Genomic DNA, 57671 nt, shown 5'->3' with positions numbered 1-57671 from the left:
AACTCCGCCATAAAGCCCATAAACCATACATAAAATGCTAAAAAATGGCTATCCTTATATCAATGATAAGATTGATATGAGGAGGTCATTTTTTATGTTGAACGAGCTGGAGATAGAGGCGGTTACAGGCCGCGAGATACTGGATTCCAGGGGGAATCCTACAGTAGAGGTGGAGGTATGCCTGGCGGGCGGAGCCACAGGACGGGCTGCAGTTCCCTCCGGCGCATCTACAGGAAAATTTGAGGCAGTGGAACTGCGTGATGGCGGGGAACGGTATAACGGCCAGGGTGTAAAAACGGCAGTGGAGCATGTGAATTCAGTGCTGAGCGAGGTAGTGCTTTTTGAGAGTGCACTGGACCAGAGAAGGCTGGACCAAATGCTTTTAGATGCAGACGGCACGGAGAATAAAGGAAAATTAGGGGCGAACGCCATACTGGGCGTATCCATGGCAGTGGCCAGAGCGGCGGCCAATGGCCTTCATATGCCTCTCTACCGCTATCTGGGAGGAATACATGCATCCCAGCTTCCTATTCCCATGATGAATATCCTGAATGGAGGAAAACATGCCGATAATACAGTGGATCTTCAGGAATTTATGATCATGCCATATGGAGCCTGCTGCTTTTCAGAGAGACTGAGGATGTGTGCAGAGGTCTATCATACCCTGAAAAAACTCTTAAAGGAAGATGGCTACAGTACCGGCGTGGGCGATGAGGGCGGATTTGCACCCGATCTTAAGAACTCTGAGGAAGTGCTGGAATACCTGGTCAAGGCCATGGAAAAGAACGGGTTAAAGCCGGGCACGGACATGAAGATCGCCATTGACGCAGCCTCCAGTGAACTCTATGATGAGGCATCGGGAATGTATCTGTTCCCGGGAGAGAGTCGGATGGCAGGCAGGCAGATACGCCGCAGTGCAAGTGAGATGGTGGAGTACTACAGAGGCCTTGTGGAACGTTTCCCTATCTGCTCCATTGAGGACGGCTTGGAGGAAGAGGACTGGGAGGGCTGGAAAATGCTGACCAGGGAGCTTGGAAACCGTATTCAGCTGGTGGGTGACGATCTGTTTGTTACCAACACAAAACGACTGGCTAAAGGGATAGAGATGGAAGCCGGAAATGCCATTCTGGTGAAAGTGAATCAGATTGGTACCCTGACGGAGAGTTTTGAGGCTATTGAGATGGCAAAACGGGCCGGATTTGGCACCATTATTTCCCACCGCTCCGGTGAGACGGAGGATTCTATTATTGCAGATATCGCGGTGGCAGTGAATGCGGGACAGATCAAGACAGGAGCGCCATGCCGCTCCGACCGTGTGGCCAAGTACAACCAGCTGCTGCGCATTGAGGAAAACCTTACCCTCGAAGTCTGACCAGCGCATGTTTTTGCAGATGATCTTTTGCCGGCCCTACACAGATTGGATCAATGTACACAACCTGTGTGCCTCACAAATTTGTGCACAGCTGACAAGAGATCATCTCGCAGATTTAAGTGCCAGAAGGGGAGTACACGATAATGTAAAACCGGTTGTTTTACCCATGTAAATCTTGACAAAGGAGAAATCTGGGGTATGATGAAATAAGAAAAAATACAGCATGGGTTAAGGAGATAAAGCATGAGAGAACTGTTATTCATCGAACCGGTATTTAAGGAAGCCATCTGGGGCGGAAGCCGTCTTAAGGAAGTGTATAACTATGATATCCCCAGCGACCATACGGGAGAGTGCTGGGCGATCAGTGCCCACAGAAGCGGTGACTGTAAAGTGGCATCCGGTACCTATGCAGGACGTACATTGAGCTCACTTTGGAAGGAACAAAGGGAACTGTTTGGCAAAGCAGCTGATTCCTGTGAGGAATTTCCTCTTCTTGTAAAGATCATAGATGCCAGGGAGGACCTAAGCATCCAGGTCCATCCGGATAATACATATGCGGCAGAGCATGAGAACGGCTCCCTTGGCAAGATGGAGTGCTGGTATATCCTGGACTGTGATGAGGATGGAACCATTGTCATAGGCCACCACGCAAAGGACAGGGAGGAACTGGCACAGATGATCGGGGAAGGGAGATGGAATGAGTTCATCCGCCAGGTGCCTGTTAAGAAGGGGGATTTCTTCCAGATCGATCCGGGATGCGTCCATGCCATCAAGGGCGGAACGCTGATACTGGAGACCCAGCAGAGCAGTGATATTACATACCGTGTCTATGATTATGACAGACTTTCCAATGGAAAGCCCAGACAGCTCCATGTAAAGCAGAGCATTGATGTGATCCGGGCCCCGTTTGTGGAGAACAGGGACCAGCAGCCTGTGCTTACGGCTGACACAGACAACGGTAAGAAATATCACCTGGTCACCTGCGCTTATTATACAGTGGACAAGGTGGAGGTGACAGGACACTGGGAGGAGGATTTTGGCAGCAGCTTCGCCAATGTGAGCATCCTGGAGGGAGAGGGCACGGTGGACGGCATCGCGGTTGCAAAGGGAAGCCATTTTATTGTACCTGCAGGATATGGGACCGTGGAATTTAAGGGCAGGATAACATTCATCTCATCCCAGGCCGTATAGGAAATGGTCACAAAAATGGGAAAACAGGTTGTGTTTTTGGACAAAGTATGATAAGATATCTTTGTTTGACTATAAGAAAATGGAGAGGTGCACACGAATGTCAGTTATTCAGATTATTTTATCAATCATATATGTAATTCTTGGTGTTGCGATATCAGTGGTTATCCTGATGCAGGAGGGCAAGTCCAATGGTCTTGGAAGTGCGATCGGCGGTATCTCTACTGACAGTTACTGGAGCAAGAACAGAGGCCGTTCTATGGAAGGTGCCCTGGAGCATTTTACCAGGTACGGAGCCATTGTATTTATGGTAATTACCATTATCCTGAATATCCTGTTAAAGATTCAGGGATAATAAGAGAACAGAAGCGAACGTGACCAAAACACCCTTGTATTCATATAAGGGTGTTTTATTGCTTTATGCGGTATCGAACATGTGGACAGGCTGGGATTGCTGACAGCATTTTATGCGCTTGATGGCTGGCATGCCATAAGCGGCAGGTAAGAGAGGTTATATGGAAAAGGAAATATTGGAACAGCGCAAACAGATACTTACGGAACTTATGGATGATAAGGCCTATGTGCCTATGAAGGCAAAGGAACTGGCCATTCTCCTGAATATCCCAAAATCACAGCGGGATGAGCTGACAGAGGTGCTGGACGCCCTGGTGGCCGAAGGAAAGATTGGTGTGTCGAAAAAGGGAAAATACGGAAAGCCTGAGACATTTTCCATTAACGGCATTTTTTTCGGGCATCCCAAGGGCTTTGGCTTTGTGACAGTGGACGGCATGGAACAGGATATATTCATACCCGAGGACCGCACCGGTGCAGCCATGCATGGTGACAGGGTGCAGATCGTGGTGGAATCAGAGGCAGTCAGATCCGGTCATTCAAAATCCGGCATGGGGGCTTCGGGGCGCAGGGCAGAGGGTACTGTGATCAAGGTGCTGGAGCATGCCAACAGGGAAGTGGTGGGCTATTACCAAAAGAATAAGAGTTTTGGTTTTGTGATACCGGATAACCAGAAGCTGGCAAAGGATGTTTTTATACCCCAGGGCTGTGATATGGGGGCTGTCACCGGGCACAAGGTAGTGGCAAAGATCAAGGACTATGGGGATGAAAAGCATAAACCCGAGGGATGTATCACGGAGATCCTGGGCCATGTCAATGATCCCGGGACAGATATCCTGTCCATTGTCAGAGCATACGGGCTGCCGGAGGAGTTTCCTCAGGCGGTCATGGATGAGATCCAGGACATTGAGGATTCGTTGGAGGTTCCGGGAAATCAGGAGCAAGTATTAGGAGAGTACGGGATCAATGATCTGAAGACACATGAGGAATGGACCGGGGAGCTGGCCGGCCGTCTGGATCTGAGAGGGCTTCAGACCGTAACCATAGATGGTGAGGATGCCAAGGACCTGGATGATGCGGTGACCATTTGTAAGACTGGAAAGGGAACGTATATCCTGGGTGTCCACATTGCGGATGTAAGCCATTATGTGAAGGAAGGAAGCCCTCTTGACAAGGAGGCCCTTAAAAGAAGCACCAGCGTTTATCTGGTGGACCGGGTGATTCCCATGCTGCCCCACAAGCTGTCCAACGGCATCTGTTCCCTGAATGCAGGTACGGACCGCCTGGCATTGAGTTGTATCATGGAGGTGGATGCACAGGGCACTGTGACGGACCATAAGGTTGCGGAAACCGTGATCCATGTGGACCGGCGCATGACCTATACTGCGGTCAATGCCATTGTCACTGACCGGGACGAGGCGGTGATGGCAGAGTATGAGGGGTTTGTCCCTATGTTTGACTGTATGAAGGAATTGTCCCTTATCCTCAGGGAGGAAAGGCGCAAACGGGGGGCTATTGACTTTGATTTTCCGGAAAGCAAGATCCTGCTGGATCCCAAGGGAAAGCCATTGGAGATTAAGCCCTATGTGCGAAACGCGGCCACCAAGATAATCGAGGATTTTATGCTGCTGGCCAACGAGACAGTGGCGGAGGACCATTACTGGCAATCCATCCCCTTCCTTTACAGAAGCCATGACAATCCGGATCCTGAAAAGATGAAGCAGCTGGGCACATTTATCAATAACTTTGGTTACTTTATAAAAATGCAGCACGGGGAGATCCATCCTAAGGAACTTCAGAAGCTGCTGGATAAGATAGAAGGGACGCCGGAGGAGGCCCTGCTTTCAAGGCTGACCCTGCGCTCCATGAAGCAGGCCAAGTATACTACTCTGTGTTCCGGCCATTTTGGACTGGCTACCAGGTATTACACTCATTTTACCTCCCCCATCAGAAGATACCCGGACCTGCAGATCCACAGGATCATCAAGGAGAACCTGAAAGGGGGGCTTGGGGATAAGCGGACCGGCCATTATGAGCGTATCCTGCCAGAGGTGGCTGTGCAGACATCCGCGCTGGAGCGCAGGGCGGACGAAGCGGAGCGGGAGACTGATAAACTGAAGAAATGTGAATATATGTCACAGTTCATCGGCCAGGAATTTGACGGCGTCATATCAGGCGTTACCAGCTGGGGGCTTTATGTGGAGCTTCCAAACACCGTGGAGGGCCTGGTGCGCATGAGTGACCTGAGCGATGATTATTATATATTTGACGAACAGCACTATGAACTTACGGGAGAGATGACTAAGAAAACATATAAACTGGGACAGCCTGTGCGGGTAACGGTATCCGGCACGGACCGGCTTCTCAGGACCGTTGATTTTGTCCTGGCCAGGAACTGGGACGGGAATCAAATGGACGAGAAAGGGGAATAGAACTAATGGGGAAGGAAAGTATTAAGCTGGTTGCCAACAATAAGAAGGCGAATTTTGATTATTTTATAGATGAAAAATATGAAGCCGGGATTGAACTGTTTGGCACCGAGGTAAAGTCGATCCGTATGGGCAAATGCAGCGTTAAGGAATCATTTGTCAAGGTGGACCGGGGTGAGATGTACATCTGCGGCATGCATGTCAGCCCTTATGAAAAAGGCAACATTTTCAATAAAGATCCGCTTCGCGTGCGCAAGCTTCTGCTTCACAAGTATGAGATATTAAAAATAGGCGGCAAGATCAAGGAAAAGGGCTATACTTTGGTTCCGCTGCGGGTGTACTTTAAGGGAAGCCTGGTGAAGGTAGAGATCGGGCTGGCGCGTGGTAAGAAGAACTATGACAAGCGGGCGGATATTGCCAAGAAGGATCAGAGAAGGGAACTGGAAAAAGACTTTAAGGTCAAGAACCTGTATTAGGGAAAACGGAAGGTTCCATGTGAGGTTGATATGAGAAGATATCTGGAATTTATAAAGGAAGTGGAAGGGCTTAAATCCACTTTGCGGACCGCATGGACAGCCACAGGACGCCAGGAGAGTACGGCAGAGCACTCCTGGCGTCTTGCCCTTGGGGCAGCTGTCCTCTGCTGTGAATTTCCTGAGCTGGACCGGGAAAAGGTGATGCTTATGTGCCTTGTCCATGATCTGGGAGAACTGTACACAGGCGATGTATCAGCGGCCCTGAGGCCGGATGAAGGGGAAAAGCACAGGCAGGAGCAGCTGGATGTGTCCAGGGCGACCAAGGCCATTTCCGGTCCATGTGCAAAAGAGATCATGGCATTGTGTGAGGAATATAACCAGGGTCAGACACCGGAAGCCAGATTTGTTAAAGCCATGGATAAGGCTGAGACGATTATACAACACAGCCAGGGCGCGAATCCGCCTGATTTTGACTATGAGTTTAATCTTTCCTATGGAATGGAATATTTTCAGGAAAATGAAAAACTAAAGGAACTGAGAACGCTGATGGATGAAGAGACCAGCGAAGCACAGCACAGGAGCCTGCAATAGCAGGCTCCTTTTGCTAGTGCGCCAAGTATGTCACTAATCTAACTGGTGCAAGTCCAGTCACGGGTATTTACCGCCAAGTGCAGCGAACCACAAGTCGGTGTCAGTAATGGCATAGATGAAGGAAGTGGTGTGGCAAAGTTCTTGAGCCTGCGTACAGAAACTTGGTCGAAAAAGGTTTGGGGAGGGAGCCGGATGACGTCATAGTAGGTGTAACAACCGAAGGGCTGTAACGATTTATAGTACAAATCGTTATTACGAGAATGGTGCATGACCCAGAAATCAGATGGATGAAAAAAGTTGCAGGACCGCATACGAGACCCGTACATGCGGTTCATCGAGAGGGAAATAATTCTTAGCAATTATTTCCCTACTCTATTGGACATCCATGCTGCAGGCGTTACGGACCCGGGCGGTGGATCTTCCTATATTCATTGGGAGTAATGCCGTATACCTGCTTAAAGCGCCGGATAAAACTGGAGGAGTTGTAGTATCCGGTCTGCTGGGCAATGGCGTCCACATTTTGTGAGGTATTGGTGAGAAGCTGCGCTGCCTTGTCCATCCGGACGCGTATGGTATATTTCAGGGCATCCTGCTGCATTTGTTCCTTAAAAAACTGGCTGAATTTGGGCAGAGGCATGTTAAAATGTTCCGCGGTCTCAGACAGGGAGAACTCGCAGCTTAAGCAGTTTTCGTCCAGATAGCTTAAAATCTCCGCAATCTCCGCGGGCCGCCGTTTTTGAGATGGCAGAGCCGCATCATTAAAGGACAGCTCCTGCTGCCACTTGGTCAGGTAGGAGACCAGATCCTGGATGGTCTCGATCTCTGAAAAGATAAAGAGATTCTGCTGGAGAAGGCTGTGGCTGCCGCTCTGGTCGCCTCTGTAGCTGGTCACCAGGTTGACCAGGTCAAAACAGATCCCGCGGGCAATGGCAAGGGGATAGTTGTTGGTCTTTACACTGTCGATGATCTGGGTGATGCAGTTTTGTATCCTTACAGAATGGTTGGTCCGCAGGGCGTTCCTGCATTTTTCAAACAGCTCCAGGGGATAGCCGGCGTTGGGGTTGAGGCTGATCTCCTCAAAATGGATCACCTGTCCGTTGCCCTTTACAAAGCGGTAGTCCAGCGCCGTGCAGGAGTTGAGGTAAGACTGGGACATTTGGGTGATATCATCCGTCATGGTGCCGATTCCCGTGGTGATCAGCAGTGCATGCTGATCCATAAAGCAGGCGTGCATTTTTCCATAAATGTCTGTGATGGTCTCAGGCGCAGTGGTCTCAGGCACGGAATGGACCATGATCAGCTTTTTTCCGTCAACGGTGCGCAGATAGTATGTTTCAAAGGAGCCGGAGAGGAAGTCCTTGATCTCCTGTAGGATTGCCTCTGTGTCACAGGGATCGCGGTGGACGATACTGGTGGTCACAAACAGGCGGCTGTGGCTGAAGTGCAGGTTCAGTTCCTGACAGTCCATATTAAAATCCTGGATGGACTGATAGCCGTCTGCCAGCAGTTTTTGGAGACGGGCACTTTTGACAGAGGTAGCGGTGCTCTCCAGCCGCTTTTGCAGGTGAAGGGAGCGTCCGTTTAAAAGCTCCAGCGCATCTTCAATATCGGAAAGTTCATCCTTGGTGCGCTCCAGGTTGGTAAGCTGCCCGGCTTTATCCTGAAGCCTGCGCAGAGGAAAATAGTTAAAGCGCATGGCATAGACGATCACGATCATGCTGACGGCGGATGCGGCCAGTATGGAGATAAAAAACAGCAGGTTCAGCTGTGTGATCTGGGAAAATGTATCCTGATTTTGGGGGATCAGGGTCAGGCAGCTTAGGCCCGACTCAGGGGAGGTAAAGCTGCAGACAAAATACCGGTTCTCCAGGGAATGGAATTGATCTGAAAATGCCTCGGAAAGATTCTGTGGGTCGCTGGCCCAGTCATAAAGGTCCGGAGAGGCATTGACAGCAGTGATCACCCCCAGTTTTTGGTCCAACAAAAAGGAGACAGCCGAATAGCTGCCCAGCTTGTCATTAAAAAGCTGTTCCATATTGGGCAGAGGAACCTGGAAAACCACATTTCCGGCCTGTTTTAAATAGTCTGTATAAATAGGATAGCTGAACAGCAGGATCTTTTCCTCCGGGAACATGAACTGGTGCAATGTGAGAGAGGGCAGGATCTTGGGAGTGGCACTGGTAAAAAAATCTTTCACCTGTTGGGGCGACAGACCTTCCAGCTCATAGTACCACTCTGTGAAATAGGAGATCCGGTTGGAGGTGGAGGAATTCAGCACATAGTTCATCTCCGGAATGGTGAGGAAGATCTCGGAGATAAATGCGTTGGTGGCGCTGAAGTTGGAGAGCATGGATTTTGCGCTGTTGATCTTGACCGGATCATCTTCATGTGACAGGGCACCCAGCTGATTGGAGGCCTCGATCTGGTGGGCTGTGTTCTGGAAAATGGACAGCTCCGTATCGATCCGGGTAGAAATATTGATCAGATCCTTGTTGACATTGGTCAGTATTTCATTTCGGAATGCTTTGTAAAAATGCATGATATAAAATGCACAGATAATACTGAGGGGAATAAATACGATCAGCAGGTAGGAACCGAGAGAGCGAAAGAACTGTTTACCTTGCTGTGGCTTTTTCACGGGAAATGCACCTCTTTCACGACATTTTTTGTTTATATTAGTTATATCAAAAAAAAGAATGAAAGACAACTGCTTTTGGAGGGGGCAGAGAAGGGGGAGAGAGGGAAGACTACCCCGCAGGCCGTGTGTTTACGGCTTTTTTTTAGATGGAAAAAACGGCATATGGGAAAAAGTGCATACTATTTTCCGCAATTTCCGGATGTATATGGATCAGATTATATGGGCAATCTGCATAAATCCGGCACATCTGAAAAAACGGTTGATTGAAAACCTGCACAAAGGTCTGCTATACTCATCCCAGAAACACGGTATCCCGCAACAAGGGGTGAAAGGAGAACTTGTGATGAAGGCAGCAGAGAAGAAAGGACATAAGGATCCCAAAGGACCGGGGATAGGGATCCGGGTCAAACGGATGTTTAGGAGAGATTGGCAGTTAATGGTGTTGGCAGCCCTGCCGGTTTTGTATTTTTTAGTTTTTCATTATATGCCTATGTACGGCGTACAGATCGCTTTTAAAGAGTTTCGTGCGGATCTGGGTATTACGGGCAGCCCATGGTGTGGGTTTGCGCAGTTTGAGCGTTTTTTTAATTCTTCCCAATTTTGGACCTTAATTAAGAACACGCTGTCCTTAAGCCTTATGCAGCTGCTCATCGGTTTCCCTGTTCCCGTCATCCTGGCTATCCTGCTGAACCAGATGAAAAACAGGCGTTTTAAGAGTTTTATCCAGTCAGTGACTTATTTCCCTCATTTCATATCCATGGTGGTATTGACCGGTATGCTGGGGCTGTTCCTCTCACCCCGCAACGGGATCATCAATATCCTGATCCAGGCATTGGGAGGGGATGCTGTATTCTTTCTGGGGGAGGCACAGTGGTTCCGGCCGGTGTTTGTCTTATCAGGTGTGTGGCAGAATGCGGGCTGGAGCGCCATTATCTATATAGCAGCCCTGGCAAGCATCAGCCCTGATCTGTATGAGGCGGCTCAGGTGGACGGCGCCAACAAATGGCAGCTGATCCGCCATGTGGATCTGCCCGGTATACTGCCAACTATTGTAATGATGTTTATTATGGAGATGGGCAAGGTCATGAGCCTGGGATTCCAGAAGGCATATCTGATGCAGAACAATTTAAACATTGCTGCCAGCGAGATCATTTCCACCTATGTTTACAAGGTAGGTCTGGTGGATGCCCAGTTCAGCTATTCAGCGGCCATTGGACTATTTAATAATATAATCAATATTATTTTGCTGGTCAGCGCTAATCAGCTGTCTAAAAAGCTGACCAACAGCAGCCTGTGGTAGAGGGAGGAAGGGAACAATGTTTAAAAAATGGAAACAAAAAAACAGAGCGGACCGTATCTTTGATGTGTTTAATTACCTGGTCCTGGGACTTCTTGGACTGATGGTCCTTTATCCCTTATACTTTATCGTGATCGCTTCCGTGTCGGATCCGGTGGCCATCAACAACGGGCAGGTAAGGCTGCTGCCCATGGGATTTAATTTGGACGGCTACAGGAAGATACTAGAGGATGGGAAGATCTGGACCGCCTACAATAATACTGTGTTTTATACGGTTGTAGGCACTTCGGTAAACATTATACTGACCATGCTGATCGCATATCCCCTTTCACGGCAAAACTTTTTCATCCGCAGGGGACTGATGGCTTTCATGATGTTTACCATGTATTTCCAGGGCGGCATGATCCCCACCTACCTGCTGATGCAGAAGCTGAACCTATACAATACCCCATGGGTAATGATCCTGCTTCCGGCCATCAATGTGTTTAATGTCATCATTGCCACCAGCAATATACGGGAGAACATTCCCAATGAACTGTATGAAGCGGCCAGCATTGACGGATGCAGCCATTTCGGGTTCTTTTTCAAAATGGTCCTTCCGCTGTCCAAGACCATCATTACAGTGCTGGTGCTCTATTATGGCGTGGCTCATTGGAATGAATATATGAATGGATTGATCTATCTGAGAGACCAGTCCCTCCAGCCGCTGCAGATCGTGCTGCGCAATATCCTGATGCAGAACCAGGTTTCGGCCATGGGCGATATAGACAGTATCCTGGAGCAGCAAAAGGCGGCCGAGCTGATCAAATACGGCCTGATCATTGTCTCAACCCTGCCGGTGCTTGTGGTATATCCGTTTCTGCAAAAGCACTTTAATCAGGGAACCATGCTGGGGTCAGTGAAAGGATGATTTTACAGCAATTGCTGTAGCAAAATAAAAATATGAAAGAAGGTATATTATGAAAAAAAGATGTATGGCAGCCGCTTTGTCTGTACTGTCAGCGGCAATGCTTCTCGGAGGATGTGTTCCCAAGGCGACTTCCAATACCAAGGCAAATGAGACCACAACGCCGGTGGAAAGCAGCAACTTCAATGAAACGGGGCTTCCCATTGTCAACGAGCCGGTGAGCATCACCCTGGCGGCGATCACCTCCAAGAATAAGAATTTCGAGGAGCTTGTGTATTTCCAGCAGATGGAGGAGTCCACCAATGTGGATGTCAACTGGAATATGAATGCAAAGGAAGGATGGGATGAGAAAAAGGCCCTTCTCTTTGCAGGCAATAATCTGCCGGATGCCTTTTACGGCTATGAGATCCTGACCGAGGTGGATGTGATCAAGTATGCCTCCCAGGGCATGCTGATCCCTTTAAATGATCTCATCGACAAGTATGCCCCAAACCTGAAGCACGCCATGGAGGTCAATCCCACACTGGAGGCACAGATCACTGCATCGGACGGGAATATCTATTCTCTCCCCACATTCACCTCTCTGGACCCGGATACGTACAGCAAGCTGTTCATCAATAAGAACTGGCTGGATCAGCTGGGACTGGAAGTACCCGAGACATTGGATGAGTTTGAGGCAGTATTAAAGGAATTTAAGGCCAATGATCTGAACGGAAACGGTGATGCCGGAGATGAGATCCCCTTCACCTTCCGGGCACAGGACCTGCGCCAGCAGAATCTGGCCCCCATGTTTGGCAGCTGGGGCCAGGTAGATGATTATACCCATTTTATCGTGGATGACGGTACCGTGATCTATACGGCACAGACCGAGCCGTGGAAGGAAGGCATTGAGTACTTTAACAAGCTTTATTCCCAGGGGCTTATGGACCCCGAGGGCTTTACCCATGATTTTAATGTCTATGTAGCTAAAATACAGGATCCTTCCAAGATTGTGGGAGCATTCCTGGGCTGGAGCTGCAATTCCACAGCAGGCCCCAACAGAGATGACTTTATTGCATTGGCTCCCTTAAAGGGACCAAAAGGCGACCAGCTGTGGGCAAACTCACCATCCAAGATCAGCTGCAAGAGCGCCTTTGCCATCACCAAGGCAGCCCGGAATCCGGAAGTGATCATGCGCTGGATCGATGAGAGCTATGAACCGGAGAATTCCCTTCAGGTCAACCAGGGACTGTTTGATTATTCCCTTGAAAAGACGGAGAACGGCGGCTACCGCTATCTGCCGCTGCCCGAGGGCAAGCTGCAGTCAGAGCTGATCCATGATTACGGTCCCGGTACGGACGGTGTGTTCGGTGTCCTGCCTGAGGTTGCGGATAAGCTGGAACTAAATGCAAACTTAAAGGAACGGGCAGAATTGGATGAATTTTATGCGCCCTATAATGTTCCTCTGGAGAACGTGTATCCCAGCGTCCTGTTTGACATTGAAGAGATCGACCGTATTTCCGTCTTAAAGACCGATATCGATGCTTATGTGGAACAGAATTACGCCAACTGGATCTCCAAGGGCGGGATTGAGGAGGAGTGGGACGCCTATGTTGAAAAGCTGAAAGCACTGCATGTGGATGAGTACATTCAGATCTATCAGCAGGCCTACGACCGCTATGCCAAGACCATGGGCTGGACTGAGTAAGGGAAGGAGAAATTCAGAATGAACCTTGATGTGTTAAAGGATGCCTATGAACAGGCGATCCGAAAAGAATTGATCAACAGTAAAGCCATTGGCGCGGCATTTCCCCATGCCGCGCCGGGGGGACAATACAACCGGGAGGCCCCCCAGTTCTGGACCGGGGGATTTTGGGGAGGCATCCTCTGGCTGGTTTACAGGAAGACAAGGGATCCAGAGGTTTATAAGATCCTGTGTGATATTGAAGAGCGGCTGGATGGGCCCATGGAGGCATTTGTGGACCTGCACCATGATGTGGGCTTTATGTGGATGCCCACAGCCGTTGCCCACTATCGCTGTGACGGAAATGAACAGGCGCGTGTGCGCGGGCTGAAGGCAGCTAATTTGTTGGCGGGACGTTTTAATCTGGCAGGGCATTTCCTACGGGCCTGGAATGACGGTGAGTGGGAGGATTCCCAGGGACTTGCGATCATCGACTGCCTGATGAATCTCTCTTTGTTATACTGGGCGTCCAGGGAGATCAATGATCCTCGGTTTTGCCAGATCGCCCTGGCCCATGCAGAGACTGTTCTGGAAAATTTTGTAAGGGAAGACGGAACGGTGTGCCACATTGTACGTTTTGATCCGGTCACAGGCAAGCGGCTGGGAGTGGTGGGAGGCCAGGGAAAGTCGCCTGATTCTGTGTGGGCCCGCGGGCAGTCCTGGGCAATCTACGGGTTTGCACTCACATGCCGGGAGACTGGGGAGAGGAAGTTTTTGGATGCCGCTAAAAAAACAGCCGGCTGGTATATGGACCATCTGCCGGAAAACGGCATCCCTTGTTGGGATTTTATGGCGGACAGTACAGATGACTATGCAAAGGATACGTCTTCCGCCTGCTGTGCGGCCAGCGGCATGATCGAGATCTCAAACCTTTGCACGGATCCCGGGGAAAAGGAAAGATATTATTCCATGGCTGTTTCGCTGCTTGAAAAGCTCACTGAAAATTGTTCTGATTTCAGCGGACAGACTCAGGGACTGATCGATTACGGAACCGTGCATTTCCCTAGAAAGCGGTTTATTAACCAGCCTATTATCTATGGAGACTTTTTCTATCTGGAAGCCCTGACCAAGCTGCAGGGCGGGCAGGGGATCTTTTAAGGGCGGCAGAATATACCTGAAACAACAGGAGAATAGAATGAAGAAACCTCATATTATTTTTATCGTAGCGGACCAGCTGCGCTATGACATGCTTGGGCGGGGGATTACCCCCAATATAGACTCCCTTGCAAGGGACGGAGTGCTTTTTGACAGAGCATACTGCTCCTGTCCTCTGTGCGTGCCCTCACGGGGATCCATATTTACGGGAACATATCCCAGCCGCAACGGCAGCATGATCAATCCCTGGCTTGAGCAGGACGGGGCCTACGGCCTGGTGAGCCGCTCCTTTGAGACCTTTTATGAACTCATGGAGCGGAGCGGGTGGGACTGTATGCACAGCGGTAAGCAGCATCTGTTCACAGAGGGGGGAAAGCTGGAGGAGCGCCCCGAAGGCAAGACCAGGTGGCTGAGTACGGCAAAGACTTATCTGGAACTGTTAAAGGCGGATGGAGTGCGGGCTCCGGGAGGAGACCGTTTCCGCTCCTTTGTGCCTGAACTGGCCGGCGGACGCTACACCAGGGTGTGCCGTTATTCAAATCCAACTACCGGCTGCTATGAGCCGGGGGAGAAATATTATTTTGACGGCTATTTTACGGAGAAAGCATTGGAGGGACTTCGCACCAGGGACCTTGACAAGCCTCTTTTCCTTAGCGCCATGTATCTGGCCCCCCATCCGCCCCTGGATGTACCGGAACCTTATTACTCGGCTGTCACCAAAGAGGAGGTCTGCCTTCCGGACAATGTGGGCAAGTGGTACGATCATCAATCGCCGCTTCAGATGTACAATCTAACAGGTGTGGTGGGCACAAAATACGATTTAAAGCAGTGGAAAGAGAGCTGGCGTGTGTACATGGGACTGGTCCGCCTTCTGGATGATCAGGTGGGAAAATTGCTGGAGGAGCTGAAATGCCAGGGTATCTATGATGACAGCCTGATCGTATTCACCTCCGACCACGGGGAAATGCTGGGCAGCCACCGCCTGTTCCAGAAAATGTGCATGTATGAGGAGTCTGTGCGAACGCCGGTCTATTTAAAGTTTCCACAAAACTACATGGGCGGCAGGAATATACAGACGCCCGTGAGCCAGGTGGATCTGATGCCTACATTGTGCGGTTATCTGGGGATAAAGCCCAGGCATGAGCCGGACGGGACTTCTCTTTTACCCATGATTGAGGGGGATGAGGGCGGCAGGGATATAATGATCCAATTTGACGGAAATGGATCCAGGAGCAATTTCCAGCGCTGCATCCTGCGGGGCGGCTATAAGCTCATTGTGGATCTGTTTAAAGATGAGACATATTATGAGCTGTACAATGTGTTAAAGGATCCCCAGGAGACCTGCAACCTTCTGTTTGGAGAAGAATCCCGGGAAATGCAGCAGATTGCAGCCAGTATGCTGGAGGCCCTGGGAATACATATGGAGGATACGAAGGATCCGGTCCGCATAACAGACAGAGACTTAAAAGCCTTTGTGGAGACCTACAGCAATCTTTCCCAGGGTACCATGTAATCCGAGAGACCGTTTCCCGGGACGCCGCGTGATTCCGGGTGCTAATACACAGCAGTGCGTGAAGGAGGAACTTGATTATGGCTGAATTTGATCCTGATATTTGTTTTTGTATCGACCACGGGGGGAAGGAGACATTGCTGCGGCCATTCTGGAGTGCAACAGGATATGCAAATGCAGATTTTACCCCAACCCCCTCCTTTTTGAGAATGTATGACTACCTGTCTTCCTTTCACGGTCATCTGCACTATATGCGGCTGCACAATATCCTCAGCCTTCATGGGGAGGGGGACAGATATTTTCTGGAACTGGACCTGCCTTACGGCAACCGCTGCTTTGCCCATGACAACCGACAGAATGGTGATGACAAGGTGGTAGCGCGCATGGAGGACGGAACGCTCCGGTATAACTGGGATCTGGTGGACCAGGTGTATGACGTGATCGTAGGCCATGGGATGGCGCCCATTGTAGAGCTGGTCTATCTGCCTAAGGCGATCCGCAAAAGCGAGGAGGAATTTTTCCTGCCGGCAGATTACAGGCTGTACGGTGAGATGGTGCGGGATTTTGCCGCCCATTGTTTGGAGCGTTACGGGCTGGAGGAGACCCGCGGCTGGTATTTTGAAATCTGGAATGAGCCGGACAATGAGGCTGCCTGGTGCCGGGATCCCGCCAGCTTTTTCGCATTGTATGATTATATGGAGCATGCTGTCCACTCAGTGGATGACAGGCTGCGCACAGGCGGGCCGGCAACCATGCAGGGCCAGGAGGGATACAGGATCTTTGAGGGATTCCTGAAACATTGTGCCGGGGAAGTGAATTATTGTACGGGTGGCTACGGCACACGGCTGGACTTTGTCTCCGTACACTGCAAGGGCGGACAGACCACGGACTTTAACCCATCCTCCGCCGTCATGTTCGGCAGCGTGGAGCGGTATTTGGATATTTTGGAGCAGTATCCCCAATTTTGTGATGTGGAATTTTTTAATGATGAGTCGGATATTATCTGGGCAGGAAGCAGGGGAGTGGAGGATGCCAGCTGGTTTGATTTCCGCAACAGCCATTACGCCCCGGGTTTTGTCTGCAAAATGATCTCCCTGTACTGCACCAGGGTGCTGGACCGCGGTGTGAACCTGACCGTGGCTGACAGCGACAATGCTCATCTGCAGTGGGAGCGGTCACTGTTCAGCGGAAACCGTTCACAGTTGACTCCCCTTGGCAGATATCCCTGTACGGATATGATAAAAAAACCCTTTTTTAATGCTTACGTGCTGCTTTCAAAGCTGGGAGACCGCCGCCTACCTGTACAATGTGATGGGCCGGGTTTTAATGAAAAGTTTGGTGTACTGGCTACCCGGCGCGGACCTGTTTTCTCTTACATGCTTTGGAATTTTGAGGATGGCATCTCAGATATGGTTGGGAAGAGAAGCTTCCGTCTGGACATCCAAAACTGCGGAGCTGTTGGAAGCTATTACCTGCTGGAATACAGGATCGATCAGGACCACTCCAACTCCAATACATTATGGCATAAGCTGGGGTGTCCCAAAGAACCCAACCTTAAACAAATACGGCAGTTAAGGGACGCGGACGGTTTAGAGCCAATGGGGGATCCGCAAAAGATCACCGCGGACAGCGGAGAGCTTTCTCTGGAGGTGATTCTGCCCCAGCACGCCGTAGCGCTTTTTCAGCTTACGCCAGTGAGCACAGAGGCTCCTGCCGCTGTAGGATTCGTAAAAGCCCAATGGGAGGAGGGCTGTTGTGGCAGGCAGATATTTCTCACCTGGGAACCCAGCAGAGAATCTGACTTTTTCCATTATAAAGTGCTGCGGTCCGTGGATGGAGGCCATTATGAGACACTTTCTTCTTCCCCTGCCCTTAACACAGCTGTGTATGTGGATATGGAGGTGGAGTCAGGACACCGGTATTCCTACAGGATCCTGGCTGTTAATACCTCCGGCATATGGGGGGAACCCGGCAAAGAGGCTGTGGTCAGGACTGAATGATGACAGAGAGTGAAAGGAGAACGTTTATGGAACGTCCTAATATTGTTTTGATCACAGTGGACCAGATGCGCCGGGATTGTATGGGGATATCCGGCCATCCTGTGGTGGAGACTCCCAACCTGGATATGATGAAGAAGAACGGCTACCAGTTTACCAGAGCCTACTCAGCCGTGCCCTCCTGTATTCCGGCCAGGGCCGCGTTAATGACCGGCACCAGCCAGAGGACCCACAAGCGCGTGGGATATGAGGATGGGGTACCCTGGAATTATCCATGTACCCTGGCGTCTGAATTTGCAAGAGGCGGGTATCATACCCAATGCATTGGAAAGATGCATGTTTATCCTGAACGCAATCTCTGCGGTTTCCACAATGTGGTGCTTCATGACGGCTATCTGGAGTTTGACCGGGATCAGGGGCTGCCTCAGACAGAGAGCCATCAGCAGCATGATGATTACCTTCTTTGGCTGAAGCGCCGGAAAGGGGTGGATGCGGACCTGATGGACTCCGGACTGGAATGCAATTCCTGGATGGCCCGCCCCTTCCCCTACGAGGAGCAGTATCACCCCACCAACTGGTGCATATCGGAGTCCATTGATTTTCTCCGGCGCCGGGATACCACCAAGCCATTTTTTCTCTATACCTCTCTGGTGCGTCCCCATTCCCCCTTGGATCCTCCTGGCTATTACATGGATCTTTACATGCAGCAGGATCTGCCTGAACCCGTGGAAGGGGACTGGGCAGATAAGGAGGATCCTGACAATGAGGCGCTGAATATCAATGCAAAGAAAGGGGTGCTTTCCAAACATACATTAAAGCGTGCCCAGGCCGCCTATTATGGGCATATAACCCACATTGACCAGCAGCTGCGCCGACTGATACAGGCCGTGTCGGAATACGGCCTGCTGGAGGATACAGTATTTGTTTTTCTGTCGGATCACGGAGATATGATGGGAGATCATCACCTTTTCCGCAAAGCCTTACCGTATGAAGGATCCGCGGGAATCCCGCTGCTTGTCTATGACCCGGGTGATCTTTTGGGCGGTAAGCGCAACCGGGCTGTTGACTGCCTGACAGAGATACGTGATGTCATGCCTACCCTTCTGGACATTGCGGGCCTTCCGATCCCGGCTTCGGTGGAGGGAGCCAGCCTTCTGCCTGTTATGAGAGGGAAGAGGTCGCAGGTGCGGGATCACCTTCACGGCGAACACGCCTACGGTGTGGATTCCAGTCATTATATCGTAACGGACAGGGACAAATATATCTGGTATTCCCAGACTGGAAGGGAACAGTATTTTGACTTGAGATCAGATCCCAGGGAACTCTTCGATCTGATTGGAAATACAGAGAGACAGGAGCGGATCCGGTACTTAAGGCAGTGCCTGATCCGGGAATTGTCCCAGCGTCAAGAGGGCTACAGTGACGGACAAAGGCTGCAGGTGGGGAGGGCACCGGTCAATACATTAGAGCGTGTTTGAACATTCATTCCCGTCATCTGCCCTAAGGAATCCCCCAGGCTCTGCCCGGTACCCATTTAGGACAAAGCACGCCCCATTTCGCGGGTTATTGGGGCCAAATTCAGTTAGCGTAGCCCACTACGCCGCCTTCATTTGGCCCCAATCCCACACAAACTGTGACGCACAGATGTCAGAAAGCAATTTTCAAACACACTCTAGACTAACAGATGACAGGAGTAAGGTTATGAGCAGATATATGCTTCCATATGGAGATAAGGGGATGGAAATTGAGGTTCCGGATAAAAACTTTTTATACTATGCAGAGCCGGTGACAAGCAGGGAGATACCGGATCAGGACAGGATCATCACAGAGGCATTTGGCCATCCCATTGGGACCGGGAGGCTGGAAGATATGGTTTGCCCGGAGCAGGAGATCGTGATCCTGCTGGACGATATCACCCGCCCTACCCCAAAGCGCATTCTTTTGCAGGAGGTTCTGCGCCGCCTTGAACATGCAGGCGTACCGGACAGCCGCATTACGCTGATCATGGCCCTGGGGACCCACCGTATCCTTACGGAGGATGAGATTGAAACCCACATTGGCATGGATATCATAAAACGGTTCCGTTTCCTGAATCTGGACTATAAGGACAGTTCCGTTTTCGTTGATCTGGGCAGAAGCAGGAACGGTACACCCATTCAGGTATACCGCCAGGTGGTGGAAGCCGGCTTTAAGATCGCCATTGGGAATATTGTTCCCCATATTGCGGCGGGCTGGGGAGGCGGCTGTAAGATGATCCAGCCGGGAGTCTGCAGCGAAAGGACAACAGAGATCACTCATCTGATGGCATGTACCCTTCAAAATGTATTGGAGTCCTGCGGTACTACGGACAATCTCTGCCGCCGTGAAATGGAGGAGATCACCGCCATGGTGGGTCTGGACTTTATTGTCAACACGGTAATGGATGAGGACAAGCATATCCTGGGATTGTTCTGCGGTCATTTTATTGAAGCGCACCGGGCCGGGGTTTTGCTGGCTGAACAGGTCATGTGCCCGGTGATCCCCCGGCGGGCCGACATTGTCATCGCCTCGGCTGCCCCGGCCGACATAGATTTCTGGCAGGGATGCAAGCCCTACATATTCTCGCACTTTGGCCTTAGGGACAACGGTGTGATCATCTTTGTCATAAGGGGAAAAGAGGGACTTTGCGGCAACGCTCCACAGCATGAGGCAACGCTGCGCAGATATGGGAGTACAGACTTTACGAAGATCAAACAGGAAGTTGATGCAGGCCGGATCACCGACCTTGTGGGCGCAAATGTTCCTCTTTTTATAGCCTCCGTGAGGGAGCGGGCAACGGTGCTCTGTGTTTCAGAGGGGTTTTCAGAGCAGGATATACGGGATATTGGTTTTATTCCCTGCAATACGGTTGAGGCTGCATTGGACCAGGCATTTGGGTATTTGGGGGCGGAGGCTTCCGTGGGCATCATTCCTTTTTGCGGGGAGACACTTGTCCGGTGTGCATGCTCAACAGAGCAGCAGCGGCCTGCTAAACAATGAAAGGAATAAAACAAAAAAACAAGCAGTTATCTGCTTGTTTTCGTATGACCTGACCGGGAATCGAACCCGGGTTTACGCCGTGAGAGGGCATCGTCTTAGCCGCTTGACCATCAGGCCTTATGATATTTGTTTTGCTTGTTTGCTGTACTCATCACCGACAGCTTGTTTATAATACCATATTGTTTTTAGTTTGTCCAGTACTTTTTGAAAAAATTTTATTTCTTTCTGGAATTTTCTGGGAAGTGTATTTGGACCGGCAACAGGGGAGGGATACCTGCTTTGTGCACCTGTTTTTGGACAGCGAAAAGACCAGTCGGGGAACTGGTCTTTTCAGGAGAAGGTATTTCGTTTCTTATGGGGTGTAGCAAAAACTATATAATGTATTGGGGGGGTTTACGCTAATTATAATAGCATATGACGCATAAAAAGTGTGCACAAAGTTTTCCCTGTATGAAAAATTAATCTATGCATTTTCACATGGGAAGGAAAAACTGACGAACCGTGACCGCGGTTTTCGACATTTTATTGTGCTCCTTTGAGTATCAGGGGGTTGTGGTCTGGCACAGCACAATGATCCGGTTGGGAGCTGTCTGCGGCGGAATGCTTTTGGTGGTTGCCGCATAATAGACCATCAGGTAATGGTCTCCGGGAGGGCAAAGGTAAGCCTGGCCGTTCAGGGTGGAGATGATGGTGGACTGGTACAGATTCAGCTGAAGGGAATTGTCAATTGCCGTAAGGCTGCTGTCAAAGTAAGCCAGGGTGATATCCTCCTCAGGTCTCAGTACGGCGATCATGTCTGCCCGGTACTGGGGCGGATAGATCAGGGGAACGGGGCGGGTGGAGTCATAGAAAGCCGCGATGCGCATTCCGGGCATGATACGCATGGTGTCTACCACAAACGTATCCTGGGTCATGATGATGTTGATCTGCTGGCCGTCCACGGTAATGGTGATGAACTGGCTGCAGCAGTCATTGTTGTAATTTGTGATATCGGTTATGACGCCTGTAACAGAAATGAGATTTTCGTAATTCATGGAAAATATCCTTTTTTATTTATCATATGCCGGAAAGGGATAAAAGTTATCCTGAAAAAGGAAAAGATGGGATAAAAGGAGGAGGCCGGTGAAGTTATCTTCACCGGCCGAGTATTATGAAAAAAAGTTTTATTAGCATTAACTCTTTACAATATTTAGTATATTGGAAAAATATGAGTAAAGTTTTATCATTCTGTAACAAATTTATGAACAGAATGTGAGAAGTTTGTGAATGAACGCGAAGGGTGAGTTGCGAATGGACGTTAAGAGCGTGAGGGTGAGCGTGGGGGAGCGCATGAGAGGGTGGCAGGAACCTTTGATCCATGATATTATAATGTATATAATGTAATAAATATAATGCAATAAAAGAATCCGCAGGAACATAAGTCTCTAAGCCTCGGAATAGCATTAGGAGGAAAAGGAGCCATGGAGCTTGGCCTTACAATACCACTGCAAACATACCTTAAGATAAAACAGCTGGAGGACAGGACACAGAAGGACTTGTTTTTCTGCTGGGAACTGCACCGTATCCAGCTTCAAAGCAGGGATACCCTTGTAGCGGTAAATTCCAGCAACCGCCTGGCCGTGGTGATGAGCGGCATGGACGGGGCGGCCTGGAGGGATTTTCCCTTAGTATTTACCCAGGGGCTGCGGCAGGTCCTGGGAGCGGAGGGATACAGATCCTGTCAGATAGAAGCATACCTCTCGCAGGCAGGCCCGTTAAAACTTACCAGGACCCATGGACGCCGTTCCGTGGCTGGGCTGAACAGGATGGATGACTGCCTTTGGAGTGTTCCGGTGCTGGTGGATGAAACCCGGCTTTTTCAGCAGGTGCACTGTATGGAAGCAAACAGGCAGAGATGCAGGATGGCAGGGCATGAGGGATATCAGGAGCCTTCCTATTGCTGGGAAATAGATATGGATGCCCGCCAATTGTTACATATTTGTTAATTATACCAATTCTACCTTGTAAATAGTAATGTTTGTGGTAGACTTGAAATATAAGTTAAATACAACAGAGAAAGGGGTAACACTATGAAATTTTATGTTTGCAGCCATTGCGGCAATATAATCGCATTTGTAAAGAGCAGCGGGGTCCCGGTTGTTTGCTGCGGTGAAAAGATGCAGGAACTGGAGCCCAATACCACGGATGCAGCGGTTGAAAAGCATGTCCCGGTTGTCCAGGTGGATGGTCAGAAGGTAACGGTCACCGTTGGTTCCACGGAGCACCCCATGCTTCCCGAGCATTACATAGAGTGGATTGCTCTTGCGACCAAGCAGGGCAATCAGAGAAAGGAACTGAAGCCAGGCCAGAAGCCTCAGGCAGAGTTTATGGTCTGTCCGGATGATGAGGTGGAGGCTGTGTATGCCTACTGTAATCTCCACGGACTGTGGAAGGCGTAGGATTTCCTTCCCGGTGATACGGGAAAACATCTGGATTGAGATGAATTGAGAAAAGGCGGCATATTCCGGATTGATACCAGTCCGGGGCATGGCCGCCTTTTGCGGTGTTCTCAGTCCGGGACAAACCTGTTCTGTCCCGCATATTATAGTACCATAGAAAGACGAGGTGATTATAATATGAAGATATGCTTAGATGCAGGCCACTATGGCAAATACAATCAGAGCCCGGCAGACAAGCGTTATTATGAGTCGGAAATGGTATGGAAGCTTCATCTCCTTCAAAAGAAGTATCTGGAAGCCTATGGCATAGAGGTGATCACAACCAGGGAGGAAAGGGATACGGACAGAGGGCTCTATGAGAGGGGGGCTGCCTCCAGGGGATGTGACCTGTTCTTGTCAGACCATTCTAATGCAGTGGGGGACAAGGTGAACAATTCAGTGGACTATCCTGCTGCCTACTGCGCGATCAACGGAAGTGCAGATGGGATCGGCATGGCCCTGGCCCAGTGTGTGGAAACCGTTCTGAACACGGACCAGCCGGCCCGTATCGAACACCGCAGAGGGCAGAACGGGGATTATTACGGCGTGCTCAGGGGAGCCACTGCGGTGGGGACCCCGGGCCTGATCCTGGAGAATTCCTTTCATACAAATGAGGAGATCGTCAGATGGCTGCTGAATGATGCCAATCTGGAACGACTTGCCAGTGCACAGGCAGATACCATTGCCCTGTATTACGGCATCACGGATCCCCTTAATAAGTCCGGATGGGTGGAGGAGAACGGAGGATGGAGATTCTACCTGGGCGATACAGGCAGGTATGTGGCAAATGACTGGTATAAGGACGGCGACAACTGGTACTGGTTTGACGGTGCGGGAATGATGATACACAATGACTGGAAAACCGGCTCTGACGGGAAATGGTACTATCTCCAGGAAACAGGGGCCATGGCCAGGGACCAGTGGGTGATCTGGAAGAATGAACTTTACCGCCTGAAGGATGACGGCAGCATGTTTGAGGGCTGCGTATGCCTTGAGACAGATGAGAAGGGAGCTATGAGGTTTCCTTTGATGGGCAGGAGATCGGATCCTGAGAAAATAGACTAGAAGTATTGTCCGGCGGTGGGAGAAGGAGTATAATAAAAGACACAGGGGGGCATTTATAGAATGTGCAAGCGGGATGCCCTATAAGAGGGGGTGCAGCATGGATCTAAGATGTTTCTCACAGCCGGACGAAAAGATTAAGCTGACATTTTATCCATGCAGTTCTGACATGGGACCGGGAGATCATTGTGATACCTGTATGGATACGCTGACCGTATTTAAGACAGATTATACCCAATTGCTTCTTCCGTATCTGAAGTCGGTCCTGCCGGAGTTTGATGTGTGCTGGGATAACAGGCTTGGCAGAGAGCAGTGGAATCATGTGATCCAGGCCATGGAGCAGGATATGGGGAAGATACAGTTTGATGATACGGTCTTTGACTTCTATACCAGATTTGCAGGCTGGATCACCGCGGCTTTGGAACTGGCGGAGGGCATTGCGGTGGAGGGGAATTTGTGAGAATAGACCTGTCCACATGGTTTCCCCAAGATATACACAGAGTTATCCACATTATCCACCGGGAATACAAGATGTTTCACCATATATTATGTGTTTATCTATATCTGGTGGTGGCTCGATTGTGGATAACTTAGAAGTTTCAAGTATGTCCTGGCCGAATGGTGCCATACACATGCTATGCCTAAGATGAGATGATAAAAACCGCCCCATACACATATCTGTTGGTATGGGGCGGTTTTTTATTTGTTATGGATGCTGCTCCACTGCCTGAAAGGCTTCCTCCAGGTCTTCCAGAATATCATCAATGTGTTCCGTACCAATGGAGAGGCGAATGGTTCCCGGGCGGATACCCTGTTCCAGCAGTTCCTCCTCGTTTAACTGGGAGTGGGTGGTGGATGCAGGATGGATGACAAGGGATTTCACATCCGCGACATTGGCCAGAAGGGAGAAAAGCTCCAGGTTATCAATAAACTCTCTGGCTTTTTGGGCGCCGCCTCTGATTTCAAATGTGAAAATAGAGCCGCCGCCATTGGGGAAATATTTTTTATACAGCGCCTGCTGGACCGGGTCATTGCTGACTGCAGGATGGTGGACGGCCTCCACCTGAGGATGGGAATTCAGGTAGTCCACGACTTTCAGCGCATTTACCACATGGCGCTCCACGCGCAGGGACAGAGATTCCAGCCCCTGCAGGAACAGGAACCCGTGGAAGGGGGACAGGGTGGCGCCCGTATCCCTTAAAAGGATGGCTCTGATCCTGGTTACAAATGCAGCAGCTCCCACGTCCTGGGCAAAGCGGATTCCGTGGTAGCTTGCATTGGCATCCGTAAGTCCCGGAAATTTGCCGGAGCCGACCCAGTCAAATTTCCCCCCGTCCACGATCACTCCGCCCACAGTGGTCCCGTGGCCGCCGATGAATTTGGTAGCGGAGTGGACAACGATATCCGCGCCGTATTCAATGGGACGCACAAGGTAAGGAGTGGCAAAGGTATTATCAATAACAAGGGGGATCTGATGGCGGTGGGCAATGTCAGCGATTGCCTCTATATCTGCAATATCCGAGTTGGGATTGCCCAGGGTCTCTATAAACACGGCCTTAGTGTTATCCCTTATGGCAAGTTCCAGCCCTTTTAAGTCAGCCGGGTCCACAAAGGTGGTGCCGACCCCGTATTCAGGAAAGGTGTGGGCCAGGTAATTATATGTACCCCCATAGATATGGCTGGATGCCACAAGATGGTCCCCGGCCCTTGTCAGGTTCTGGAAGGTGTAAGCCAGGGCTGCCGCGCCTGAGGCGGTTGCCAGAGCCGCCACGCCGCCTTCCAGGGCTGCCATTCTTGCCTCGAACACATCCAGGGTGGGATTGGTCAGCCTGCTGTAGATATTGCCTGCATCGCTGAGGTTAAAACGGGCTGCCCCATGATCACAGTTGTCAAACACATAGGATGATGTCTGGTAAATCGGTACGGCCCTTGCTCCTGTGGCGGGATCCGGCGTTTCCTGTCCTGCATGAAGCTGTGTTGTCTCAAATCTGAACTGTCTGTTTTCTCTCTTGCGTTTCTCTCCCATTTGATGTCCTCCATTCCATTCCTACTATTTCTGTAGGTTTAGTTGATAATAGCACGGTCTTTTTTTCCTGTCAAGACTTTGTTTCACTGCTTTGGTAAATTTTTATATTGTTCCCATCACAGCCCGGCTGACGGCGGAAGCAGGAAAAACGCGGGGAAGGCAGTGATCCTGTTTTTGGACAAAATAAAATGACCAGTCGGGGAACTGGTCATTTTAGGAGAAGGTATTTCGTTTCTTATGGGGTGTAGCAAAACTATATAATGTATTGGGGGGGTTTACATTAATTATAATAGCACAGGATGTAATAAAAGTCTGCACAAACATAAGGAAAGACAAGAGGCCTTTTTGTCTATTTTACACGCGTGATCTGGATGAACATGGAAATAGTATGGAAGTTTCATACTATAAACAGGGGAAACAGAGGATGTTTGCATATTATACAGATTGTTGCAGGTTGTCACAGGAATGTTCCGACCGGCATATGATAGCTTAGAGCATGTCTTAGTAATCTTAGTGAATGAGCAATGGCTTCCAACCTCAAAGAGGCGGGAGGCTTGATCGGAGGGAAAGATTCAAGGACGCCTAAGCGTCCTTGTGCGAGGCGCAGGTCATGCTATGCATGACATACTACATTGATGCGCCTCTGCAATCCGCCGGAGGCTTCATCTTGGAGGGAGATTGAGACTCCCGCCATATGAATGAGCAATGGCTTCCAACCTCAAAGAGGCGGGAGGCTTGATCGGAGGGAAAGATGAAATGTTTAAAAACAGGGTGGAAATGTGTGTGCAGGGATTTTCACAGGATTCATCTGGTGGACCGCTGCCTGATCGTTTTTATGGCCCTTCTGTTAATACAGTCAGCTTACAGCCTGGTCACCCGCAGCGGAGGGATCGGGCAGTCAAATGAAATTGATGTCATAGTGCGCACTTCGGCGGCCAGCATTTTCGGATATTTTCTCAGCGCCAATTTTATCAGGCGGGATCCTGAAAGGCCGGAGTTTAATGGGGAGTCCCTGGACCAGGAAGGGCCGGAATCAAACGGGCCGGAATCAAACGGACCGGATACGGTTAGCGGAAGGCTCCAGATTCTGATCGCAACAGTGATCGGAGTGTTTTGTTTAGTGACACTGATCTTGATGAGGGATTTGGGAGGAGGGTCAGACGCCGGATGGTCCGCAACCGCTGCGGCTACTATTATCCAGTTTCGGGATTTTGTGTCCGGGTGCGTGGGCTTTTTGATCGGCTGTCCCACATCCGGGAAACAATAGAGGGAATTAAGGAGTATTTGTGATGGCTCACCGCTTAAAGAGGCGGGAGCATTGATCGGAGGGAAAGATGAAGGACATTATATTGTGCCATCCCCGTCTGCAGGCGATGGCAGGAAGGCTGATAGAAGAGTGCGGCAGGCAGGGGCTGCAGATCAAGATAGGAGAGACGCTTCGCACCGTGGAGGAACAGGATGCTTTGTATGCCCAGGGCAGGACCAGACCGGGAAATATCGTGACCAATGCTCCCGGCAGCAGCTACAGCTCCTATCATCAGTGGGGGACGGCCTTTGATATTTACCGTAATGACGGGACAGGGGCCTACAATGACGCCGGCAGTTTTTTCAGCAAAGTGGGAGCCATAGGAGTATCCCTGGGGCTGGAGTGGGGCGGGAACTGGAAATCCATTGTGGACAAACCGCATTTTCAGCTGCCTGACTGGGGCAGCAGTACGGTTGGGATTAAAAAGCTTTACAAAAATCCGGAAGCGTTTATGAAGACATGGGCGGATAAAGAACGGTATGGGTGGATCAAAGACAGCAACGGCTGGTGGTACCGCAGAGCAGATGGGACTTACCCGGCTAACAAGTGGTGTGTCATTAACCACCACTGGTACCTGTTTAATAAGGATGGTTATATGTGCACCAGCTGGCACCGCTGGGACGGCAGGGTATGCAATCCGGAGGATGGCTCCGGGGACTGGTATTATTTTGACCCGACCCAGGACGGTGCCCAGGAGGGCGCCTGCTGGCACAGCAGGGAAAACGGGGCGCAGGAGATCTGGTATATAGATAAAACAGATGATATTTAGCAAGAACATGGTCCGGATTCCATCCGGTCAATGGTCCTAAGGCTTCCATCATGTTTTGACTGGTGAACCTTAGGACCTGCCACGTTATTCCTTTGCACATCCATCCTAAGGCCGGGTCCTCGTATTTAAAAGCTGTCCGTATACTTTTGCTTAAATGTAATGGGAGTCATTCCTTTTAGCTTTAAGAAGTTTCGCGTAAAAGTTTTTGGATTGTTATATCCCACCTCGTAGGCGGCCTCCAGCACTGTTTTGGCTGGGATCAGGAGCAATTCGCTGGCTTTGTTGACCCGGACCTGATTTAAGAATTCAGTAAAATTCTGCTCCACCTGGTAGATCAGCAGCTCGTTCATCTGAGGCACCGACAGGCCGAACTGATGGGCGATATCCTTGGCATTCAGATCGTCCGCATAATTCCGGTAAATATAGTTGATCACCGAATACACAGTGCGTGTTTCTTCAATCCGCAGGATATTCTGTACCTTTTGGTAAACCTTTCTGTAATCACTGATCTTTGAGCCTATACGGGCTGCAAATACTTTGGATATGTGCGATTCGTCTACATAACCAAGAAATTCTGACATCTCCTTTAACGTAAAATCCGTATACATAATAAAATTAATGGTTTTCCCGATTCGTATCTCATTGAGCAGATCAAAAAAGGAAAGTCCTGTGTTGCTGGTAAGGTAGGAACTGATGGTGGACGGGCTGCAGTTAAAAAGGGAAGACAATTTTTCCAGGGTCAGTTTTTCACTGCAGTGCAGATAGATATACCGCAGGATTTCCGTATAATCTGTGAGAATCTCATCAGGCTCGGTTTTCTGTTTCTGGGACAGGCGGATGTAATGGATCATCATTTGGACCAGGATACTGATCAGGTTTACATTGTGGAAGGAGTTCTGCGAGGAGCCGAGACAGAGTGAATCCGTGTTAAGCTCCCCGGAGAGGGCGTCCAACAGGTATTCGATCGTGTCATCCCTGGCGCTGAGGGAGACAACGGGGTGGTCCTCCATGGCGGTGAGGAAGGATTCCGTCTGGCCGTCCTCATTGCTGAATATCTTCACCGCCCGTGTAACGGCGTCATAGTTATAGGTGATCAGCTTGTATTGTAAAGGTTCATCAATCTGGACTACATCACTTATCTGCCATGGCAGTACAGAGACAAGGGTGTTGGGGCAAAGGGGATATGACTGGTTTTGTATCAGCAGTTTACCTGAACCGGAAGTGATGAGCCAGAAACGGGCATCCTGGTGGATCAGTGGAATGGGCTGTATGGTTGTATTATTAATCTCATAGCTGCAAAGCTTTCCGTTGAGCTGTGACCGAGCGGCTGGCTGCTTGATGGTTCTGGGTTTCATGAAATGCTCCTCCTTCGTGTAATGGCGGTGTTGAAAAAACATCTGACGCAAGGGTGACCCCGGCGGACATTTTTGACAACTTTTTTTGTATTTTACAGACCGCGGTCTGCATAAAAGTGTATAAACAATACACGCAATGAATATATATACATCCCCCTCACCGTTAAAAATGCATAACAATTACATGTTTTTAACAGGTAAATTGAATAATATTAACACTACAGACTGAAATACAGGATTTTTATATAGTAATGTCCAGATAAAATCTGTTTTTTTTATTAAAATAATACTATCAAAATATCTAATTTGCAAGGAGAAAAATATGGAGACAAGGGTCATTGAACAAACTATGTATAATTATTTCAAGTTAGTGGGAAAAACAGCCATTGTCACTGGCGCTGGAAACGGCATTGGGAGAGGGATCGCAAAGGTTTTGGCCGGACTTGGGGTAAATGTGGTTGCATGTGATATTGAAAAAGAAAATGTGGAAGATGTTGTGGAGGAGATCACATCCCAGGGGCTTTTTGCAGTGGCTGTTTACTGTGATGTAAGAAAATATGAGGACATACAGAACGTGATCCGGACAGCTGTAGATACATACGGAACCGTGGATATCCTTGTAAATGACGCAGCCGGCTGCGGCGGAGGCGTGACCATTGACGATATTACGGAGGAGGAGTGGATGCGCCTGATCGAACTGAACCTGAACAGTGTTTACCGCTTCACCATGTCCGTCCTGCCATTGATGAGGGCGAAAAAAAGCGGAAAGATCGTAAATATCAGTTCAGGGGCAGGAATTGTAGGAGACTTTTCAGATCCCCATTATGCCGCGGCAAAGGGGGGAGTGATCGCATTTTCCAAGGAGATCGCCCATGAAGTTGCCAAGGACCATATTAATGTGAACTGCGTTGCACCCGGGTTGGTGGATACAAGGATGGCCAGGATCAGGCCATGGGAAGATGAGATCGCCGACACCCTTTGGCACAGGGTGGGACAGCCCGAGGACATAGCCTACGCTGTGGCATATATGGCATCGGCTGCCAGCGATTATTGTACCGGACAGGTACTTTCGCCCAACGGCGGCGCCTGGATGCAGTAAGCGGTCCGTTGACCGGGCAGGCGGAATATGACGGTAGACTATCTGTTTTACAATATGATCGTGCTGACCATGGCGGATCCGGCCGGATGCGGTATCATACCCAATGGCGCCGTGGCGGTAAAAGGGGACAGGATTGCCGGTGTTGGTGAGAACGGGGAACTGATAAAGCATTACTCAGCCCACCGGTATATAGACGGGCGGGGAAAACTTCTGATGCCGGGGCTGGTGGATGCACATATGCACACGGGTGTCAGCATTTATAAAGGATTTGCCCAGGATACGAAAAACTGGATGAGCGATTGCGTTTTTCCGCTAAAGGGGGCCCTTTCAGCAGAATCCAGAAGGGCCGGTTCCATGGTCATGATAGCGGAGGCCATCAAGGCTGGCACCACAACAATGGTTGACAGCAATGAGGACATGCTTTTATTTGCGGATAACCATGTGCAGGCCGGAGTCAGGGCCCAATTGTCCCATACGGTCCATGGGCTGCCTCTTGGCCGGGCTGTGATTGGGGATGATGAGCTATATCCTCTGGAAGATGATTTAGAGCAGGAATCTCTAAAAAACTGCAGAACGCTGATCACAGAGTACCATGACAGCCATAATGGCCGCATTACCTGCGGATTATGTCCTCTGGGACTGGACCGTGTATCAAGGGAAACCCTACAGATTATGAAGGAAATGTCCGACAGGGAAGGGTTTCCCATTCATCTCCATCTGGCCTGCGGGGAGAGGGAGGTAAAGCAGATGCAGATGCGGTATGGAAAAAGGAGCATTTCCTTCCTCCATGAGCTGGGGCTGGTCAACCGCAGGCTGATCGCTGTTCACCTGTCAGTGGCGAGTGAAGATGAGATCCGGTTTCTGGCCGGACAGGGGGCAGGGATGGTGCTGTGTTCAGGAAGTGAGGCCATTGTGGACGGGAATGTTCCTCCTGCCTTTGAATTCAGCAGGTACAGCCCCCGCCTTGCCATTGGTTCAGACCAGACCTCAGGTGGTAATTCTTCCAATCTTTTTTATGAGATGAAGATCGGAGCCCTGCTCAATAAGTGCAGGTTTAAAGATCCCTCCCTGTTCCAGGCATGGAAGATGCTGAGGCTGGCTACCATAGACGGGGCAAGGGCAATGGGTATGGGCCATGTCATAGGATCCCTGGAGCCGGGAAAAAAGGCGGATATGATCATGTTGGATCTGGAAGTGCCCCAGATGACACCCCTTGTCTGGGATCCGGTGTCCAACCTGATTCCCAACCTGGTATATGCTGCCAACGGCAGCGAGGTACAGCTGTCCATGGTTGACGGAAGGATTATAATGGAGGACAGAATACTGTTAAGTATCGATGAAAAGAAGATTATACGGGAAGCGCAGCAGGAGGGAAGAAAACTCCTTGAACGGGCAGGTCATAAGCTTCTTGAGAAGAACAGCATGATACAAAAGCTGAAAAAGGAAAATAAATTGTAAGATGAGCAGAGAAAGGGCGGGGACAATATGAAAAAATTACTGAGTATTGGTTTGGCAGTCACAATGGCGGTTTCCCTTACCGCGTGCGGCGGGGAGAAAAAGGCAGCGTCCGGGGGCGCTGATGGGGAGACTATCCGTATCGGTGTGGTGTGTCCTCTCACAGGTGAGTCTTCATTATTTGGGGATGTTCTGTCACAGACCGTGCAGCTGCTGGCAAAACAAAAGAATGAGGCAGGCGGCCTGCTGGGCAAGCAGATTGAGATCATGGTCTATGATAACCGTGATGACGCGGTGGAGACCACCAATGCAGCGAGAAAGGCTATCCTTAACGATAAGGTGGTTGCTTTTATCGGAACGGATTCCTCCGCCACCACACTGGCGCTTGGGGAAGTGGCGGCTGAAAATGAGATTCCCTTTATTACCAGTATTGCCACAAACTCCAAGGTTACCACAACAGATGACGGGGAGGTGCGTCCATGGGCATTCAGGGCCTGTCTGTCCGATCCGCAGAGCGGTGCCATACTTGGGCAGTATGCGGTGAATGAATGCGGTTTTAAAAAGATTGCGGTCATCTATGAGATCGGAAGCGATTTTTCCATTGGAGTTACCAATGAATTTACCCAGACCGTGGAGAACACAGGCGGTGAGATCGTGACAAAGGAAGCGTATAACACAGGGGATGTGGATTACCGCGCCGTACTGACAAAGATCAAGAATTCAGGGGATTTTGACGCCCTGTATATTGCGGCGGGATATTATAAACAGATCGGTCTGATCGCCAACCAGGCAAGGGAGCTTGGGATCGAGCAGCCGTTCCTGACAACAGAGGGCGCCATGTCCAGCGATCTGTTTAACATTGCGTCCGATTCCGTGGAGGGCATGATCTATAACGTGGCAGTGGACACTGCATCTGATCATGTACATGGGCTGCTGGAAGATTTCCAGGCGGAATGGGGATATGATCCGAGCCTGAATGTAGGACCGGACTGTTATCTGGCATATGATGCGTTCCAGCTCCTTACCGGTGCGATCGAGAAGGCAGGGGAAGCTGATCCAGCCAAGATCAGGGACAGCCTGGAGAACACAACGGAGCTTCAGGGATTGACCAGCTCCATCACATTTGATCCCAAGACCCATCTGGTATACCGCGAGGTTCCCATTTACCAGATTAAAGACGGCGGATTTACCAAGCTTGGCCTTTTCTCACCGGCTATCCAGTGACAGGATCCCCATAACACCATGGCGCATGGCCCGTAGGCCGTGCGCCGTTTAGAAGGAGGTAACTTCCTTGTTTATACAGCAATTAGCCAATGGACTGTCAGTGGGAAGCGTATACGCGCTGATGGCAGTCGGATATGCCCTGATTTACAGCCTGCTGAACTTTACAAACTTTGCCCATAGCATAACGGTTACGATTGGCGCATTTACCACATTCTTTTTTCTTACATATGCCATGCAGGATCTGCTGGCAGGAATTATCGCAGGAATCATAGCGGCAGCGCTTCTGGCAGCGGTGATTGAATTTGTCGCATACCGCCCTTTGCTTAAACGAAACGCAAGAAGGGTCTATCTGATGATCATCGGACTTGGGATCTCTGTGATGGGAGATAACCTGATCATCATTGCATTTTCTGGCAGGTTCAGAATATTTCCGGTGAATTTTCCCTCTGAAAGCATAAAGATCATGGGGGCCAATGTGGGTCTGGTGGACATGCTGATTTTTCTTGTAAGCATGATCTCACTTCTGGTAGTGGAATTGATCATACGCAAAACAAAGCTGGGGCTGGCCATAAGAAGCGCGGCCTTCAGCCTGGAGGCCACCTCTCTCATGGGAGTTGACACATTTAAGCTGATCCTCTCCATTTTTCTCATTGCAGGGAGCCTGGCCGGTGTTGCCGGTACCCTTTTGGGGGCCAAATATACGGCCTATCCTTCCCTGGGCACTTTTTATACAAACAAGGCCTTTATATGTGCGGTGTTCGGAGGACTGGGCAGCCTGCCGGGAGCAGTTGTGGGAGCGCTGGTGCTGGGGGTTTCGGAGGCAATGATATCCGCCTATGTGTCCACCTCGCTGAGAGACTTGTTTGCGTATTTTCTGCTAATAGTGATTTTGCTGATCCGTCCATCCGGGCTGATGGGCAAGTCCAGCGAAGATAAAGCATAAAGGAGGCGGAAAAGTGGAGTATTGGTTAGGTGTTGCGACATTAGTCGGTATCTATATGATCGCTGTTTTGGGCGTGTCAATTCTTTGCGGCTTCACGGGAATGTTTTCCATGGGACATGCCGGTTTTATGGCCATCGGGGCATATACTTCCGCCCTCCTGACAAAAAACTTTGACATGCCGGTTTTTCTGGGAGTGATCGCAGGCATGGTGACATCCTCTGTTATAGGAGCCATTATCAGTTATCCAACGCTGAAGCTTCGCGATGATTATTTTATCATAGTGACTCTTGGGATCGGCGAAGCGATCAAGCTGATCATCCAGAATGCGGCTTCCATAACAGGAGGGGCAAGAGGGCTGGCGGACATACCCAAGGGTTCTAATTTTGTAAATGTCTGGATCATAGTGGTGATCACAGTTATTGTTTTAAAATCATTTATCAATTCCCGCCACGGCAGGAACTGTGTTGCGGTCCGGGAGGAGGAGCTGGCCGCCCAGTCCGTGGGGATCAATGTATTCCAGTATAAGATGGAAGCCATGGTGATCAGCTGCGCGCTGTGCGGCTGTGCGGGAGCGCTTTTGGGGCATTACATGCATTATCTTCAGCCCAACATGTTTACAATGGTCAAGTCGGACGAGCTGGTGATCATGGTGATCCTGGGCGGAAGGGGAAGCCTTACCGGTACGATCCTGGCAGGTCTTCTGATGCTTCCGCTGCCGGAACTGCTGCGGTTTGGCTCTGCTGAGCAGTGGCGTATGGTGCTGTACGGATTCCTTGTGGTGATCGTGATCCTGTTCCGCCCGGCCGGCATCATGGGCACACGCGAACTGACCATGAATGATCTTAAATCGCTTGTTGGCTGGGTGAAAGGAAAATTCAGCAAAAACAGCCTGAAAATTTCAAGAAAGGAATAGGATCTATGGAGAATTGTGAGTATGCCTTGGAAATCCGGGATGTGAGCAAACGGTTTGGCGGAATCGTGGCAACCGACCATGTGAATATAAAGGTGAGGCAGGGACAGATCTTTGGTATCATCGGCCCCAACGGAGCCGGGAAGACCACTCTGTTTAATATGATCACAGGCGTTTACAAACCCACGGAAGGAGATGTAATGCTGTACGGCAGATCCATTGCCGGGAAGCTTCCCTATGAGATCGCCCGCAGCGGCATAGCCAGGACCTTTCAGAATATCCGCCTGTTTGGGGATCTAAGTGTGTATGAAAATGTACATATCGCTTATCAGAAAAACATGACCTATAATTTTTGGGAAGGCATTATAAAAAACAGGAAATACAAAGAGGAAGAAAGGATCTGCGCAAACCGGTGCGAGGAGACGTTAAAGGATATGGGGCTTTGGGAGATACGCGGCCATCTTGCAAGTAATCTGCCCTATGGTATGCAGAGAAGGCTGGAGATCGTGCGCGCCCTGGCCACATCGCCCAGGATCCTTTTGTTGGATGAGCCGGCGGCAGGTATGAATGAGGATGAATCAGCAGTACTTGCAGGCATCATCAGGGAGATAACCAGAAAAAATAAGGAGATCACCATACTGGTGATCGATCACCATATGGATGTGATCATGAGCGTATGTGATGAGATGACGGTTATCAATTTCGGCAGACAGCTGGCTACCGGGGGACCAGAGGAAATACAGGGTAACCAGGAAGTGATCGATGCGTACTTGGGAGTAGGTGACTAATATGTTGAAAATAGATAATCTCACATTCAGCTATGGAAAGATCCAGGCATTAAAGGGCGTCAGCTTTGAGGTGAAACAGGGAGAGATACTCTCCATTGTAGGGGCAAACGGCGCGGGCAAGTCAACGCTGCTAAAATGCATTGCCGGACTGCTGAAACCACAGGGCGGGCAGATTTCATATAACAGCGAACCCCTCCCAAGGTCTGCCAGCGCGGTTGTGGCAAAGGGAATTGCCCTGGTTCCGGAGGGAAGGTGGATCTTCCCCAACCTGACCGTGGAGGAAAACCTTCTCATGGGTGGATACCTGGTTAAAAACAGGAAAGAGGGACTGGAAAAGGCATACAGTATGTTTGGCAGGTTAAAGGAGCGGCACACACAGCGGGCCGGCACCATGTCAGGCGGGGAGCAGCAGATGCTGGCCATTGCCAGAGGACTTATGTCTAATCCTAAAGTACTTGTGTTAGATGAGCCGTCTTTGGGGCTGGCGCCCCTTATTGTAAATGAAGTGATTGAATATATTGATGAGATCAATAAGCAGGGGGTAACCATACTGCTGGTTGAGCAGAATGCCCGGAAAGCGTTAAAAATCGCCCATCATGCCTGTGTAATGGAACAGGGAAAAATCGTGCGTTATGGAACCGGAGATGAGATCGCCCGTGACGAGAGCGTGGTTGCGGCATATCTTGGCAGAAAAAAATAACAAAAAAGCGAGGGAATATAATGAAGGACTACTTAAAGATAGCGGGAAAGACAGCAATCGTGACTGGATCAGGCCGAGGCATAGGCCGCGGGGTGGCGGCAGGGCTGGCCTCCTATGGCGCAAAGGTTATGGTGGCGGATATCAATGACGAAAATGGCGTAAAGGTCAGGGATGAGATCATAGCAGAGGGAGGGGTTGCCGATTACTGCCACTGTGATGTGTGTAAGATCGGGGACATCAGGAATCTGGTGGCAAAGACTGCGGAGAAATTCGGCACCATTGATATTCTGGTCAATAATGCCGGAGGAGGAGAGCCGCCCTGTGATTTCTTTACCATCACAGATGAGCGCTGGGATCATTATATCAGATTTAACCTGTACAGCGCATTTTATATGATCAGGGAAGTGTTCCCCTATATGAAGGAACAAAAAAAGGGGAAAATTGTAAATATTAGCTCCGGCTATGCGATCGGAGGGGGAGATTTCTGCGCACACTATGCTTCCGCAAAGGCCGGTGTCATTGGCCTTACCACCTCCATTGCCAAAGAGGGAGCCCCTTACGGAATCAATGTAAATGTGATCCCTGTGCCCACAACAGATACGCCGGGGCTCAGGGAGGCTGATTTTGAGCTGGTAGGGGATGAGATTCCCCTGATTCCACTGGGACGGATCGCAGTGCCTGAGGATATTGCCAATACGGTGCTGTTCTTGGTATCTGAATCCGCGGACTACGTGACAGGGCAGATTGTGGCTCCCAACGGAGGCAGGAGGATGCTGATATGATTTGGCCCAATGGTGCAAAATGTGCGTTTAATCTGGGCTTTGACCTGGATGGGGAAACCATCTGGCGCAACAAGGCCAGAAGGCTGCCGGGGGGCGCTGCATTTATCAAAGGGCCATCCATCGGGGCATATGGTCCTAATAAGGGAGCGGCCAGGATTTTGGAGATCCTGGAGGAGTTTCATTTGAAGGCCACCTGGTTCATTCCAGCGGTGATGATCGAGGAACACCCGGGGATTGTGGGGCAGATACTGGACAGGGACCATGAGATATCGCATCACGGTCTGGACCACACGGGCAGATATGGGGACACGTTAACAGAACAGCAGGATACCATTGGAAGATGCCAGGACATTTTCCTGAAATATACCGGACGCAGGGCCTTTGGCATAAGACCTACCGGGACTCTGCTGCCGGAGACGGAAAAATGGCTTTACAATGGCGGCGGTTTTTTATATTCAAGTGCGGGAACCAGCGGAGAGGGCAGAGGATACTATTACGTTGATGGGGAGAAAACCGGTGGGATCAATGTGCCATGCCGGGATGAACAAATGGATGATTACGTGCAGACCGTGCTGCATTCCTATCCCGCAGTGCTGGAGGGGATGCCCAGGATCGCTTCCTATGACGTGGTTTATTCCAACTGGATCAGGGAAATAGAGGGCATGGTCAGATTCGGGACCACAGGTTCCTCCGCCTTTCATCCACAGATTGCCGGAACGCCGGGGAGGGCGGTCATGTTGGAACGGTTCTGCAGTTATTTGGCGGACAACCGGGATGTGTGGTGCGCCCCCTGCCTGGACATAGCAAAGTATCATAAAACAGCATTGGAGGTTGAACATCATGAGTGATCATACGAAGATCTGGCCTGAGGGCAAAAGCTGTGGGGTGATGGTCAGCGTGAACCTGGATGCGGAATTTTATGGAAGGATCTTTTATCCGGACGTGGATGTGGATGACGGGGACATCATGCGTCTGGGAAAAACAGGAATGGAATACGGACTTCCAAGGCTGCTGGATACATTGGAGCGTTTTGGTGTCAAGGCCACCTTTTTTATACCCGGAGCCGTTGGGGAGCGTTACCCGGAACAGGTAAAGGAGATTGCCCGCAGAGGGCATGAGATTGGGTGTCATGGGGACCAGCATGAAATCCTGGGATGCCTTTCACGTGCCCAACAGGGCACGGTGCTGCAAAGGGCCGGAAAAAAGCTGGAAGCTTTGACAGGGAAACAGATCAAGGGATTCCGGATGCCTGAGGGGGAGATGAATGAGGATACCCTGATGGTTCTTAAGGAGTTGGGATACGAATACAGCAGTTCCCTTTCAGACAATGATATTCCTTATATCCACGGCTGCACCGGATTGGTTGAACTTCCCATTCACTGGGAGCTGTTTGACCTTCCCTATTTTACATTTGCATTTGATCCCCCCATTCCCCCCGGACAGGCCCGCTCCGCATCCATGGATGAGGTACTGAAAAACTGGATCTATGAGTGGGAAGGCGCCAGGCGCTGGGGAACGCTTATGAATATACAGCTGGATCCCCAGACGATCGGTGAACAGGGCCGTATTTTTATACTGGAGGAGCTTTTGAGCAGGATACAGAAGGAACCGGGAGCGTGGATCGCAACCGGGGAAATGATCGCATCCCACATGAGAACGATATGAGAAATGGAGGCTTTTATGTCTGAAGCAGCATTAAATGCAATGGCACAGCAGTATCTGGACCTTACACTGTGCAAAAGCAGATATGATGATATTGATATACAATGGTACACGGAAGGCCCCTTCTGGCGCAGGACCAGCATGCGGTTTTCCAGGGATTATAAGATCCTGCCGGATTATGAGATTGCTGATTTAAAACACGGAAAAACGCTGGAGGATATTCTGGATGAGTCCCAACACCTGGCGGAGAACCTGAAGCTGTTTGAAAAGACAGCCCCGCCGGAACAGCTGCAGCGAACAGGATACCTCATTGACCATGTGATTGCCTTGAACACCCGTACCCGGATGCTGATGGGGGAGAAAATGGGCTTTGATGAGATGACCGGCAGATTATACGACCTGGTGGCTCCGGAGTATGATTATCAAAAATTTGATGATATCCTGGACCGGATGGGTCAGGCGCTTCCGGGAGCGGGACCGGCCAGGGATAAGGTCCTGGAATTTAGAAAAAGGATCTCCATCCCCAGGGAGAGGATCCTGGACGTAATGAAGAAAACCACCAGGGAATTTCATACCATGTCCATGAACAGGATGACCTTGACCGGAAACAGTATGCCCCGGGTAAGGGTGCGTGACTATCCAAATCCGGATATGGCGTTCCTGTCCATTCTGTTTGGCTATGATTATAACCACCTGGAATATGAGAGGAATTTTAACCTGAATTATCCATGGACGGTTGACAACGTTATTGAGTGTATCGGACATGAGATGGAGCCGGGCCATCTCACTTATTATGAGAAGCGCACCCAGACCTATATTGACACGTGCTGGCCGGAGATGGCGGTGGTACAGCAGTTCTCCTCTTCCTCCGCATTTACGGAAGGCTCTGCACGGTTTGTGATCTCCATGTGCTTTGACCACTCTGATACAAAGAAGACAGACTTTGAGAGGGAGGTTATCTTTGGCACGGCAGGGCTGGACAAAGCTCTGGCAGGATTAATGCCGCTGTGGCATGAGTACTGCGAGATCGCAGGCTATGGGAAACTGGAAGTCACACGAAACATCTGGGACCGGCGGTGGACAGAGCATGAAGCAGCGGAATTTCTGAGAAAATACGCGATTGTGGATAAGAATGCAGAAGATGACATTGTTAACCATCTGGCAGCGGATGATGGCCATTTTGTCGCCCATGACTATGCCCGTGATGTGGTAAAAGAGTATTTTAATCACATAACAAAGGATGTGGACGCCCAGTGGACGCTTTACGAGAAACTGTGCTGCGGGCATATGAGTATGAGGGGGATGGAGGATAAGACGTTGAGGGTATAGCAGGTAAATGAATGGAACGAAAAAGTAAGCGGACAACCACTGTGGTGGTCCGCTTATTTGAGTTTTAAAAGCAAAGGATATTTTCTGAGCCGTATGTTCCCTGGGTTCCGATACTTTCCGGTTTTGTTGTGACGGAAAATTATATAATGGTACGTATTAGAATAAATGCCTAATTAAATTCATAGTAATACGTAAAAAATATACAAAAAGACAAAATAGTACTAGAAATGTTAAAAACTTACTATTTATTATGTATGAAAATCTTTATATAATATTTATAAATGTTAACATTTTGTTAATACGAGTATGGCCAGACCGTATTTTTATTTGTACTTCATTCCTTAATCGCGAAAAGGATGAAAAGCAAAGATTAAGAAAGGGGTAAGAAAAGGTTTATGAAAAAAAGATTAAAACCAGTTATGGCTTTAGTTCTTGCCGCTTCTATGATGGGATCAAGTCTAGGAGTAGGAAACAGTGTCGCAGCAGGGGGGGGGGGGTATAAAACCCTTTAATTCTTACGCTGAAGAGATTGAAAGAGAAGAAGATAATACATCAGACACCGATAATCCAGAAACACCAGAAACCGATAATTCAGAAACACCAGAAACAGATAACCCAGAAACACCAGAAACAGATAACCCGGAGACACCGGATACAGATAGCCCGGAGACGCCGGGCACGGATAATCCGGAGACACCGGACACGGAGAACCCGGAGATGCCGGATACCGATAATCCGGAGACGCCGGACACGGATAATCCGGAGACGCCGGACACGGATAGCCCGGAGACGCCGGATACCGATAACCCGGAGACGCCGGACACGGATAGCCCGGAGATGCCGGATACCGATAACCCGGAAACACCGGACGTTGATGATCCGGACAAGTTAGAAGAGGAAACAGGAGAGAAAGATGCAATCAAGGGTGCAGGTGCATCTGCCTCTTTAAGCTTAAAGGAAGAAAAGACCGCTACTCCCAGCGAGGCCACAAAGGCTACTCCCAGTGAAGCCAGCCGTAATAATTCACTGGATGATGAGATGCTGGAAAGGGTAATTACTACATATAACAATACGCCTGCTTATGAGGAGATCGCTGAAACAGATGACAGTTTCATGTATCTAAGCCAGAAAAACGGAAGAACAAAGCAGGATATTGGTTTTACTGATAAATATAATTATAAAGAGACAGAGTATTTCCTGAAAGGAAAAGCGCATGTCTATGATCTGGAAGACGACCATAAAGTGGTGACTGCAACATCCAGCAATGCAACCAGACCAAAGGCGCAGGATTATGTAAACAGGGTATTTGTGTATATGCCGGAGGATCCAGCTGATTTTAACGGTGTGGTTTTTGTGGATATACTGAATGCCAGCAGTAAAGTGGATCTACCCGATATTTGGCGCAGAAGTTACGATTATTTTATGCGGAATGGATATGCCTATGTGGGAATCACTTCAAAATACTGCAATGTGGAATCTCTTAAGAAATTTGATTCCAAGCGGTATGCAGAACTGGAATGGGGCACCAGCAGCCTGAATGATGACGACAGGAACGGTTTGTTCTGGGATATGTTAGGTCAGTTAGGCGTTATGCTAAAGCAGCAGGATTGTGATCTGTTGGGGGGAAATACGGCGGACAAGGTATTCCTCATGGGGCAGTCGCAGTCAGGTATGTATCTAAACACGTTTGTTAACTGCTTTGGACAAGCCAATGCAGTGGGAATAGATTATAATTCTGATGAGGGGGAGGGAGATGCTGTTTTTGATGGCTTCGTTAATGTAGTCGGAGCATTTGCGGACTCAGCCCTTAGCAGCGGCGGTAAAACCCGAAGCTTTGCCGCACCGTATGATTCTCCAGTGCCATATATATTGGTGGAGGGAGAGAATGATTACAGTGCCTGCGTTAAAATAAATCCCAATTATATTAAAGAAGACGGCGATGAGCCGGGAGAGAATATGTACCGCCATTACGTGATCGCAGGCGGAGCCCACTCATCCAAGATTTTCCCTCCGGACCTGACGGATGAACTTCAGATCCAGGCAGGGCGTCCGGCTGGGTATTATCCGGCAATGAAGACAGATAAGGATACAGGGCGTCCCAATACAAACACGGACCTTAATATGGATTCCTATGTCAACTCTGTTTTGGCAAACCTCATTGAATGGACGGATGGCGGGGATATGCCGGCCGGTTTCCAGGCTGATGATATTGACCTGGATGCAAGAGATGACTATGGAAACCTGACAGAGGGTATTGTTCCTCCCCAGATCACGGTGCCTGTAGCAAAGTATTATGGGGGCGTTAATGGAAACTACTCTACAGACGGCGGCTCCATGGTATATATATCCAGAGAGGAATTGGAAGATCTGTATGCAGATAGGGAGGACTATCTGGATCAGTACGAGTCCGCTTTGGATGATGCGATTGCAGAGGGCTACCTGATAGAGGAAGAACGTGAGCGTATGATGTCCATAGCGGAAAATCAGCCCATATTTGGATATCGCCCTTCATGGTTTACTAATATTGAAGAATCCATGAAAAGTGAGCCTTCCATTAAGATGGTAGGTGATGTGGAAGAAAAAGACGGATATAAGGAAATGACCTATAAAGTGAGCGGTACTGCCAATATCTATGGTGTATTGCTGGAGGATATCCCTTATATCAGAAAGCCTGCCCAGGCATATACCAACTATATCAGGGTTTGCATACCGGATAATTTTAATGGCAAGGCAGTGATTGGACTTATATCTAATAATGATACGGAGTTTGATATAACAAAACTGAAAGCCAAAGGAATTGCCTATATTGGCATTACGGCAGATGCAGATGCGGCTGAGAAGTATGGATGCAGCTGGAAGGTTTTGGAGAAGGAGGCAGACCCGACAAGACAGGAGAACGGCCTGATCTGGGATATCATCAGCCAAACCGCCTCCTTAGCAGAGGAATTATTAGGACAGAATCCTTCCAGGCTGTACCTTGGAATCAAGAAGGCGGATAATTCATGCGCATATACATATACGAATGTATTTAAGCGTTTCTATGGTTTTAAGGTGGATGCAGTAGGTGTGGATGGACTTTATGAAATAGCTGAGCCCAAGAAGCTTATGGTGCTTAACGATATTGATTCCACGATTCCTGTAGCATCACAAGATTCAGTTGTGGCATGGTATGACAGTATTATTTATAGGGAAAACGGCAACGGACCAACCATTGGCGCCACTGCGAAGAGCATTATTGAGCAAGACGGTATGTACTTCAAAGATTCCAATGGTAATGGTATCCTGGATGTGTACGAAGACTGGCGGGAAGATGCTGAAACACGAGCAAAAGATTTAGTTGAAAAGATGACGATCCAGGACAAAGCAGGAATGATGGTTATTAATTCCAGAGGTATGGGTATCAATAGTTCCGATCCTGACGAGGCAACCGGCCTGTTGGATGAAACCTCCAACACGGATGACATGTCTTCCGAAATTTTCGGTGTGTCACGCACACTGGGCACAACGGAAGCAATTGTGGACTGGGGGCTGAGGCACTTTATACTCCGTCAAAATCCGGAACCCGAGGATATGGCTTCCTGGATCAACCAGATGAACCTGGTGGCAGAAAAGACAGAACTGGGAATCCCGGTTGTTGTGGCTTCTAATTCCAGAAATGAAAATGGACAGATGACGTTTGGTATGAATGATGCGTCAGGCGTATTCTCCACATGGCCTGGCACATTAGGCCTGGCGGCAGCGGTTATGGGAGATATTGCCCGTGGAGGAGATGCGGGTCTTATCAGCCGCTTTGCAGAGATTGCCAGAAATGAATGGGATGCGTCAGGCTTAAAGAAGGGATATATGTACATGGCAGATACCATGACAGATCCCAGATGGCAGAGGACCTATGGAACGTTTGGAGAGGATCCTGAATTGATCAGCGATATTATTGGAAGGCTGGTAGATGGATTCCAGAACGGTTCGGATGGTGTGCAGGCAGATGGTGTTGCCCTGACTGTAAAACATTTCCCAGGAGGCGGTGCAAGAGAGAACGGTTTCGATCCCCACTATTCACAGGGACAGTGGAATGTATATCAGACGGAAGGCAGCTTGGAGAAATATCACCTTCCGGCATTTATCAAGGCAGTGGAAAACCGTGTAGCTTCTATCATGCCATATTATGCAAAACCGGCAGCTGAAAAGAGTGAAACACAGTATGACCTGGAAGGAAATCCCATTGACATGGTTCCTGTAGGGTTTGCGTTTAATAAGGTATTTATCAACGATATCCTCCGTGAGCAGATAGGACATGAGGGATATGTAAACAGCGACAGCGGTATTACCGGCAATATGTGCTGGGGAGTTGAGGAACTGGATGTTCCTGAAAGAAATGCATTGGCGATCAATGTGGGAACAGATATCATAAGTGATACAAATGATGTTAATTCGATCATTGAAGCTTGGAACAGAGGCGCTGATGGCGGAAAATCCGACTATTATACGACTGAAGGTGTAGTTCCTGCAGGTTATGAGGTGGCGGATGTGACATTAACAACAGCAGCGCTTGACCGGTCCAATGTGCGGCTGTTAAAAGAAATGTTTGATCTCGGTCTTTTTGAGAATCCATACCGCGATCCGGATACTGCTCAAGAGACGGTAGATAACCAGGATAACTGGGATGAAGCATATGAGGCCCATCAGAAATCAGTGGTTCTCTTAAAAGATGGGGAAGGAACCCTTCCATTGACTGCTGATAAGCTGACAGGGAAGAAAGTTTATATCCAGTACTTTGGACAGAGCAATTCGGCCAGCACAACTTCAGAGCTTCAGAGAAGCATTATGTCCGGGGATTACAACATCAGCCTTACCAACAATTATCACGAAGCAGACTATGCATTACTGTTTGTCAATCCATCCTCCGGCAACTATTTCTCTGCAACAAAGGGGTACCTTGAGCTGGATATATGTACGGATAAGATCGTCCATGATGTGGATGATGAAGGGCGCCCGGTGGCGGACACTCATACGGAATCCACTATTGAGAATGCAGAATCCATCAAGGCGATCTCAGAGGCAGTAAGAGCGAACGGCGGTAAAGTTGTGACAAATGTAAACTTTACCCTGGCCTGGATGTTGGGTAATGTAGAACCTTATTCAGATGTGGTCCTGGCTGGTTTTGATACCCTGACAACGGCAACCATGGATGTAATCACAGGTGTCTATGAGCCTACCGGCAAGATGCCCATTACCCTTCCAAAGGACGACAGTGTGATCGCTGTCAATGCGGACGGTGTGTGCATATCTCCAAATGATGTGCCTGGCTATGAGAAGGATCAGTATATGCCGGCATCCATGAAAGATGAGAACGGAAAAGCTTACGCATACAAAGACAGTGAGGGCAATTATTACGAACTTGGTTTTGGACTTACTTATGTGGACGATAATGAGGAAGAACCGGTTGATCCTACCCCGGGTGAGAACGGCGGCAGCTCTGGAAGCAGTGGTTCCGGCGGCTCCGGAAACGGCGGCAGGGTTTATACTTCCTCATCCAATACTCCGGGTGCTTGGCATCAGGACGAAAAGGGCTGGTGGTTTGAGTTTACAGATAAGAGCTGGCCTCATGGAGAGTGGAGACAGTTGGTATGGAATAATGTGGTAAGCTGGTACTATTTCCATGAAGACGGTTATATGGCAACAGGCTGGTTTAGGGACGGAGATCATGTGTTCTATCTCCATCCATACTCTGACGGAACCCAGGGATATATGTATGTGGGCTGGCATCAAATTGATGGAAAGTGGTATTACTTTAACGAGGTTTCCGATGGAACATTAGGCAAACTGTTAACAAATACCTGGATCGATGGCTGGTATGTAGACAATGATGGCGTTTGGAACGGGGAACAGCGAAATAATGAATAAAAGATAAACAGCAGGGTGACTGAGAGCAATCTTCAGCCACCCTGCTGTTGGTGTGCAGTCTTCCGGCAATGGCGGCAGGAAAAAATTCCAAAGCAGCGGAAGCCGGGGGGGTCGGCATCTAAAAGAGGCGGGGAGGTTTGACTTTTGCCATTGGTTCAGATATAATAAATTCACTTTATGCAATGCACCGGCCTGCTAACTTAGGGATATGGTTCCCTGTGTCAGCAGGCATGATGCATTCTATGGGATAAGGTCATTGTTACAGAATTTTTGACTGTGATTTATGGGGGTAATGGTGGATCGCTTAGATAAAAAGATAGTTTATTTAAAAAGAGCGGCGTTTATAAATGGACTGCTTACCATTCTGGCTGCAATGGTCAGTGAGTTCCTGTCATCAATGGTAGGTCAGCCTTACATACTGGAGATGGGGCAATGCCCCATATGGTATGAGTCTTTGGCCGGAACAGCGCTTATGCTGTTATATTTCCTGCCTGACAGCAGCGTGAGGAAGAATCGGGCCATTGGCCTGATATATGCATTAACAAGTGTATTGGCGGCAATATTTTCCATGTTATTATATTTTTGTATGATGCTTCCGTCCCCTGACCACGTCATGTTATGGGTGGTATATTTTATCCTGTACATAGTCCCATTGGCGGTGATCAGCTGTCTGGCAATGGCGGTCATGGTTGATAAGGCGGAGGTTTTACCGGAGGATGAATATAAGGGGAAAAGGAAAATACCGTCCAAAGTAATTGCCGGGCTGATTGCCATATCAGGCTTAGTTGTCACTTTCCATGCATTTATGCGGTATGAGCAGCCGGAAGATCTTACCGCATGGCAGCGGCGTGAACTGGCAAATTCCGGCGTGTCCATGTTAATGCCGGGTAATTCTGAAGAAGGGGATAAGTTTTATGATACAACCGGTGTGATGCATGTGATCACCGGTACGGGAAGACGGATGATCGTGGTAATGTTTGAGGGAGAGCCGGGCGGTTATCCTGAGACGGATGATTATGTGAATGAGATCATAAGCGAAGAGACATATACGATAGATGGAATAGAATATACCAGAAGTGTTGAGAAGAATATCAATAAGGACTATAAAATGATCGCCTATATGAATGGCATAAGCTTTGAATATAATAACAAAGTATATATGGCCATGGTCATAACAGGGCGCACAAATGCTGCGCTGAAACGCGATATTGATAAAATCCTGGGCACGTTTGAGATACAAAGATAAGGGGAAAGATCCTCTTGGCTGAGGTGTGATAATAAAAATTATTGCACAATAATGGCTGCTATAATTTGGGAAAAGCAGATAAAAAAGCATTTATATTGTGGAATATATTGACATTTTGATAAGAAGATAGTATATTGAAAAAAATAATTATGTGTAAATTGTGCGATTTACATTGAGAGGACAATATATGCACCGTAAAATACAAAGGGTTTCATTGCAGTCTGAAATAACAAAATATATTCAGGATTACATAAAGGAAGAAGGACTGATAAGAGGTGACAAACTTCCCTCACAAGGGGAAATGGTTGAGATAATGGGGGTGAGCAGGACCTCCTTGAGAGAAGCCATAAAAACTCTGGAGGCGCAGGGGTTACTAGAAGTACGGAATGGAAAAGGCGTTTTTGTCGGATCTAATTATGGAAATGATTTTATCCAGTTGTCAATCGGTTTTCACAAAGAGAAAGAGCGGCTTTTGGAAGCATTGGAAGTGCGCCATGTATTAGAACGTGAAATCATTAAAATGGTTGTGAGGAGAATAACGGAAGCGGAGATTTCTGAGTTAGGTCAAATCACAGATATTTTAATGGATAAATTTTATAAGAAAGAAGAAAAGCGCAACGAGGACCGGAATTTTCATTATAAGATTTATATGTGCTGCCATAACAGTGTGATGTATCAAATGATGACAACTCTAAGCGACTTATTTGATGCTTTTTGGAATGATCCACTGGACATAGAAAATCCATTTGAAGAAGGTATGCCGTACCATTTAGAATTATATAAGGCCATAAAAGACCGGAATTTAAAGCGCGCTCTGAATGCGAATGAAGAGATCATCAAAGATATACGGAGAGAGTTAGAAAATGCAGGTATTAAATAATTTTTAATTTTAGCTATAATATAGCATATAGCACATAGAATATACCTTACAAAGAAAGGGAAGAAAGATGACAGATCAAAGTAAGTATTTGGAAGACTCAAGATTGATTGAGACCCATTATGGAGAGGAATATGAAAATTATTACAATGCAATTGTGCCGCCTGTCTTTTTGAATTCATTAAATGTATTTCCATCTATTGATGCATATTTTGACAGTGATAAAAATGACAAGCATGTTTATGTATATGGGAGGGTGCAGAATCCTACAGTTAGAATTCTGGAAGATAAGATCGCGGCATTGGAACATGGTACCAAAGCATTTGTGTATTCATCCGGTATGGCTGCGGCGACAACCGCTGTAATGTCCGTATGCCATGCGGGCGCCCATATTGTCTGTGTCAGAAATGTATATGGACCGCTAAATACGTTTCTTACCCAGTATTGTAAAGAATATTTCCAGATGAACGTAACATTTGTAAAAGGTGATCTTATTGAAGAGTTTGAGGATGCTGTTACTGATAATACCGATTTGATTGTACTGGAGAGTCCTTCATCAATCGTGATGAGTTTGCAGGATATATCCAAGGTAGTACAGATAGCCAGAAAACATAATGCAAAAACCTATATTGATAATACGTACTGTACACCGATTTTTCAAAATCCGTTAGATTTAGGGGTAGATATAGTTATGCACACAATGTCCAAATACATAGGCGGACATAGCGACATTATAGGTGGTGTTTTAATTGCAAACGATGAGGATTTATTAAAAAAACTGATGCTTCATAGAGAATTGTATGGAGGCATATTAGGACCAATGGAGGCATGGCTGGCAATCCGGGGATTACGTACAATTGAGGTCCGTCTAAGGCAGCATGAAAAAAATGCAATGGCAGTTGCTGCATTTTTAGATAAGCACCCCAGGGTAAAAACCGTAAATTATCCAGGCTTACCGTCCTTTCCACAATATGATTTGATGAAAAAACAACAAAAGGGTAATTGTGGTCTTATGAGTTTTGAAATTGACAGTACGATGGAACAGACAAAAAAGTTTTGTCAAGCGCTTTCAATATTTAAAATCGGGGTATCATGGGGTGGCTTTGAAAGTCTGGTGGAGATGCCATATGCAAGAATGACAGATCAGGAAGCTTCATGGCTGGGGGCCTCTGCTAATATTATACGCATACACTGCGGACTGGAAGGAGATGACCTATTGATCGCGGATTTGGAGAAGGCCTTTTCAATCTTATGATAACAAAAACAAAAATGAAGGAGGATATAATGTATGAAGAAGATGGTTGCAACAATGTTAACGTTAGCAATGGGTGCAGGAATGTTGACAGGATGCGGGGGATCGGCAGTTAAACAGGAAACAGACAGTATGAAAAGAGAAGAAAACATTGTTATTACAATGGTTGAATCTCTGACCAGTCCGGATCGAACTGCTATTATCCGTGAAATTGCAGATAAGTATGAGCAGGAACATCCCAATATATCCATTGAAATTATTTCTCCGCCACTGGAAAATGCCGATAATAAAATCACACAGATGCTGATGAGTGGATCAGGAGTAGATATTGTGGAGACAAGGGATTTGACGATCACACAGTATGTGAATAACCAATGGATCCAGCCACTGGATCAATGGCTGGATCAATGGGAAAATAAGGATACCTTAACCAGCGCAGCCAATTCGGCTATTTATAAAACTGGGGATAAGGCATATTTAATCCCTTATGGGTTTTTATGGAGAGGACTATATTGCAGGGCAGATTGGTTTAAAGAAAACAATCTTGAGTTGCCTAAGACCTGGCAGGATATTCATGACGCAGGAGTAGAATTAACTGATTCAAGTAAGAACCGGTTTGGCTTTGCATTCCGTGGCAGCACATTGGGACATCAGTATGCGGATACTGTGATATGGAGTTATATTGGAACAGATCTATTGGCAAATCCAGATGCAGGATATTATTTGAAAGAGAAAGAGGGGGAAACGATCTTTACGTTGCCGGAAACAAAAGAAGCACTGGAATTCTATAAATCTTTATATACAGATTGCTCTCCAAAGGACTCAATTGCATGGGGATTTGCGGAGATGGTTCAGGGTTTTGTTGGCGGAACAACAGCCATGCTGATACAGGACCCAGAGGTCATTGCATCTTGTGAAGCAGATATGAGTGAAGAACAGTGGGAATTAATCCAGTTTCCGGTAGGTCCATCAGGACAGGCGGTTTTCCCAAATGGATTTGCTGGCTGGGCAATGACTTCATTTACAGAACATCCGGATGAGGTATCAGACTTTATACTGTATCTGTCTAATCCCGAAAATAACACATATTTTGCAAAAAATTATGCTACAATTCCAATTCATTCCAATGCACCTGAGCTTGACAGTTTTTTCAAAGAGGGTAGATTCTCAATCTATATGGACATGGCTGAAAAGGGGGAGGTTTATCGCTGTGCTACTCAACCAATGATGTATAACGCATATGCCACCTATAAAACGAATGTGGATACGATGTATCAAAAGTGGTTAACTGAGGAAATAAGCACGGATGATCTATTGGAGTGGCTGGATGATTTTTGGAAGGATGCATATCAGCAGGAGGGAAGAAAGTATTAAACATAAACCCGGGAGAGGTGAAAATTACCTCTCCCTCATATAGGAAAAAGGAGATACGGAAAAGATGAATGGTATTGGTAAAATGGAACGGAAAAAAAGAGCGTACATTATCCTATTACTTATCCCTTCTATTGTTCTTCCAATGATTTTTACATATTATCCAATGATTAAAGGAAGTATTATGGCTTTTCAAAGCTATAATCTTATGGATATAGGAAATATCCGATGGATCGGATTCGGTAATTTTAAAAAATTGTTTATGCCGAATGCGAGTAATTCGTTTTATGTGATATTAGGAAATACTGTAAAGTGGGTTTGCGTTTCATTGCTTTTTCAGTTTTTGATTGGTTTTGGTGTTGCTCTTTTACTCAAGAAAAAGTTCAAGGGATCCGGAATTTATCAGGGTTTAGTATTCTTTCCCTGGGCTGTTTCGGGATTTGTCATTGGTATTATATGGCGATGGATGTTTAATGGTACATCAGGTGTGATTAACGATATTCTAAGCCGTATAGGAATTATAAGTGAGCCGATTGGATGGTTGGCCGATAAAAATACAGCTTTATTATCTTGTATTGTAGCCAATATATGGTATGGAGTTCCATTTTTTACAATTATGATTACCGCAGCATTAAGAGGCGTCTCCGAAGATTTATATGAGGCAGCCAGTGTGGACGGTGCCAGCGCATTTGGAAAGTTCTGGAATATCACAGTGCCATCCATTCAATCCGTTTTATTGCTGACTGTATTAATGAGGACAATATGGATTTTTAATTTTCCCGATTTAATATATTCAATGACACAAGGTGGGCCAGCTGGTTCGTCCCATATTGTCACTTCGTATATGATGCAATTGGTCCAGAGTTTGGATTATGGTTTAGCTTCTTCTGTTGGATTATTATCCATTTTATTCTTGATCATCTTTACCATAATCTACTTAATAGCCACTAAGCGCATAAATTCGGAGGATTAAGGCATGGATAGAAAATATAGTAAGTTTATTCTGGATTTTTTTAAATATGGCGTTTTATTATTATTTTTGGTAATTGTCATGTTCCCCTTTTTTTGGATGCTGGTGACTTCATTAAAGGGCAGTCAGGCAGAGATTTATGCATTTCCGGTTCAATATTTACCACAAAAGCCCAGCCTGGTTAATTATATTTCAATGTTATGGAAAGGCAATTTTGGAAGGTATATGAGTAATTCCCTTTTGGTGTCAACTGTTGCAGCAACCTTTGCGAGTATGATTGGAATTGGTGCGGGTTACATTCTTTCAAGATTTAAATTCAGGTTGAAAAGTCCATTGTTGTTATTTTATCTAATTACGCAGATGATTCCCACGTTTATAATGTTGCCATCGTTATATCAAATGCTTTCAAAACACCATATGCTAAATAATATATGGGTAATGGCATTGTTGTATACAAATATGATGATTCCGTTTTCAGTGGTTACATTAAGAGGTTTTTTTGACGGAATTTCTTCAACATTAGAAGAAGCAGCATGGATTGATGGTTGCAGCTATGGTGCGGCACTAAGAAAGATTATCATACCTGTTATGAAACCAGGAATTGCAGCAACATTTATATTTGCCTTTATTAATTCCTGGAATGAGTTATTTATGGCAATCATGTTTATTGATAAGGATAAGTATAAAACAATCCCGGTAGGGTTAAATGCTTTGATTTTGAAGTACGACATAAAATGGGGAGAAATGGCAGCTGGAACAGTAATGGCATTAATACCCACAATACTACTATTTTCTGTTGCCCAGAAATATATGATAGAAGGGTTAACTGCAGGGTCCGTTAAAGGATAGGTGTGCTTAGAAACAGGGGGATATATCAATTGATCAAAAAAGGGATTGACAGTCGGATGATTTATAATTTGAAACATAATCAAAATATAACCATGCTTACAGCTGAAAAGCTATGCAGGATCATTAAATGTGAGCTTCAAGATATTGTAGAGTTTGTGGAGGAAGAATAGAATCGTGATCGGGAGTAATGAAGGAATCTGGAATCTACTCACACAACAGACATGCCAGTAATGCTCCTTCTAAAAAAAAATGCCGGAAACCCTTATAAAATAAGGATTATCCGACATTATCCAGCATGGAGCTGAGGGGAATCGAACCACAATCCGATGTTACATAATGCTTGTAAATACGTACAGTTTCAACTTTCGTGTTGTGGCTCGTGTTGTGGCAAATTAATAAAATCTCTTACTGTACGCATAAGGAACTTTCTATTTCCAAGCATCATCTCATCTAAATTAACACTAGTAAGATAGCCGCGGGCATTGATGAGATTTTTGTTTTTCTCATACTTTATTTGTATCCGATCACCAATTCGGACAACACGCTGTAATCCATTAACTACGAACATGTAATCTGTATCTGATATTTTTCCAACACATATAGGGGTATTATTTTCAGTTTCAAGGTTTAATGATCGCTCAAAGTAGTCATTAACTTTATTATCTGCTTCCAACCGTCCTTGACTGAAAGTATGGGTATATACCTTCTTCATTGTGTAGTCTGTTTTCCATCCGCCGCGTTCCTGGGCGTATTTATCCGGAATCTGGAGTAAAGCCATGACAGATGCATTGATATGACGCAGATCATGAAATGTCATATGTGGAAGTCCGTTTTTTTGCATTAATCTGACGAATCTACAATATATTGCATGTCCACTTAATGTAATAAGCTGATCGGTTTCTACGTTGTCAATTAAATCTTTTATATAGGGAGGAATTTCATGGCGTCTTATGCGAGTGGACTGCTTGGCTTGTCCTTTTCGCAGTGGTTTTCCATCCACATCAACAACCACTTCACGGATGGTAAGATAATCACCATCTACAGATTTTGATTTGGTAAGCCCCCTTATTTCAGACATAGAAAAACTGAGCCACATTGCCAACATGACAGCAAGTTCTATTTTGGTATCTTTGACAATATTATATATAACTTCTGGTGGTGGAAGCTCTTTGATTACTTCATCCTTTTTGGGAAGTCGTACAGCGCAATCTAATGATTTGTAATACTTTTGAAATACGGCAGTTAATAAGCCATACTCATTGATAACAGTTTTGGCGGATATCGGCTTAGGGTTGGTCTTATTTCTTTTTGATGTCCGTTTAGCTTCTTCGTTTACAGCTTCTTGGAGCCGTTCGGTAGTAAGGTCCTTTAGCTTCATATTCATGATACCTTTAAAACCATTACGCTGCATCTTTCTGTATCCCTGGATGGTAGTCGGAGATAACAATGCATCACAGGATGCAATGTATTTATCAATAGCATCAGAGACAGTGCAGCTTTCAGGACGGCTTTTGCGTTCCATTTCTGCCTCAAAGATACTGGCCATCCGTTCGGCTTCCTTTTTCCCTTTTTTTCCGGGAAGAGTACTTGTGAAAGATTCATACATTTTCTTTTTCTTTAACTTCCCATTCTGGTAACGGACAGGTGCCCCTAAATCATCATACACCTGTTCACTATGTGTATATACCAAGGCACGCCATGAACCGGAAGGAAGTTGTTTTGCTTCTGCCATATCATATCCTCCTAAAAATGAGTAATCAAAATACATCCATTGCCATTTTTGAAGTCAAATGATATAATATGATTAGGTTTACGAGGCCTATATTATTGCATTGACTCAATCAGGCAATAGTATCTATGTGAAAGCTTCTGCGTTGGTAGCGCAGGAGCTTTTATTGTTCTATAAGACGTAAATTCAATAATTCTTCGGGGTATCCTGTGCAATCGCAAAATTGACTATGGGTAAAATCTGAAAAGTTTCTTAATAAATCATCACTAATAAGTAAATGAGCGGCAAACATATTTGCCTGGCGTTCAATACGACTGGTCAGTAATAGCGTTTGATGGGCCATAAAGGCACAATTTTCCTTTGGGTGTAGAATGGCATGACCTAATTCATGTGCCAGCACTATTTGCCTAAAAACATCATCTTCTATATCTGAATTGACAAATATCCATTTGACACGGCGTATGTACACATAGTTTCCTGCAATATTTCCCAATGGACAAAAATACACCTGTATTTTAAGATACTGGGCTATCTTTAGAGGATCATTGGTTCCAAGTTTTCTTTTGTAATAAGCAATAATACGCTTGATACGTCTATTCAACCAAAACCACCTATTTGGGGTCCTTTCTGCGACCAAAGCGCTTTTTGTTAATTTTTTTAGTTTCTCTCATGGCATGTTCTAAGGCATTTTCCAGTAATATTAGTGACGCCTCATCGATTTCTTCTCCATTGTAATATAGAGGGCCATCTTTATCATTTCTGATATTTTCCATCATTTTACGTAAGTCCTTTGTAATGTCTCTCTCATCTTTTGGTGATATCACAACATCTTCGCTATTAGCTTCTTTTTTTCCTGTCATTAGGTAGTCTAATGTTACACCAAAATAATCAGCTATTAGTTTGGCCTTATCAGGGCTTAACAGATTCCTTCTACTTTTCCAATTACTAAAAGTGGATTGGCTTATACCGGTTGCTTTTGCCACTTGATAAGTGGTAACACCATTTTTTTGTAATAAATACTCAAAAATCTCGTACATTTTTTGTGCTCCTTTAACAAAAAATGCATATTTCACAAAATGGTAGTAAAATGATGTTGACTACTACACGGCATGGTGGTATAGTATAACCATGCTTCACTAAATGGTAGTAAAAACAAAAATCATTACCAACATGTGATGCATTAAAAATGTGATACTTTAACTGGTAATTGAAGTATATCACATATGTGAAGTATTTGCAATAAGAATTTTGTTCGTTAGGAGGTGATGAATGTTGTATGAGAAGTTTTCAGCTTTGTTGGCTAAAACAGGAAAAACGGCTTATCGAGTGTCTAAAGATACGGGAATTGCCGAAAATATTTTTTCATACTGGAAAGCAGGACGTAGTAAACCAAAGTTTGAAAAACTGTTAATTCTTGCAAAATATTTTGATGTTCCTGTAGAGTATTTTTCAGATAATGAGGCCACAAAGAAAAGTGCTATGAAGGAGGATAATGACAATGCCGAAAACAAGACCTCTTGAAATTACCATGAAACGCCGCAGGATAATGGCCTGCATAAACAGCCGCAAGACATTGGATGGATTTGGTGATGAGGAAATGGCGCAGAAAGCCGGGGTATCGCCGTGGACATTTTCGCAGCGGAAGAAACGCCCGGAAGAATTTTCCATACAGGAACTATGGAATATGGGAATAAAGGTATATCTATCGGATGGAGAACCCAAGTTACCGCAGGAAGATGTTTTAGATGTTAGTTGATAGGATGGAGGTGAAGCCAAATGAGCAGAGCAGACATCCAGTACATGCCCATCACGACAGACCCGGCCCGGTGCAATCATGATCTAACCACAGAACTTACACAGGCCAACATCTGGCTGGCCGGAGGGCTGGATGAGGAGCGGATGATGCAGAGGGAGTCAGAGCATTGGAGGATGGCCCTGGCGGTCATGCTGGCAGTGACGGTTACACTCCTGATCCTTACCTGGACCGGGTACATATCAATATAGGGAAGGAGGGACAAGCCATGCAAAAATATTATAAGGACTCAAAATACCAAACCATCAGTGAACTTGTGGAAGCGGAGTATCCATGTGGGGAAATTGTGAGTGGGAATGTACAAGCCCGGATTACCCATGGGTATGAAATAGAATCCACAGAAATCCTGCGGAGCAGTTATGGTAAAAAAGAACTCTGCGTACATATATTTCCGTGCATAAAATGGACGGATGGTGGATACAGACCCTGCTATAGCGGCGGTTGGGAGGCATGTAAGGATAATGTTACCTTATATGTGCCTATATAGGAAGGGGGTGAACGCAGTGAGGATATTAATACCCGGAAGCAAGCTCAACTCTCAGGAACAGCTTGAGATGGCAAAATATCTGGTCAAGGCTGGATATGCTGTCAGTATCACCAAAGGAAAAACCAGAATGGTAAGGCTGTTTTCCATATAACATAGTGGAGGTGCAGGATGAGCAGACGCAGAAACGGGACAAACCGTGCGGCAGCAGCCCTGGGGATTAACCCCTTCGGCTGGGGAAACGGAAAAGCAAGAAAAAGGCCGAGGGAGGTGCGAACTCCGGTCGGCCAGATGAAAATTAACTCTACAGATAATATAGCACAGATAGAAGGGGGTTGTAAAGATGGCAAATGTTACTGAAATCAGAATGAATAACGTGCCTGTGGATCTGTTTCTCCAAGGACAGATGGCAGTTGAAAGGATCAATGCTGTACAGGAATACGTCAATTCGGTTAAGTATGCAGATAATGATGTTGTATTCAGCATCCTGGGGATAAAAAGAATAGCACAGCAGGAGGCCGGTAATGATGCATCCGTACCATTGTGATTCCTGTGGCTGTTTTCTTGATCCTGAACAATGGAGAGAGTGTGATAAGTGCCATAGCAAGGACAGAGAACGGGCCAGAAAGTATTCCGGGGAGGTCATGAAACATGAAACTGGAACACAAGACGATTGATGGTACAGCAATGGTATCGTATC

General features: G+C 47.5%; 53 protein-coding genes and 1 tRNA gene. 46 read left to right on the top strand and 8 right to left on the bottom strand.

Annotated elements, in window-relative coordinates:
- Positions 1 to 94: 94 nt before the first annotated feature.
- The 6 genes from eno to CLFS41_RS27465 all read left to right on the top strand — a co-directional run bounded on the left by eno (position 95) and on the right by CLFS41_RS27465 (position 6407).
- On the top strand, positions 95 to 1372 hold the full coding sequence (gene eno, locus CLFS41_RS27490; RefSeq protein WP_007860399.1) for a phosphopyruvate hydratase: 1278 nt from the start codon (positions 95 to 97) through the stop codon (positions 1370 to 1372).
- Positions 1373 to 1615: 243 nt separating this feature from the next.
- A complete protein-coding gene (locus tag CLFS41_RS27485) occupies positions 1616 to 2563 on the top strand; it encodes a type I phosphomannose isomerase catalytic subunit (RefSeq protein ID WP_045094182.1) in 948 nt (315 codons plus the stop codon).
- Positions 2564 to 2660: 97 nt separating this feature from the next.
- A complete protein-coding gene (gene secG, locus CLFS41_RS27480) occupies positions 2661 to 2915 on the top strand; it encodes a preprotein translocase subunit SecG (RefSeq protein WP_007860395.1) in 255 nt (84 codons plus the stop codon).
- Positions 2916 to 3075: 160 nt separating this feature from the next.
- A complete protein-coding gene (gene rnr / locus CLFS41_RS27475) occupies positions 3076 to 5343 on the top strand; it encodes a ribonuclease R (RefSeq protein ID WP_347469138.1) in 2268 nt (755 codons plus the stop codon).
- Between the two features lie 5 nt (positions 5344 to 5348).
- Positions 5349 to 5816, top strand: a complete 468-nt coding sequence (smpB, locus tag CLFS41_RS27470) for an SsrA-binding protein SmpB (RefSeq protein ID WP_045094181.1) — start codon at positions 5349 to 5351, stop codon at positions 5814 to 5816.
- Positions 5817 to 5846: 30 nt separating this feature from the next.
- Positions 5847 to 6407: an HD domain-containing protein gene (locus CLFS41_RS27465; protein WP_045094180.1), complete on the top strand. Its 561-nt coding sequence runs from the start codon at positions 5847 to 5849 to the stop codon at positions 6405 to 6407.
- A gap of 397 nt (positions 6408 to 6804) precedes the next feature.
- Here the strand turns inward: CLFS41_RS27465 and CLFS41_RS27460 are convergent, their stop codons facing one another.
- Entirely contained in the window at positions 6805 to 9045 is a 2241-nt protein-coding gene (locus CLFS41_RS27460; RefSeq protein WP_045094179.1) for a helix-turn-helix domain-containing protein, read from the bottom strand.
- Between the two features lie 343 nt (positions 9046 to 9388).
- On the opposite strand from CLFS41_RS27460, the gene CLFS41_RS27450 reads away from it, so the two are divergent.
- The 8 genes from CLFS41_RS27450 to larA all read left to right on the top strand — a co-directional run bounded on the left by CLFS41_RS27450 (position 9389) and on the right by larA (position 20592).
- Positions 9389 to 10345 carry an ABC transporter permease subunit gene (locus CLFS41_RS27450; protein WP_045094177.1) on the top strand — a complete coding sequence of 319 codons (957 nt, stop codon included), beginning with the start codon at positions 9389 to 9391 and terminating at the stop codon, positions 10343 to 10345.
- A 16-nt stretch (positions 10346 to 10361) separates the two neighbouring features.
- Positions 10362 to 11252 carry a carbohydrate ABC transporter permease gene (locus CLFS41_RS27445; RefSeq protein ID WP_045094176.1) on the top strand — a complete coding sequence of 297 codons (891 nt, stop codon included), beginning with the start codon at positions 10362 to 10364 and terminating at the stop codon, positions 11250 to 11252.
- A gap of 49 nt (positions 11253 to 11301) precedes the next feature.
- Entirely contained in the window at positions 11302 to 12936 is a 1635-nt protein-coding gene (locus CLFS41_RS27440) for an extracellular solute-binding protein (protein ID WP_045094175.1), read from the top strand.
- Positions 12937 to 12954: 18 nt separating this feature from the next.
- Positions 12955 to 14070 carry a glycoside hydrolase family 88 protein gene (locus CLFS41_RS27435; RefSeq protein ID WP_045094174.1) on the top strand — a complete coding sequence of 372 codons (1116 nt, stop codon included), beginning with the start codon at positions 12955 to 12957 and terminating at the stop codon, positions 14068 to 14070.
- 37 nt (positions 14071 to 14107) lie between these two features.
- Positions 14108 to 15580: a sulfatase-like hydrolase/transferase gene (locus CLFS41_RS27430; RefSeq protein ID WP_045094173.1), complete on the top strand. Its 1473-nt coding sequence runs from the start codon at positions 14108 to 14110 to the stop codon at positions 15578 to 15580.
- A 77-nt stretch (positions 15581 to 15657) separates the two neighbouring features.
- A complete protein-coding gene (locus CLFS41_RS27425) occupies positions 15658 to 17577 on the top strand; it encodes a hypothetical protein (RefSeq protein ID WP_045094172.1) in 1920 nt (639 codons plus the stop codon).
- Positions 17578 to 17603: 26 nt separating this feature from the next.
- Positions 17604 to 19052 (top strand): arylsulfatase, encoded by a 1449-nt coding sequence (locus CLFS41_RS27420; protein ID WP_045094171.1) that lies wholly within the window; start codon positions 17604 to 17606, stop codon positions 19050 to 19052.
- A 223-nt stretch (positions 19053 to 19275) separates the two neighbouring features.
- A complete protein-coding gene (gene larA, locus CLFS41_RS27415; RefSeq protein WP_052665906.1) occupies positions 19276 to 20592 on the top strand; it encodes a nickel-dependent lactate racemase in 1317 nt (438 codons plus the stop codon).
- A 45-nt stretch (positions 20593 to 20637) separates the two neighbouring features.
- On the opposite strand, the gene CLFS41_RS27410 is transcribed toward larA, so the two are convergent.
- Positions 20638 to 20709, bottom strand: a tRNA-Glu gene (locus CLFS41_RS27410).
- A gap of 425 nt (positions 20710 to 21134) precedes the next feature.
- The gene (locus CLFS41_RS27405) at positions 21135 to 21626 is read right to left on the bottom strand and encodes a hypothetical protein (protein ID WP_007860389.1); all 492 of its coding nucleotides are present in this window, start codon (positions 21624 to 21626) and stop codon (positions 21135 to 21137) included.
- A 426-nt stretch (positions 21627 to 22052) separates the two neighbouring features.
- On the opposite strand from CLFS41_RS27405, the gene CLFS41_RS27400 reads away from it, so the two are divergent.
- From CLFS41_RS27400 to CLFS41_RS27385, 4 genes are all read left to right on the top strand, one after another.
- Positions 22053 to 22577, top strand: coding sequence for a hypothetical protein (locus tag CLFS41_RS27400; protein ID WP_045094170.1), 525 nt, complete (start codon positions 22053 to 22055; stop codon positions 22575 to 22577).
- 84 nt (positions 22578 to 22661) lie between these two features.
- Positions 22662 to 23030 (top strand): desulfoferrodoxin family protein, encoded by a 369-nt coding sequence (locus tag CLFS41_RS27395; RefSeq protein WP_007860386.1) that lies wholly within the window; start codon positions 22662 to 22664, stop codon positions 23028 to 23030.
- Between the two features lie 177 nt (positions 23031 to 23207).
- Positions 23208 to 24134 carry an N-acetylmuramoyl-L-alanine amidase gene (locus CLFS41_RS27390; RefSeq protein WP_045094169.1) on the top strand — a complete coding sequence of 309 codons (927 nt, stop codon included), beginning with the start codon at positions 23208 to 23210 and terminating at the stop codon, positions 24132 to 24134.
- A 97-nt stretch (positions 24135 to 24231) separates the two neighbouring features.
- Entirely contained in the window at positions 24232 to 24591 is a 360-nt protein-coding gene (locus CLFS41_RS27385; protein WP_007860384.1) for a hypothetical protein, read from the top strand.
- A 246-nt stretch (positions 24592 to 24837) separates the two neighbouring features.
- Here the strand turns inward: CLFS41_RS27385 and CLFS41_RS27380 are convergent, their stop codons facing one another.
- Entirely contained in the window at positions 24838 to 26157 is a 1320-nt protein-coding gene (locus CLFS41_RS27380) for an O-acetylhomoserine aminocarboxypropyltransferase/cysteine synthase family protein (RefSeq protein WP_007860383.1), read from the bottom strand.
- A gap of 751 nt (positions 26158 to 26908) precedes the next feature.
- Between CLFS41_RS27380 and CLFS41_RS27375 the strand changes: the two genes are divergently transcribed.
- A complete protein-coding gene (locus CLFS41_RS27375; RefSeq protein WP_045094168.1) occupies positions 26909 to 27424 on the top strand; it encodes a hypothetical protein in 516 nt (171 codons plus the stop codon).
- A gap of 67 nt (positions 27425 to 27491) precedes the next feature.
- Complete coding sequence (locus CLFS41_RS27370; RefSeq protein WP_007860380.1) at positions 27492 to 28232, top strand: M15 family metallopeptidase; 741 nt, start codon at positions 27492 to 27494, stop codon at positions 28230 to 28232.
- A 125-nt stretch (positions 28233 to 28357) separates the two neighbouring features.
- Here CLFS41_RS27370 and CLFS41_RS27365 read toward each other — a convergent pair whose 3' ends face one another.
- A complete protein-coding gene (locus tag CLFS41_RS27365) occupies positions 28358 to 29587 on the bottom strand; it encodes a helix-turn-helix domain-containing protein (RefSeq protein ID WP_045094167.1) in 1230 nt (409 codons plus the stop codon).
- 322 nt (positions 29588 to 29909) lie between these two features.
- Between CLFS41_RS27365 and CLFS41_RS27360 the strand changes: the two genes are divergently transcribed.
- The 19 genes from CLFS41_RS27360 (at position 29910) to CLFS41_RS31070 (ending at position 53115) form a co-directional block, all read left to right on the top strand.
- A complete protein-coding gene (locus tag CLFS41_RS27360; protein WP_007860373.1) occupies positions 29910 to 30686 on the top strand; it encodes an SDR family NAD(P)-dependent oxidoreductase in 777 nt (258 codons plus the stop codon).
- 27 nt (positions 30687 to 30713) lie between these two features.
- Positions 30714 to 32144, top strand: a complete 1431-nt coding sequence (locus CLFS41_RS27355; protein WP_007860372.1) for an amidohydrolase family protein — start codon at positions 30714 to 30716, stop codon at positions 32142 to 32144.
- Positions 32145 to 32171: 27 nt separating this feature from the next.
- Positions 32172 to 33365, top strand: coding sequence for an ABC transporter substrate-binding protein (locus CLFS41_RS27350; RefSeq protein WP_007860371.1), 1194 nt, complete (start codon positions 32172 to 32174; stop codon positions 33363 to 33365).
- A gap of 67 nt (positions 33366 to 33432) precedes the next feature.
- A complete protein-coding gene (locus CLFS41_RS27345; RefSeq protein WP_052665904.1) occupies positions 33433 to 34308 on the top strand; it encodes a branched-chain amino acid ABC transporter permease in 876 nt (291 codons plus the stop codon).
- 13 nt (positions 34309 to 34321) lie between these two features.
- Entirely contained in the window at positions 34322 to 35221 is a 900-nt protein-coding gene (locus tag CLFS41_RS27340) for a branched-chain amino acid ABC transporter permease (RefSeq protein WP_007860369.1), read from the top strand.
- A 5-nt stretch (positions 35222 to 35226) separates the two neighbouring features.
- A complete protein-coding gene (locus CLFS41_RS27335) occupies positions 35227 to 36006 on the top strand; it encodes an ABC transporter ATP-binding protein (RefSeq protein ID WP_045094166.1) in 780 nt (259 codons plus the stop codon).
- 1 nt (position 36007) lies between these two features.
- A complete protein-coding gene (locus tag CLFS41_RS27330) occupies positions 36008 to 36706 on the top strand; it encodes an ABC transporter ATP-binding protein (protein WP_007860356.1) in 699 nt (232 codons plus the stop codon).
- A gap of 20 nt (positions 36707 to 36726) precedes the next feature.
- Positions 36727 to 37488, top strand: coding sequence for an SDR family oxidoreductase (locus tag CLFS41_RS27325; RefSeq protein WP_007860354.1), 762 nt, complete (start codon positions 36727 to 36729; stop codon positions 37486 to 37488).
- Positions 37485 to 38336 (top strand): polysaccharide deacetylase family protein, encoded by an 852-nt coding sequence (locus CLFS41_RS27320; protein WP_045094165.1) that lies wholly within the window; start codon positions 37485 to 37487, stop codon positions 38334 to 38336. Before CLFS41_RS27325 ends, CLFS41_RS27320 begins: the two co-directional genes overlap by 4 nt.
- A complete protein-coding gene (locus CLFS41_RS27315) occupies positions 38329 to 39153 on the top strand; it encodes a polysaccharide deacetylase (protein WP_007860350.1) in 825 nt (274 codons plus the stop codon). Before CLFS41_RS27320 ends, CLFS41_RS27315 begins: the two co-directional genes overlap by 8 nt.
- Positions 39154 to 39168: 15 nt before the next feature.
- Positions 39169 to 40479, top strand: coding sequence for a hypothetical protein (locus tag CLFS41_RS27310; protein WP_045094164.1), 1311 nt, complete (start codon positions 39169 to 39171; stop codon positions 40477 to 40479).
- Positions 40480 to 40953: 474 nt separating this feature from the next.
- Complete coding sequence (locus tag CLFS41_RS31225) at positions 40954 to 46380, top strand: alpha/beta hydrolase domain-containing protein (RefSeq protein ID WP_347469131.1); 5427 nt, start codon at positions 40954 to 40956, stop codon at positions 46378 to 46380.
- 292 nt (positions 46381 to 46672) lie between these two features.
- Entirely contained in the window at positions 46673 to 47626 is a 954-nt protein-coding gene (locus tag CLFS41_RS27300) for a hypothetical protein (protein ID WP_045094163.1), read from the top strand.
- Positions 47627 to 47813: 187 nt separating this feature from the next.
- The gene (locus CLFS41_RS27295) at positions 47814 to 48506 is read left to right on the top strand and encodes an FCD domain-containing protein (protein ID WP_007860344.1); all 693 of its coding nucleotides are present in this window, start codon (positions 47814 to 47816) and stop codon (positions 48504 to 48506) included.
- Between the two features lie 67 nt (positions 48507 to 48573).
- Positions 48574 to 49758, top strand: coding sequence for a PLP-dependent aspartate aminotransferase family protein (locus CLFS41_RS27290; RefSeq protein ID WP_007860343.1), 1185 nt, complete (start codon positions 48574 to 48576; stop codon positions 49756 to 49758).
- Between the two features lie 33 nt (positions 49759 to 49791).
- On the top strand, positions 49792 to 51129 hold the full coding sequence (locus tag CLFS41_RS27285; protein WP_045094162.1) for a sugar ABC transporter substrate-binding protein: 1338 nt from the start codon (positions 49792 to 49794) through the stop codon (positions 51127 to 51129).
- A 64-nt stretch (positions 51130 to 51193) separates the two neighbouring features.
- Complete coding sequence (locus tag CLFS41_RS27280; protein WP_007860341.1) at positions 51194 to 52099, top strand: sugar ABC transporter permease; 906 nt, start codon at positions 51194 to 51196, stop codon at positions 52097 to 52099.
- Between the two features lie 3 nt (positions 52100 to 52102).
- Complete coding sequence (locus CLFS41_RS27275) at positions 52103 to 52945, top strand: carbohydrate ABC transporter permease (RefSeq protein WP_045094161.1); 843 nt, start codon at positions 52103 to 52105, stop codon at positions 52943 to 52945.
- Between the two features lie 2 nt (positions 52946 to 52947).
- Entirely contained in the window at positions 52948 to 53115 is a 168-nt protein-coding gene (locus tag CLFS41_RS31070; RefSeq protein WP_270279788.1) for a helix-turn-helix domain-containing protein, read from the top strand.
- Between the two features lie 188 nt (positions 53116 to 53303).
- Here the strand turns inward: CLFS41_RS31070 and CLFS41_RS27270 are convergent, their stop codons facing one another.
- From CLFS41_RS27270 to CLFS41_RS27260, 3 genes are all read right to left on the bottom strand, one after another.
- Positions 53304 to 54677, bottom strand: coding sequence for a tyrosine-type recombinase/integrase (locus CLFS41_RS27270; RefSeq protein ID WP_045094160.1), 1374 nt, complete (start codon positions 54675 to 54677; stop codon positions 53304 to 53306).
- A 160-nt stretch (positions 54678 to 54837) separates the two neighbouring features.
- Positions 54838 to 55275 carry an ImmA/IrrE family metallo-endopeptidase gene (locus CLFS41_RS27265; protein ID WP_045094159.1) on the bottom strand — a complete coding sequence of 146 codons (438 nt, stop codon included), beginning with the start codon at positions 55273 to 55275 and terminating at the stop codon, positions 54838 to 54840.
- A gap of 10 nt (positions 55276 to 55285) precedes the next feature.
- Positions 55286 to 55711 (bottom strand): helix-turn-helix transcriptional regulator, encoded by a 426-nt coding sequence (locus CLFS41_RS27260; protein ID WP_045094158.1) that lies wholly within the window; start codon positions 55709 to 55711, stop codon positions 55286 to 55288.
- Positions 55712 to 55943: 232 nt separating this feature from the next.
- On the opposite strand from CLFS41_RS27260, the gene CLFS41_RS27255 reads away from it, so the two are divergent.
- The 7 genes from CLFS41_RS27255 to CLFS41_RS27225 are packed head-to-tail and all read left to right on the top strand — an operon-like array spanning position 55944 to position 57518.
- A complete protein-coding gene (locus CLFS41_RS27255; RefSeq protein ID WP_242856932.1) occupies positions 55944 to 56195 on the top strand; it encodes a helix-turn-helix transcriptional regulator in 252 nt (83 codons plus the stop codon).
- Entirely contained in the window at positions 56167 to 56430 is a 264-nt protein-coding gene (locus CLFS41_RS27250; protein ID WP_242856931.1) for a hypothetical protein, read from the top strand. The genes CLFS41_RS27255 and CLFS41_RS27250 overlap by 29 nt, the downstream gene beginning before the upstream one ends.
- A gap of 20 nt (positions 56431 to 56450) precedes the next feature.
- Positions 56451 to 56678, top strand: coding sequence for a hypothetical protein (locus CLFS41_RS27245; RefSeq protein WP_045094156.1), 228 nt, complete (start codon positions 56451 to 56453; stop codon positions 56676 to 56678).
- Between the two features lie 17 nt (positions 56679 to 56695).
- Complete coding sequence (locus tag CLFS41_RS27240) at positions 56696 to 56974, top strand: hypothetical protein (RefSeq protein WP_045094155.1); 279 nt, start codon at positions 56696 to 56698, stop codon at positions 56972 to 56974.
- 16 nt (positions 56975 to 56990) lie between these two features.
- Positions 56991 to 57125, top strand: coding sequence for a hypothetical protein (locus tag CLFS41_RS31065; RefSeq protein ID WP_278280209.1), 135 nt, complete (start codon positions 56991 to 56993; stop codon positions 57123 to 57125).
- Between the two features lie 17 nt (positions 57126 to 57142).
- On the top strand, positions 57143 to 57331 hold the full coding sequence (locus tag CLFS41_RS30310; RefSeq protein WP_045094154.1) for a hypothetical protein: 189 nt from the start codon (positions 57143 to 57145) through the stop codon (positions 57329 to 57331).
- A complete protein-coding gene (locus CLFS41_RS27225; protein ID WP_045094153.1) occupies positions 57315 to 57518 on the top strand; it encodes a hypothetical protein in 204 nt (67 codons plus the stop codon). The genes CLFS41_RS30310 and CLFS41_RS27225 overlap by 17 nt, the downstream gene beginning before the upstream one ends.
- The last annotated feature ends 153 nt before the right edge of the window (positions 57519 to 57671 follow it).

Origin of the sequence: Clostridium sp. FS41 (assembly GCF_000954015.1) — a bacterium.
Lineage (GTDB): Bacteria > Bacillota > Clostridia > Lachnospirales > Lachnospiraceae > Enterocloster > Enterocloster citroniae.
The sequence above is the reverse complement of the archived record's forward strand: the minus strand, read 5'-3'. Positions and strand labels throughout refer to the sequence as shown.

What these genes read in the sequence shown, in the direction of transcription:
- eno (WP_007860399.1), top strand. Translation starts at nt 95, where the DNA reads ATGTTGAACGAGCTGGAGATAGAGGCGGTTACAGGCCGCGAGATACTG.
- CLFS41_RS27485 (WP_045094182.1), top strand. Translation starts at nt 1,616, where the DNA reads ATGAGAGAACTGTTATTCATCGAACCGGTATTTAAGGAAGCCATCTGG.
- secG (WP_007860395.1), top strand. Translation starts at nt 2,661, where the DNA reads ATGTCAGTTATTCAGATTATTTTATCAATCATATATGTAATTCTTGGT.
- rnr (WP_347469138.1), top strand. Translation starts at nt 3,076, where the DNA reads ATGGAAAAGGAAATATTGGAACAGCGCAAACAGATACTTACGGAACTT.
- smpB (WP_045094181.1), top strand. Translation starts at nt 5,349, where the DNA reads ATGGGGAAGGAAAGTATTAAGCTGGTTGCCAACAATAAGAAGGCGAAT.
- CLFS41_RS27465 (WP_045094180.1), top strand. Translation starts at nt 5,847, where the DNA reads ATGAGAAGATATCTGGAATTTATAAAGGAAGTGGAAGGGCTTAAATCC.
- CLFS41_RS27450 (WP_045094177.1), top strand. Translation starts at nt 9,389, where the DNA reads ATGAAGGCAGCAGAGAAGAAAGGACATAAGGATCCCAAAGGACCGGGG.
- CLFS41_RS27445 (WP_045094176.1), top strand. Translation starts at nt 10,362, where the DNA reads ATGTTTAAAAAATGGAAACAAAAAAACAGAGCGGACCGTATCTTTGAT.
- CLFS41_RS27440 (WP_045094175.1), top strand. Translation starts at nt 11,302, where the DNA reads ATGAAAAAAAGATGTATGGCAGCCGCTTTGTCTGTACTGTCAGCGGCA.
- CLFS41_RS27435 (WP_045094174.1), top strand. Translation starts at nt 12,955, where the DNA reads ATGAACCTTGATGTGTTAAAGGATGCCTATGAACAGGCGATCCGAAAA.
- CLFS41_RS27430 (WP_045094173.1), top strand. Translation starts at nt 14,108, where the DNA reads ATGAAGAAACCTCATATTATTTTTATCGTAGCGGACCAGCTGCGCTAT.
- CLFS41_RS27425 (WP_045094172.1), top strand. Translation starts at nt 15,658, where the DNA reads ATGGCTGAATTTGATCCTGATATTTGTTTTTGTATCGACCACGGGGGG.
- CLFS41_RS27420 (WP_045094171.1), top strand. Translation starts at nt 17,604, where the DNA reads ATGGAACGTCCTAATATTGTTTTGATCACAGTGGACCAGATGCGCCGG.
- larA (WP_052665906.1), top strand. Translation starts at nt 19,276, where the DNA reads ATGAGCAGATATATGCTTCCATATGGAGATAAGGGGATGGAAATTGAG.
- CLFS41_RS27405 (WP_007860389.1), bottom strand. Translation starts at nt 21,626, where the DNA reads ATGAATTACGAAAATCTCATTTCTGTTACAGGCGTCATAACCGATATC.
- CLFS41_RS27400 (WP_045094170.1), top strand. Translation starts at nt 22,053, where the DNA reads ATGGAGCTTGGCCTTACAATACCACTGCAAACATACCTTAAGATAAAA.
- CLFS41_RS27395 (WP_007860386.1), top strand. Translation starts at nt 22,662, where the DNA reads ATGAAATTTTATGTTTGCAGCCATTGCGGCAATATAATCGCATTTGTA.
- CLFS41_RS27390 (WP_045094169.1), top strand. Translation starts at nt 23,208, where the DNA reads ATGAAGATATGCTTAGATGCAGGCCACTATGGCAAATACAATCAGAGC.
- CLFS41_RS27385 (WP_007860384.1), top strand. Translation starts at nt 24,232, where the DNA reads ATGGATCTAAGATGTTTCTCACAGCCGGACGAAAAGATTAAGCTGACA.
- CLFS41_RS27380 (WP_007860383.1), bottom strand. Translation starts at nt 26,157, where the DNA reads ATGGGAGAGAAACGCAAGAGAGAAAACAGACAGTTCAGATTTGAGACA.
- CLFS41_RS27375 (WP_045094168.1), top strand. Translation starts at nt 26,909, where the DNA reads ATGAAATGTTTAAAAACAGGGTGGAAATGTGTGTGCAGGGATTTTCAC.
- CLFS41_RS27370 (WP_007860380.1), top strand. Translation starts at nt 27,492, where the DNA reads ATGAAGGACATTATATTGTGCCATCCCCGTCTGCAGGCGATGGCAGGA.
- CLFS41_RS27365 (WP_045094167.1), bottom strand. Translation starts at nt 29,587, where the DNA reads ATGAAACCCAGAACCATCAAGCAGCCAGCCGCTCGGTCACAGCTCAAC.
- CLFS41_RS27360 (WP_007860373.1), top strand. Translation starts at nt 29,910, where the DNA reads ATGGAGACAAGGGTCATTGAACAAACTATGTATAATTATTTCAAGTTA.
- CLFS41_RS27355 (WP_007860372.1), top strand. Translation starts at nt 30,714, where the DNA reads ATGACGGTAGACTATCTGTTTTACAATATGATCGTGCTGACCATGGCG.
- CLFS41_RS27350 (WP_007860371.1), top strand. Translation starts at nt 32,172, where the DNA reads ATGAAAAAATTACTGAGTATTGGTTTGGCAGTCACAATGGCGGTTTCC.
- CLFS41_RS27335 (WP_045094166.1), top strand. Translation starts at nt 35,227, where the DNA reads ATGGAGAATTGTGAGTATGCCTTGGAAATCCGGGATGTGAGCAAACGG.
- CLFS41_RS27330 (WP_007860356.1), top strand. Translation starts at nt 36,008, where the DNA reads ATGTTGAAAATAGATAATCTCACATTCAGCTATGGAAAGATCCAGGCA.
- CLFS41_RS27325 (WP_007860354.1), top strand. Translation starts at nt 36,727, where the DNA reads ATGAAGGACTACTTAAAGATAGCGGGAAAGACAGCAATCGTGACTGGA.
- CLFS41_RS27320 (WP_045094165.1), top strand. Translation starts at nt 37,485, where the DNA reads ATGATTTGGCCCAATGGTGCAAAATGTGCGTTTAATCTGGGCTTTGAC.
- CLFS41_RS27315 (WP_007860350.1), top strand. Translation starts at nt 38,329, where the DNA reads ATGAGTGATCATACGAAGATCTGGCCTGAGGGCAAAAGCTGTGGGGTG.
- CLFS41_RS27310 (WP_045094164.1), top strand. Translation starts at nt 39,169, where the DNA reads ATGTCTGAAGCAGCATTAAATGCAATGGCACAGCAGTATCTGGACCTT.
- CLFS41_RS27300 (WP_045094163.1), top strand. Translation starts at nt 46,673, where the DNA reads ATGGTGGATCGCTTAGATAAAAAGATAGTTTATTTAAAAAGAGCGGCG.
- CLFS41_RS27295 (WP_007860344.1), top strand. Translation starts at nt 47,814, where the DNA reads ATGCACCGTAAAATACAAAGGGTTTCATTGCAGTCTGAAATAACAAAA.
- CLFS41_RS27290 (WP_007860343.1), top strand. Translation starts at nt 48,574, where the DNA reads ATGACAGATCAAAGTAAGTATTTGGAAGACTCAAGATTGATTGAGACC.
- CLFS41_RS27285 (WP_045094162.1), top strand. Translation starts at nt 49,792, where the DNA reads ATGAAGAAGATGGTTGCAACAATGTTAACGTTAGCAATGGGTGCAGGA.
- CLFS41_RS27280 (WP_007860341.1), top strand. Translation starts at nt 51,194, where the DNA reads ATGAATGGTATTGGTAAAATGGAACGGAAAAAAAGAGCGTACATTATC.
- CLFS41_RS27275 (WP_045094161.1), top strand. Translation starts at nt 52,103, where the DNA reads ATGGATAGAAAATATAGTAAGTTTATTCTGGATTTTTTTAAATATGGC.
- CLFS41_RS27270 (WP_045094160.1), bottom strand. Translation starts at nt 54,677, where the DNA reads ATGGCAGAAGCAAAACAACTTCCTTCCGGTTCATGGCGTGCCTTGGTA.
- CLFS41_RS27260 (WP_045094158.1), bottom strand. Translation starts at nt 55,711, where the DNA reads ATGTACGAGATTTTTGAGTATTTATTACAAAAAAATGGTGTTACCACT.
- CLFS41_RS27255 (WP_242856932.1), top strand. Translation starts at nt 55,944, where the DNA reads ATGTTGTATGAGAAGTTTTCAGCTTTGTTGGCTAAAACAGGAAAAACG.
- CLFS41_RS27250 (WP_242856931.1), top strand. Translation starts at nt 56,167, where the DNA reads ATGACAATGCCGAAAACAAGACCTCTTGAAATTACCATGAAACGCCGC.
- CLFS41_RS27245 (WP_045094156.1), top strand. Translation starts at nt 56,451, where the DNA reads ATGAGCAGAGCAGACATCCAGTACATGCCCATCACGACAGACCCGGCC.
- CLFS41_RS27240 (WP_045094155.1), top strand. Translation starts at nt 56,696, where the DNA reads ATGCAAAAATATTATAAGGACTCAAAATACCAAACCATCAGTGAACTT.
- CLFS41_RS30310 (WP_045094154.1), top strand. Translation starts at nt 57,143, where the DNA reads ATGAGCAGACGCAGAAACGGGACAAACCGTGCGGCAGCAGCCCTGGGG.
- CLFS41_RS27225 (WP_045094153.1), top strand. Translation starts at nt 57,315, where the DNA reads ATGGCAAATGTTACTGAAATCAGAATGAATAACGTGCCTGTGGATCTG.